Origin of the sequence: Sphingosinicella sp. YJ22 (genome assembly GCF_011320075.1) — a bacterium.
Lineage (GTDB): Bacteria > Pseudomonadota > Alphaproteobacteria > Sphingomonadales > Sphingomonadaceae > Allosphingosinicella.
This window is the reverse complement of sequence record NZ_JAANPA010000030.1, coordinates 1-42495: the sequence shown is the minus strand read 5'-3', so window position 1 is coordinate 42495 and position 42495 is coordinate 1. Positions and strand designations below refer to the sequence as shown.

Below are 42495 nucleotides of genomic sequence, written 5' to 3'. Positions count from 1 at the left end.
GCAAGACCGGCCCGGAGGGGCACGGCCGCCTCGTCGCCCGCCTGTTCGACTTCCTCAATCAGGGCGACCACCGAATCCCGCAATCCTGGTATGCCGAGCAGCTCGCCCGCCTCGACAATGTCCAGGGCGACATCGACACGCTTGCCGACCGCCTCGCGGGGGTGCGCACCTGGGCCTATATCGCCCACCGCCACGACTGGCTTCACGCGCCCGCCGAGATGGCCGAGCGCGCCCGCGGCATCGAGGAGAAGCTGTCCGACGCGCTGCACGAGCGGCTGACCCAACGCTTCGTCGATCGACGCACCTCGGTCCTTCTGAAGGATCTCGGCCGCAAGGGCGGCGTCGACGAGCATCCGGTGATCGTCGACGAGCAGGGCGAGGTCACCGTCGGAAGCTATGCGATCGGCAAGCTCCAGGGCTTCCGCTTCGAGGTCGACCCGGCGGCCAAGCATGCCGACCGCAAAATGCTCCTCGCCACCGCCGAGCGCCGCCTCGCCGGCGAATATGAGAAGCGTGCCGCCGCGCTCGTCGCCGACACCGACGACCATTTCTCGCTGCGCAGCGAGGCGCCGCTGCCGCCGGCCATCCTGTGGCGCGGTCATGAGGTCGCCAGGCTGGTGCCTGGCAAGAACCTGCTCAGCCCGCGGGTCCAGCTCGACCGCCGGATCGACAGCGTCTCGGAGCGCGGCCGCGAAGCGGTGATCGACCGCCTCAAGGACTGGGTCGCGCATCAGGTCGAGCGCAGCCTCGCGCCGCTTCGCCAGGCCGGCATGGCGGGGCACGACCCCACCGCTCCGCCGGCTTTCCGCGCTGTGCTGGCGATGCTCGTCGACGACGGCGGCATCATCGACCGGGAGACGGTCGCCAAGCCACTGGAGTCGCTCGACCGCGATCATCGCCGCAAGCTCCACGCCCTCGGCATCCGCATCGGCGCGCTCGACCTGTTCATGCCCGCGGTTCTGAAGCCCGAGGCGATGCGCTGGCGCGCCGCCCTGCGCGCCGCCGCGGCCGGAGCGCCAATGCCGTGGCTGCCGCCGCCCGGCTCGGTGGTGCTGCCGGCCAATGGCGACGTCGCCGCCACCGGCCGCCTCGGCTTCCGCCGGGTGGGGCCGCAGCTGCTCCGAGTCGACATGGCCGAGCGCATGGCCGCCCACGCCCACGAGGCGCGCGCCGGCAAGCAGGAAGCGGTGGTCAACGTCGCCCTCGTCACCTCGCTCGGCCTCACCCCCGACGCGGTCACCAGGCTGATGCGCGACGTCGGCTTCCGCGCCGAGGGCGAGGAGCGCGGCTGGGTGTGGCGCGGCCGCGCCCGCCGCCGCAAGGAACATGTCGGGCCGATCTCGCCCGCCTTCGCCGCGCTCGCCGGGCTGGCGCGTGGCTGATCCCGCCGCCGCCCGCCTCAGGCTCGACAAGTTCCTGTGGTTCGCGCGGATCGTGAAGACTCGCTCGGCGGCTCAGGCCGTGGCGGAGCAGGGCCGGCTGCGCGTCAATGGCCGCGTCGTCGACCGCAGCCACGCCCCGGTCGGCGTCGGCGACGTGCTGAGCTTCGCCATCCACGGCAAGGTCCGAGTCCTGAGGATTGAAGCGCTCCCCGCCCGCCGGGGCCCGCCCGCGGAGGCGCGCCTCCTCTACAGCGAGATCGAGGGCTAGGCCGCGGCCTGGCTCCGAGTGACCTCCCCAAAGGCCTGGCTCACCGACGCGAAGCCGTAAGGCTTCGAGATCATCCGGAACTTGTTGGCGGCGCCGCGCACCACCTCCTCGCTATAGCCGCTGGCAAGCAGGATCGGCAGGTCGGGGAAGTCCTTCCTCACGTGGTTGGCGAGCTCGACTCCGCTCATTCCCGGCATCACCACGTCGGTGAACAGGAGATCGAAGCTCTCCTTGTCGAGCACGGCCAGCGCCGCCTCGCCCGATTCCGCGCTGGTCACCGCACAATGCATTTCTTCGAGGAGATGCTCGGCAAAGCGGCGGACCTGCTCATTATCCTCGACCAGCAGCACGCGAAGACCGGCGAACGGCAGGCTCGGCGCCTCGGTGGAGTCGTCCTCTTCCGCGGCCTTGTCGCTGCGCGGCAGGACGATGCACAGCCGCGTTCCCTCGCCGGGCCGGGAGGAGATTTCCGCGCGGCCGCCGGTCTGGGCGGCGAAGCCGTGGATCTGGGACAGGCCGAGGCCGGTTCCCTTGCCGACCGGCTTGGTCGTGAAGAACGGTTCGAAGACTCGCTCGACGACCTCGGGCGGCATGCCCTCGCCAGTGTCCTCGACCTCGACCGAGACCTCGTTGCTCGCCGGCCGGTTGCGCGTCCTGAGCACCAGCGTGCCGCCGTCGGGCATCGCGTCGCGGCCGTTGATCGCGGCGTTGAGCAGGGCGGTCTCGAGCTGCGTCACGTCGACCTCAACCAGCCACAGCTCGGGGTCGAGGTCGATGCTCACCTCATATTTGCTTCCGAAGGTGCGCTGGACCATCTCCGCGAAGGCGTCGAGCCGAACGTTGAGCTGCAGCACTTCCGGCTTCAGCGCCTGGCGCCGGCCGAAGGCGAGGAGGTGGCTGGTGAGCGCCGTGGCACGATCCGCCGTCTCGATGATCGAGCCGAGATAGCGCTCGCGCTTATCGATGCTGAGGCCCGGCCGCAGCAGAAGCTCGGCGGAGCCGCGGATCACCGTCAGCAGATTGTTGAAGTCGTGGGCGATGCCGCCGGTGAGCTCGCCCAATGCCTGCAGCTTCTGCGACTGGTAGAGCGCCGCCCGCGCTTCCTCCAGCTCCTCCTCGGCCTTCTTGCGCTCCGTGATGTCGCGCGTGATCTTGGCGTAGCCGCTCAGTTCGCCGGCCTCGTCATAGATCGGGTCGAGCAGCACGCTGGCCCAGAACCGCGTGCCGTCCTTGCGGACCCGCCACGCCTCCTTCTCATATTTGCCCTTGGCGCGCGCCGTTTCCAGCGCCCGCTCCGGCTCGCCCGCGGCCCGATCCTCGTCGGTGTAGAAGCGGGAGAAATGCTCGCCGACGATCTCCTCGGCGCGATAGCCCTTGATGAGCTGGGCGCCTGCATTCCAGTTGGTCACCCGGCCATCGGCGTCGAGCATGTAGATGGCGTAATCCTTGACGCCCTGGACGAGGATGCGGAACCGTTCCTCGCTCTCTCGCAGAGCCTGGTCGGCGCTTCGCCTCTCGGTGAGGTCGCGGGTAATCTTGGCGAAGCCGACGACGTCGCGGTCGGCATTATAGATCGCGTCGACGACGACATGGGCCCAGAAGCGCGTGCCGTCCTTGCGCAGCCGCCAGCCCTCGCCCTCGAACCGGCCCTCGCTGGCGGCGGTGGCGAGGATTCGCTGCGGCAGGCCGGCGTCGCGGTCCTCGGGCAGGAAGAAGGTGGCGTAGGGCTTGCCGACGATTTCCTCGGCCTCATAGCCCTTGAAGCGCTTGGCGCCCGGGTTCCAGGTGGCGATCGTGCCGTCGGCCTCGATCATGTAGATGGCGTAGTCGACCACCGAATTGACGAGCAGCTGGAAGCGCTGCTCCTGGAGGTCGGCGGAAGATCGAGCCATCATGTATCCCGTGCTCGGCGCCGCGGCCCCCGCGCGCCATCAACGTTCCCCGCCCGGTTCGCGGTCCTAGCGGCCTCGGCGTTGAAATCCAACGCTTGTTGGCGCTGTCGGGGTCCCGGTCCGAACCATGGCGCACAAGGTGCGTTGACGAGGCGCGGCGGCCACGCCTAGGGATTGCGCCGTCCCCTCGGGAGAGAAGCGAGAAACCATGACCTACGTCGTCACCGATGCCTGCATCCGCTGCAAATATATGGACTGCGTGGAAGTGTGCCCGGTCGATTGCTTCTACGAGGGCGAGAACATGCTGGTGATCAATCCCAGCGAGTGCATCGACTGCGGCGTGTGCGAGCCCGAATGCCCCGCCGAGGCGATCCTTCCCGACACCGAGAACGGCCTCGAAAAGTGGCTGGAGCTCAACGCGACCTATTCGGCGGAGTGGCCCAACATCACCCGCAAGAAGGACAGCCCCGCCGACGCCGACGAGTTCAAGGGCCAGGACGGCAAGTTCGAGAAGTTCTTCTCCGCCGAGCCCGGCGAAGGCGACTGATCCGGCGCGATTGCGCCTGACGCCGAAGCACAATCCCGTCGCGCCCGGATGCGTTCCGGGCGTGCGCCCCTAGCTTTTTGACGAAGGCGGTGCTATATAGCCCCCGCCGGCGCGTGCAGCCGCCGGTTTCGCATCTGGGCAGACAGAGGTGCGCCGCGATAACCCGGGCAGGACGCGGCGCCGTCCAATTTAACGGAAGGCTGGATTGATGGCAGCGAAGGCGTTGAGCTTCGACGTTGGCGATTTTGTTGTTTACCCCAAGCACGGCGTCGGCCGTGTCATCGAGCTGCAAAGCACCGAGATTTCCGGCATGCGCCTGGAGCTGTACGTGCTCCGCTTCGAGAAGGAGCGCATGACTCTGCGCGTCCCGACCAACAAGGCCGAGAGCGTCGGCATGCGCAAGCTGTCGTCCGACAAGACCATGCAGGAAGCCCTCACCACCCTGAAGGGCAAGCCCAAGGTGAAGCGCACCATGTGGTCGCGCCGCGCCCAGGAATATGAGGCGAAGATCAACTCGGGCGACCTCGCGTCGATCGCCGAGGTGGTCCGCGACCTGTTCCGTCCCGAGGACGCGCCCGAGCAGAGCTATTCCGAGCGCCAGATCTTCGAGGCTGCCTCCACCCGCCTCGCCCGCGAGCTGGGCGCGATGGAGCAGATCGACGAGAAGGCCGCGCTTGAGAAGCTGCTCGACATCCTCAACAAGGCGTGGCTGGTCCACAACAAGGCGAAGATGGCCGAAGCCGCCGAATAAGCGGCTCTTCCATTCTGGACCTGCCAAGAGGGCGGCCCCTGACCGGGCCGCCCTTTTCGCATCTTGCCTCTGCCGCCGCACAGGTGTATTGCGTCAGCAACACAGCAGGGAGGCGATCATGCGGGCGATCTTGGCGGCTTTGGCGGGAGCGGCGGTGCTTGCCGCCTGCAACGTGACCGGCACCGATGCGCGGGTGATCGAGGCGAGCGGAGTTCAGGGCGCGCGCGATTTCCAAGTCGGCCAGTTCGAAACGGTCGAGCTCGCCGGCTCGCACAACGTCATCGTCACGGTCGGAGGAGCGCCGTCGGTCCGCGCCGAAGGCGACACCGCGGCGCTCGAGCGCCTCGACATCCGGGTCGAGGGCGGCCGGCTGCACATCGGCACCCAGCGCGGCACCACCTTCCGCGGCCCCGGCCTGGTCACCGTCCACGTCACCACGCCGAGCCTTCGCGGCGCCGAGATCGCCGGATCCGGCGACATGCAGGTGAGCGCGCTTCAGGCGGAGCGCTTCGAGGGCGGGATCGCCGGCTCGGGCAACCTCATTCTCCAGCAGATCGAGGCGCAGGCGGCCGAGTTCGAGATTGCCGGCTCCGGCAACGTCCGCGCCTCCGGCCGAGTCCGCGAGGCCAAGATCGAGGTGATGGGCTCGGGCAATGCCGAGCTGCCCGGCCTCCAGGCGCAGGACGCCGAGGTATCGATCGCCGGCAGCGGCAATGCCAACATGCACGCGAGCGGCACCGCGCGGGTCTCGATCATGGGCTCGGGCAACGTCACCGTCGCCGGCGGCGCCCGCTGCGACGTCAGGAAGATGGGCAGCGGCGAGGTGCGGTGCGGCTAGGCGCGTCAGCGATACCCGGGCCTAGTGCAGCTCGATGTGGGGATAGTCCTTCTTCTTCCAGTCCCCGCCCCATTCGATGTTGACGCCGAGCTCGCCCGCGACTCGCTTGAACACGTCGCCCATCTTGCGAAAGCTCTTCGTGTCGTCCCAGTTGACCGGGAACGGACATGCATCGAACGCATGCCCGAAGCCGTCCCCGTGCACGCGATGGTTGGAGTTGAACGGGTTGGACAGCCAAGTCACTTTCGCTTCGGCGGGCTTTGCATATTTGGCCGGTATGCCGAAGACGGCCAGCTGCTTTGCGCTGCGACCCTTGCCGTAGTTGATCATCATCTGCTCACGCGTGCGCACCGATCCTTCCAGCACGACAAAGTCGACTTCCTCGATCGCGGCCTCGATGAGCTTGATCAAATCAGGGTGAAGGCCCTTCATATTATTGCGGGAACGATTGCTTAGACTCGGCATGGCATTACTCCCCCTCTTTGAGTCTTGCTAAGGCAAGGTCGCAGGCTTCCGCTGACACTTCAAGCCGATTGATCGACGCCCGAATTTATTTGAATCTGGCCGGCGAGGCGCCCAAGCGCAATTAGATCAGCGCCAGGGCCGCCAGCATCTGGGCCAGGGCCGGCGGCAATGCCGCCGTCACGTCGCCGTCCGCCAGGTCGGCCGGCGCGTCCTCATGCGCCAGGTAGCGCCAGCCCTGGTGGGCGCGCTTGGGATGGGGCCGCACCGGCACCAGCTCGGCGTCCAGCCGGATGATCGTGCGCCGGTCCGCCTCGCGCTCCTCGAAGCCGAGGATGGTCTGGCGCGCGGTGATCCGGTGCTGGAGGATCCAGAAGATCGATCCGCCGACCAGCTCGTCGGCGCGCTTGGGCCGGAAGCGCGTGACGATCGGCACGATTCCGTTCGCGGCCCGCGCGGCCTGCCGCTTGCGCAGCGCGTCGAGGCTCGCGCAGCCGACCGCGACCTTGCTGATGTTGAGGCTGGGCACGCCGCTCACATGCCGAATTTGCCGCTGTCTATCAATGGCTTGCCAGCACCATTGACGGTTAACCATTGCACGGCATGATGGCCGCCATGGTTCGCCTGTCCGCCGCCCTCTTCGCTCTTCTCGCCATGACGCTTGGCGCCGGCGCCGCGGCCGCGGCCGAGCGTCGCTATGCCATCCAGGATTTCGACCGCATCGTCGTCGAGGGGCCGTTCCTCGTCCGCCTCGTCACCGGCCGCTCGACCTCGGCGGCGGCGCAAGGCTCGCAGCAGGCGCTCGACGGAGTCGTCGTCGACGTCCAGGGCACCACCTTGCGGGTGCGCCGCAACCGCACCGCCTGGACCGGCGCCCCGACCCGCGCCGTCGCGCCCGCCACCGTCACGCTCGTCACCCGCAACCTGCGCTCGGCGCGAGTCGTCGGCAGCGGCCAGCTCGACATAACCGGCCTCACCGGCCAGCGCGTCGACCTCGTCGTCCAGGGCAGCGGCCGCCTCAGCGCGACCGGAATCGACGCCGACAATCTCTCGGCCGGCCTCAGCGGCTCGGGGAGCATGGAGCTCGCCGGCACCGCCGAGACCTTCGCCGCCGACCTCCAGGGCTCCGGCTCGCTGCTCGCGCCCGGGCTCAGCGTCGAGACCGCGACGATCTCGGCGGTGACCACCGGCGACGTCGCGCTCCACGCCCGCCGCGCGGTCACGGTCAACGCCAACGGCCTCGGCGCGGTCGTTGTCGCCGGCCGCCCCGCCTGCACCGTGCGCGGCCCCGGCGCCAGCGAAGTGCGCTGCGGCACCGGGCGCTGAGCTAGCCCGCCCGCACCGGAAATCTCTGAGCGCACTGGTCGAGCAACGACGACGGCGTCCCGGCGAGGAACGCCCGCACCCGGTAACGCTCGCCCAGCCGCTCGGCCTCGTCGTTGGTCCGCGCCTGCCGGGTCAGCTCCGGCGCGGCGGCGGCGAGCGCGCGCTCGGCGAGGTCCGACGCCGCCACCGCCTCGCGCGGGAAGTCGGCGGCGGTGCGGGCGACGAAGTCGGCAAGGCCGAAGCAGATCATTCCCGCCTCGAACGGCGCTTCCGGCAGCCGCCCCGCCGGCCGCCGCGCCTCGGGGAAGGCGGCGGCGCAGTCGGCCACCCGCGCCTGCCAGTCCTGCTCGCGAAGCTCGACCTGGGCGACTCCGGCGCGGCGGCTGACCGAGTCGAGCGCGCGCAGCTCGATGCGCTCGCGCCCTCGCGCGCTGGCGATCATCGCATAGTGGAGGATCTGCAGGAATGCGTCGAAGCTGCCCGGCGGAGTGGCGCTGTCGCGCTCGCGCAGCCGAATCACATGGACGGCGCTGCACAGGCCGGCCTGGGCCTCGAGCTCGCTGGGCCAGGCCGGCGCGGGCGGCTGGCACCCGGCGAGAGCGAGGCCGGCCAGCCCGAGCGCGGTGCGTCTCACCCCACCAGCCCCGACGCCACCGCGAGGCCGAGGAAGGCGAGGAAGCCCATCGAATCGGTGATCATGGTGAGGAACACCGACGAGGCCACCGCCGGGTCCTGGCCCCAGCGGTCGAGCGCGAGCGGCACGACCACTCCGGCGAGGCCGGCAATCAGGATGTTGATCAGCATCGCCGCCGCGATCACGCCGCCGAGCATCGGGTTGGCGAAGACCAGCGCCGCGCCGATTCCGATCAGCACGGCGATGGTGACTCCGTTCAGCAGCGCGACCCTGATCTCGCGCCAGATCGTGCGCAGGCTGTTGGATCGGGTGAGCTGGTTCATGGCCAGAGCGCGCACCGCCACCGCCATGGTCTGGGTGCCGGCATTGCCGCCGATCGAGGCGACGAGCGGCATCAGCACCGCGAGCGCCACCATCTGTTCGATCGCCCCGCCGAACAGGGCGATGATGAACGAGGCGACCAGGGCGGTGCCGAGATTGGCGATCAGCCAGCGGACGCGGGCGCGGTAGCTGTCGCGGATCGGCTGGTTGATGTCGCCCTCGTCGCCCGCGCCCGACATGAGCAGGACGTCCTCGCTCGCCTCCTCCTGGATGATGTGGACGACGTCGTCGACGGTGATCATGCCGACCAGCCGGCCCGACTGGTCGACCACCGCAGCGGATATGAGCGCATATTTCTGGAAGCGCAGCGCGACTTCCTCCTGGTCCATGTCGACCGGGATCAGGGTCTGCTCGCGCTGCATCAGGTCGCCGACCAGGATCGACCGCGGCGCGCGCAGGATCCAGGACAGGATGATGGTGCCGACCGGATGGTGCTGCGGGTCGACGACGAAGATTTCCCAGAAGTCGGTCGGCAAATCGTCCTGGCCGCGCAGGAAGTCGATGACGTCGCCGACCCGCCAATGCTCGGGCACCGCGACGACGTCGCGCCGCATCAGTCGGCCGGCCGATTCCTCCGGGAAGGACAGCGCTTCCTCGATCGCGGCGCGGTCGTCGGGATCCAATGCGCGCAGCACCGCGCGCTGCTCGTCTTCCTCGAGGTCCTCGATGATCGCGACCGCGTCGTCGGTCTCGAGCTCGCCGGCGATCTCGGCGACCTGGATCGGCGAGAGCGCGTCGATCAGCTCCTCGCGCACCCAGTCGTTCATCTCGGCGAGGACTTCGCCGTCCAGCTTCTCGGCGAGCGCCGCGGCGAGCCGGCGCCGGTCGTCGCTGTCGACCAGCTCGAACAGGTCGGCGATGTCGGCCGGATGGAGCCGGTCGACGAGCGCGCGCGCGCCTTCGTCGTCGCCTTCCGCGACGCGGGCGAGCACCGCGCTCACGAATTCCGGCTTCAGGCGGTCGTCGGCGTCGTGGCTGGGTTCGCGGGGAGCCTCGTGATGGCTCTCCCCCACAAGCTCGCCCGGCGGCGTTTCGAGTTCTTCGCTCACACGCCTCCTCCCGCCGCTTGAGGTCCGGGGGGTTCCTAGGCGCGCCAAATGCCCGCCGCAACCCGCCCTGTTCCATTGCGTTCGGGAAGCGCCTAAGCCGCCGGCAAACCTGCCAGGAGTAAGAAATGTCCGACGAACTCAACACTCTCGTGCTCAACCTCGACAGCGGCGGCGATGTCGTCATTCGCCTTCGCCCCGACCTCGCGCCCGGCCATGTCGAGCGCATCAAGGAGCTGACCCAGGAAGGCTTCTACGACGGCGTCGTCTTCCACCGGGTGATCGACGGCTTCATGGCCCAGGGCGGCGACCCGACCGGCACCGGCATGGGCGGCTCCGACAGGCCCGACCTCAAGGCCGAGTTCAGCCGCGAGCCGCACGTCCGCGGAGTCGCGTCGATGGCGCGCGCGCAGAACCCCAATTCCGCCAACAGCCAGTTCTTCATCTGCCTTGATGACGCCCGCTTCCTCGACGGCCAGTACACCGTTTGGGGCGAAGTGACCGAGGGCATGGAGCATGTCGACGCGCTGCCCAAGGGCGAGCCGCCGCGCACCCCCGGCAAGATCGTCAAGGCGTCGCTGAGGGCGTGATCGAATGACTCGGCCCGTCACCCTGGTCACCGGCGCATCGGCCGGCCTGGGTGCCGAATTCGCGAGGCAGTGCGCGCGGCGGGGCGAAAGGCTCGCTCTTGCCGCGCGCCGCCGCGACCGTCTCGAGGCGCTCCAGCGCACGCTCGGCGGCGACATCCACATCTTCGAGGCCGACCTCGCCCGTCCCGGCGCGGCGACGAGCCTGATCGAGCAACTCGCCGCCGAAGGCCTCGAGGTGGCGACCCTCGTCAACAATGCCGGCTTTGGCCTCTCCGGCCGCTTCGAGGCGCAGCACCCGGCGCGCCAGGCCGAGATGATCGACCTCAACGTCCGCGCTCTGACCGAGCTGTGCCGCGCGGTGCTTCCGGCCATGCGCGCCCGCGGCTCGGGCGCGATCCTCAACGTCGCCTCGACCGCCGCCTTCCAGCCCGGCCCCAACATGGCGGTCTATTACGCGACCAAGGCCTATGTGCTGTCGCTGACCGAGGCGCTGCACGAGGAGTTGAAGGGCAGCGGCATCCGGGTCACCGTGCTCTGCCCGGGGCCCACCGAGACCGAATTCTTCGACGTCGCCCAAGTGCGCGGCGGGCCGCTGCGCCGGATGGCCGGCGACGCCGCCAGCGTCGTTCGCGAAGGGCTCGCCGGCCTCGATCGGGGCAGGGCGATCGTCATCCCCGGCCGCCGCAACAAGGTCGGCGCCCAGGCTCACCGCTTCGTGCCCCGCGCCGCGATGCGCCGCTTCATGGCGCGGCTCAAGGCGGACTGAGCCGCAACGCGGGCCGAATGGCTGGAACAGCGGTCCGGCCGATACGTTTTTGCACCACCAAGGCAGCGATCAGATCGACCGGCCGCGAGGCCGGGTTCCGGGGCAGGATCGCCGACGACGTCTCGCGACGCGCGGCGATCCTGCCCCTTCGCTTTACCTCAGCCGCTCAAGCGCCCAGACCGCCGCTTCCGCCACCACGGGGTCCTCGTCCTCGACCAGCTTCTGAAGCGGCGGGATGAGGTCGGGAAGGCCGCTATTGCCGGCGGCGATGGCGGCGTTGCGGACCATCCGGCCCCGGCCGATCCGCTTGATCGGCGATCCCGAGAAGACCTGGCGGAAGCCGGCATCGTCGAGCGCGAGCAGGTCGGCGAGGGCAGGGGCGGTCAATTCGGCGCGCGGCGCGAAGGCGGCGTTGGCGCGGGCGGCCTGGGCGAAGCGATTCCACGGGCACACCGCCAGGCAGTCGTCGCAGCCATAGATCCGGTTGCCGATCGCCGTCCGCAGCTCGTTCGGGATCGGGCCCTTATGCTCGATGGTGAGATAGGAGATGCAGCGCCGCGCATCGATCTGGAACGGCGCCGGGAAGGCGTTGGTGGGACAGGCGTCGAGGCAGCGCGTGCACGAGCCGCAACGCGGGGCGTGGGGCGAGTCCGGCTCCAGCTCGAGCGTGGTGAAGATCGCGCCGAGGAACAGCCAGGAACCGTCCTCGCGGCTGACCAGATTGGTGTGCTTGCCCTGCCAGCCGAGGCCTGCGGCCTCGGCAAGCGGCTTCTCCATCACCGGCGCGGTGTCGACGAACACCTTCAAGCTGTGTCCTGAGCCTGTCGAAGGGTCGCTCGGCACCTGCGCGACCATCCAGCGGGCGAGGTGCTTCAGCGCCTTCTTGACCGTGTCGTGATAGTCGCCGCCCTGGGCATAGACCGAGATCCGGCCGCGGTCGGGATGCTCCGCCAGCGCCAGCGGGTCGGCGGCGGGGGCGTAGCTCATGCCCAGCGCGATCACGCTCCTGACGTCCGGCCACAGCGACGTCGGCCGGGCGCGGCGCTCGGCGGTCTCCTCCATCCAGATCATGCTGCCATGGGCGCCGCGGTCGAGCCACTCGCGCAGCCGAGCGGCGCTCGCGGGCGCGGCGTCGGCCGGCGCGATGCCGAACGCGCAGAAGCCGAGCTCGCGTGCTTTGTCCTCGAGAAGGCGGCGGTCCATAGGCTTGCCATGTGGCATCGCCGGGCGATAGCACAAGCCATATCGGCGGGGAGTTTGGTGGGCGTGTCTGGCGGTTTAGCGATTGAGGCCAAAGGCCTTTTCAAGGCCTTCGACGGCAAGCCCGCGGTCAACGGCATCGATCTTCAGGTGCCGCGGGGCAGCATCTACGGAATCCTCGGCCCCAACGGCGCCGGCAAGACCACGACTCTGCGCATGCTTCTCGGCATCATCGAGCCCGACCGCGGCAGCCGCACCCTGCTCGGCCGCGACCGCCCGCTCGATGCCGCCCGCGAGGTCGGCTATCTGCCCGAGGAGCGCGGACTCTACCCCTCGATGCACTGCCGCGAGGCGATCGCCTTCATGGGCGCGCTTCGCGGCCTGCCGCTCGACGTCGGCCGCAAGCGCGGCGACGCGCTGCTTCGCGACAACGGCCTCGGCGATTATGCCGCCAAGCCGATCAAGAGCCTGTCCAAGGGCATGGCCCAGACCGTCCAGCTGTTCGGCACCATCGTCCACCAGCCCAAGCTGGTCGTCCTCGACGAGCCTTTCTCCGGCCTCGACGCGATCAACCAGGGCCGGCTCGAGCAGCTGATCCGCGACGAGGCGGCGGCCGGCACCACCGTCATCTTCTCGACCCATGTCATCCACCATGCCGAGCGGCTGTGCGAGCGGATCGCGATCATCGCCGACGGCTCGGTCCGCTTCGAGGGCGAGGTAGCCGCGGCGCGCGACCGGTTGCGGCCGCAGGTGCGCCTCAGGACCCGCCAGAAGGACGGCGCTTGGCGCGCCGCCTTGCCTGCCGAGGCGGTCCAGAAGGGCGAGGTCTGGCACTTCGAGCTCCCGCTCCAGGGCGTCGAGCCGCTGCTCAAGGCGCTGATGGACGGCGGCGCGGGCATCGAGGAACTGTCGATCGAGCGGCCCGGCCTTCACGACGCCTTCGTCCAGATCGCCGGTGAGAGCGCCGCCCGGCAGATCGAACGCGACCAGCTGGCGGACCTGGAGGCGGCGCAATGAGCAGCATCATGGAAGCCGCCTGGGTCATCGCTCGGCGCGACTTCATCGCCAGCGTCTACACGCGCAGCTTCATTTTCTTCATGCTGACCCCGTTGCTGGTCGTCGGCTTCTCGATCCTGATCGGCTTCGTCAGCGCCAGGTCCGACATGGAGGACATTCCCGTCGTCGCGGTCATCGCCGACAGCGAGACCGCCAACGCGCTCGACCAGGCGCGCGCCCATCTCACGTCGCTGACCAGCGAGCGGGCCTTCCCGTTGCTTCGCCGAATCGACGCGGCCGACAATGTCGGGGCGCAGGCGCGAATCCTCCTCGCCGACGAGGACGCCGGCCTGTCGGGCGTGTTCAGCGGCACCCTCGAGCGCCCGGTCCTGTCCGGCCCCGAGCGCATCGACGAGTTCGTCGGCGAGCGCATGACCCTGCTCGTCGAGCAGGCCCAGCGCAGCGCCGCGCTCGCCACGGCGTCGCCGGACTTCCGCCCGGCGGCGATCCAGCGCGACATCACCGGCGAGGCGGTCGGCAACCTCCGCGAGATCCGCACCGGGGTGGCGCGGTTCGGCCAGTTCATCATCTTCTTCTTCACGCTTCTCTTGGCGACGATGCTTCTGTCGAACCTCATCGAGGAGAAATCCAACAAGGTGATCGAGGTGCTCGCCGCCGCGGTGCCGCTCGACGCCATCTTCCTCGGCAAGCTCATGGCCATGCTCGCCGTGTCGCTGGTCGGTATCGCCTTGTGGGGCGGCGTGTTCGCGCTCACCGCCGCCTTCTCGCTGCAGCTGCTGCCGGAGGGCGTCGAGCTCCCGGCCATCTCGCCGGCGGTCGGCTGGGGCGTCTACGCCATCCTGCTGCCAATCTATTACACGATGAACTACATGCTGCTCGGCTCGCTGTTCCTCGGCATCGGCGCCCAGGCCAACAGCGTGCGCGAGGTGCAGACCCTCAATATGCCGGTCACCTTCCTCCAGATGGGCGTGTTCGTGCTGGCGATGCTGGTGGTCGGCAACAAGGGCGGGATCCTGCCGATGATCGCCTACATCTTCCCGTTCACCTCGCCGCTGGCGATGATCGCCGAGGCCGGCCAGTCGCCGGCTTTGTGGCCGCATCTCCTCGCCATCGCCTGGCAGGCCCTGTGGGTCTTCCTGATCATCCGGATCTCGGCCGGCATGTTCCGCAGGACGGTTCTGAAATCGGGCGGCGAGCTGCGCATCATGCCGCGGCTGTCGCTGGGCCGGCGCCGGGGCTGATCCCGGCGCGGCGATTGGCGGAGACGGAGGGATTCGAACCCTCGGTAGGAGTAATCCCCCTACGGCGGTTTAGCAAACCGCTGGTTTCAGCCACTCACCCACGTCTCCGCGAACGGCCGGAGCGATGCCTATAGTGAGGCATTCCTGCCTCTTCAACTGGGCAATCGGCTTCGGTCCGGCGCAATTCCGACTCGCCTCGCCGCCCATTCATGGACGCGAAAGCCCAGGCATGATCATGGTCTTAGCAGGCGTGTAATGCGTAACCTGCGGGGGTTTTCGCCATGAAGAGGGCGTTCGTACATCTGGCCGCGTTGGCGGCTTTCGTCTCACTGCCCGGCACCCTGTCGGCGCAGGTCCAGAATGTCGATCCGGACACCGGCGCCGGCTGGCAGCAACCGGCCGAGGATCCGTACGCGCAGCAGCCGGCCGAGACGCCGCCGGCGGGCGACGAGTGGACCCCGCTCGGCACCGCCGAGGACGAGGCTGCGGCCGCCGACTCGACGCCGGTCGAGACCGCGCCCGCGACGCCGCCCGTCCAGACCACCACGGCCGCGCCCGGCCAGACGGTCCCGCGCGACGATATCTTCCAGGCCGCCGAGGGCCTGTTCGGCCGCGGCGCCGAGGGTCTCGCCGGGATCCTCGAGGACATCCTTCGCGATCAGGGCGAGCCGATCGCCTATATTTCCGGCCAGGAGGCCAGCGGCGCCTTCATCGTCGGAGCGCGCTGGGGCTCGGGCGTGATGCGCCACCAGATCGAGGGCGACCGGGTCGTCTACTGGACCGGCCCGTCGGTCGGTCTCGATGCCGGCGCCGACGCCAGCAAGGTCTTCATCCTGGTCTACAACCTCTATGACGGCCAGCAGCTGTTCCGCCGCTATCCGGGCGGCGAGGGCCGCGCCTATTTCGTCGGCGGGTTCAGCGCCAACTATCTGCGCCGCGGCGACGTCGTGCTGATCCCGATCCGCCTCGGAGTCGGCGCCCGGCTGGGCGTCAATGTCGGCTATATGCGCTTTTCCGAGCGCAACCGCTGGCTGCCCTTCTGACCGACTAGCCCCGGCTCCGGCCGGGGCGCGTCATCCGGCGAACCGCCAGCGCAGCGTCTCGCCGGCGTGGAAGGGGACGACGCTCGTCCCCGCCGCCGGCAGGCTGTCCGGCACCGCCTGCTCCTCGCGCACCAGCGTCACCCGCGCCTGGTTGAGCGGCAGGCCGTAGAATAGCGGGCCATTCTCCGACGCGAACGCCTCGAGCTTGTCGAGCGCGCCTTCCTCCTCGAACACGGTGGCGTAGCTTTCGAGCGCATAGGGCGCGTTGAAGATTCCGGCGCAGCCGCAGCCGCTCTCCTTGGCCTCCAGCGCGTGCGGCGCGCTATCGGTGCCGAGGAAGAGTTTGGGCGAGCCCGACGTCGCCGCCCTGCGCACCGCGAGCCGATGCTTCTCCCGCTTCGCGACCGGCAGGCAGTAGGCGTGCGGCCTCAGCCCGCCGGCGAAGATCGCGTTGCGGTTGATGATGAGATGCTGGGGAGTCACCGTTGCGGCGATGTTCGGCCCCGCCGCCATGACGAAATCGACGCCTTCCGCAGTGGTGATATGCTCGAACACGATCTTGAGCTCGGGCAGGTCGCGCACCACCCGCGACAGCACCCGCTCGATGAACACCGCCTCGCGGTCGAACACGTCCACGTCGGGATCGGTCACCTCGCCATGGACGAGCAGAGGCATCCCGATCGCCTGCATCCTCTCCAGCACCGGATAGATGTTGGCGATGTCGGTGACGCCATGGGCGCTGTTGGTGGTGGCGTTGGCCGGATAGAGCTTGCACGCGGTGAACACGCCGGCGCTATGGCCGCGCGCGATCTCGTCGGCATCGGCGTCGTCGGTCAGATAGCAGGTCATCAGCGGCGTGAAGTCCGCCACTTCCGGAAGCGCAGCGAGAATTCGCCCGCGATACGCCTCGGCCGCGGCCACGGTGGTCACCGGCGGCGCCAGGTTGGGCATCACGATCGCCCGGGCGAACTGCCGCGCGGTATGGCCCGCGACCGCCTTCAGCATCGCCCCGTCGCGAAGGTGGACATGCCAGTCGTCGGGGCGGCGGATGGTGATGCTGTCGGTCATGCAGGCGCTGTGCCCTTCTTCGCCCCTCCCTTTCAAGGGAGGGGTTGGGGTGGGTGCGCGCGTCTGCGCGCCAATAGACTCGATCACGGTGAATTGCAGCGCTTCGGAGGCATCGAGCCTCCTCACCGCTACCCACCCCCGACCCCTCCCTTGAAAGGGAGGGGTGAGAAGGCGCATCTCCCCACCATGCCCACCACCACGCTTACCGACCGAGCCCTCGTCCGCCTCTCCGGGGAGGACGTGCGCGGTTTCCTCCAGGGGCTCGTCACCAACGACGTGACCCTGCTCGCGCCCGACAAGCCACTCTGGGCGGGGCTTCTCAGCGCACAGGGGAAGGCGCTGTTCGACTTCATCCTGTGGGCGGACGGCGACGACGTGCTGGTCGACTGCGAGGCGGACCAGGCCGAGGCCCTGGCTAAGCGCCTCAAGCTCTATCGCCTGCGCCGCCCGATCGCGATCGAGCTTGAGCCGGCACTCGCGGTTCACTGGGCGCCCGGCGGCGACCAGGGCAGTCCCGACCCCCGCCTTCCGGCGCTCGGCCGCCGCTGGCTTGCGTCCGCCACGGATCCTGCCACTGGCTGGCGCGAGCACCGCCTTCGCCTCGGAGTCACCGAAGGCGCCGCAGAACTAGGCCAGGACAAGACGCTCTGGCTCGAATGCAACGCCGCCGAGCTCAACGGAGTCGCCTTCGACAAGGGCTGCTATGTCGGCCAGGAGAATACCGCGCGGATGAACTGGCGGCAGAAGGTCAACCGCCGCCTCGTCGTCGTGCCCGCCGCCGAGCCCGGCCCGCGCACCCGGATCCACTATCCCGATCTCGCCCTCGCCGTCGATCATCGCCGCGTCGATGACTTGGGCGGCGCGATCATTCCGGACTGGTTAAGCTCCGCTCTGGCTTCCTCCTGACTCGGGCGAGACGCGGCGGCGGGCCGTCTCTTGCTTGCGGGCATGTTATGACATAACATGCTGTCCCGGGGCGATGGTTCAGGAGGAGGACCTATGCGCAAGCTCGGACGCATCGCGGCACGCCGCAATCTCATCGTCACCGCCAGCCTCGCCGCCGTCGCCGTCGCCGGCCTCGCCGCGCTCGGGCCGCTGCCCGGCCCGGCCAATGCGAACCTTCAGCAGGGCCAGAGCGGCGGCCTCGTCGCCTTCCGTTCCGACGACGAGCTTCGCAGCTTCCTTCGCCAGCGGCAGCAACAGCGCCGGCGCGGGGCAAGCGTCGCTTACGATATGGCGGTTCCCGCGCCGGCCGCGCCCGCCGCGACGGCGCAAGAATCGGCGGGCCTCGTCGCCGCCGAGCCGGGCATCACCAACACCCAGGAAGCCGGCGTCGACGAAGGCGGCATCGTCAAGACGTACCGCGACATGCTCGTCATCCTTCGCCGCGGCCGCATCTTCACCGTCTCGCTGGCCGACGGATCGATGCGTCCGATCGACTCGATCGACGCCTTCCCGCCCGGCGTGAATGCGGGCAGCGACTGGTATGACGAGATGCTGGTCGCCGGCGACCGGGTCATCGTCATCGGCTACAGCTACGGCCGCGGCGGCACCGAGGTGAACCGCTTCCGGATCTCGCCCGACGGGCGGCTGCGCTTCGAGGACGCCTATCACCTGCGCTCCAACGATTATTATTCGTCGCGCAACTACGCCTCGCGGCTGATCGGCAACCGGCTCGTCTATTATACGCCGCTCTACCTCGGTTACGGCAGCGGCGATCCGCTCGACGCCCTGCCGGCGGTGCGCCGCTGGCGCGGCGACAACGACCGCGCCGCCTTCCGCCGGATCGCCGATTCCCGCCGCGTCTATATCGCGCCCCGCCTGCGCGACGACCGCGACGCGAATCTCGACGCGTTGCACAGCGTGATCAGCTGCGATCTCACCGCGCCGGAGCTCGATTGCGACGCCACCGCGGTGCTGGGTCCGTCGTCGCGCACCTTCTACGTGTCCGGCAACGCGGTCTATCTGTGGATCGCCGACTGGCGCCAAGACCCGAAGCAGCGCCGACCCGGCTCCTATCTCTACCGCCTGCCGTTCGACGAGGAGGCGCGGCCGGCGGCGATCGCCGCGCGCGGCGCACCGACCGATCAATTCTCCTTCCGCGAGGACGCGCGCGAAGGCCGCGTCGACGTTCTGGTCCGCTCCGAAGGCGGCGGCGACGCGATGTGGCGGCCCGAGTTCAGCGCCGGCCGAGTCGCCTTGCTGCAGGTGCCGTTCGGCGCGTTCGGCGACGGCTCCGACGAAGCGCCGGCGCGCTTCTACCGCGATCTGCCGCCGCCGCGCGGAGCCGGCTACGAATTCCACAACCGGTTCGTCGGCGACTATGTCCTCTACGGCACCGGCGGCTCCTACGGACGGCCGCGCGACGGCGCCGGCTGGGTCACCGCCGCGTCGGTAAGCGGCGGGCCGGCGCACGAGCTTGCCCTGGCCCATGACGTCGAGCGGATCGAGGTGCTCGGCCGCGACGCCCTCGTGGTCGGGGGCGGAGGCCGGGATCTCGGCTTCACCGAGATCGACCTGTCCGGCCGCGATCCGGGCGTCGGCAGCCGCTACGTCCACCAATCCGCCGGCCAGGGCGAATCGCGCAGCCACGCCTTCTTCTACAGCCCCGATCCGGGCAGCCGCGACGGCGCCTCGGGAACCCTCGGCCTGCCGATCGCCAAGGCGGTGGAGGAGCGCTACCGCCGCTTCTTCGGAAGCGCCGCGACGATGCTGTTCCTGCGCCGCGACTCGCACCGCTTCAGCCCGGCCGGCGAGCTCGACGCCCAGCTCGCCCACATCGCCGACGACGGCTGCCGGGCGTCCTGCGTCGACTGGTACGGCAACGCCCGGCCGATCTTCTGGCGCGGCCGCATCTTCGCCCTGCTCGGCTACGAGCTGGTCGAAGGGCAGATGACGGGCGGCCGAATCCGCGAGACGGCCCGAACCAACTTCGCCCCGCGCGTCGCGGTGTCGCAGCGCCGGGAGGAGTAGGCCGGCTCAGTCTCCGGTCTTGGCGAGCGCCAGCATGTGGCGGGCGATCTCGCGCTCGCCCATCACCACATGGGCCGCGCCGAGGCGGCGGAGATGCTCGACCTCCTCGTCGCTATGGGCGCGGGCGATGACCTCGATGCCGGGATTGATGCGCCGCGCCCGCTCGGCGATCGCGCCCGCCTCGAACCCTTCCGGGATGGCAATCAGCAGGCCGGTGGCGCGCTCGATGCCGGCCTCGCGCAGCACGTCCTCGCGGGCCGCGTTGCCGTGCACCGCGCTCATGCCGTCCGCGGCCGCCCGTGCCGCCATGTCGGACTGATCCTCAACGATGACGAACCCGCGCGACGCCTCGCGCAGGCCGGCGGCGATGAGGCTGCCGACGCGGCCGTAGCCGATCAGGATCAGGTGATCCTCGCGCCGTTCTTCCTTCTGCTCCTCGACCGCCGCGGCGAACTCGGCGGCGGTCCCGCCGGCGCGGACGCCGCGCTGCCCGCGCGACGCGACCGCGGTGAAGATGAACGGGTTCAACAGGATCGACAGGATCGCGCCGGCCAGGATCAGGTCGCGGCCCTCGTCGGGCAGGATTCCGAGGCCGGTCCCCAGCCCCGCAAGGATGAACGAGAATTCGCCGATCTGCGCGAGGCTGGCTGAGACGGTCAACGCAGTCTGGTTGTCGTGCCCGAACAGCCGCACCAGCGCGTAGGCGGCGAGCGACTTGCCGACCACGATGATGGCGACCGTGGCGAGAAGCGGCAGCGGCTGCTCGACGATCACGGCCGGGTCGAACAGCATTCCGACCGACACGAAGAACAGCACCGCGAAGGCGTCGCGAAGCGGCAGAGTCTCCTCGGTGGCGCGGCGGCTGAGCTGGGTCTCGCCCAGGATCATTCCGGCGAAGAAGGCGCCCAATGCGAACGACACGCTGAACACGAAGGCCGCGCCGAACGCGACTCCGAGCGCGATCGCAAGCACGGCGAGGCGGAACAGCTCGCGCGAGCCGGTATGGACGACCCAGTGGAGCGCGGCCGGAATGAGGCGGCGCCCGACGATCAGCATCAGTGCGACGAAGCCGGTGACCTTGAGCACGGTGCCGAGCAGCGAGGCGGCGATCGCGCTGCCGCCGCCCTCGGGCTGGTTCATCGCCGCGGCGATGCCGGGCAGGACGACCAGCGCCAGCACCATGGCGAGGTCCTCGACGATCAGCCAGCCGACCGCGATCCGGCCGCGCTCGGTCTGGACGAGGTTGCGGCTCTCCAGCGCACGCAGCAGCACCACCGTGCTCGCCACCGACAGAGCGAGGCCGAACACGAAGCCGGCGAGCAGCCCCCAGCCGAGCGCCCAGGCCAGCGCCATGCCCATCAGGGTGGCGACGGCGATCTGGGCGACCGCGCCCGGAACCGCGATCCGCCGCACCGACAGCAGGTCGCGCAGCGAGAAATGGAGACCAACTCCGAACATGAGCAGGATCACGCCGATCTCGGCGAGCTCCTGGGCGAGGCCGACGTCGGCGACCACGCCCGGCGTGAACGGGCCGACGATGACTCCGGCGAGCAGGTAGCCCGCGATCGGCGACACTTTGAGGCGCTGGGCGATCGCGCCCATCAGGAAGGCGGCGACGAGGGCGGCGACGATGGTGCCGATCAGCGGCGTGTGATGAGGCATCGCTCCCCCTCCTCAGTTGGTGCGGTCAAGCGGCGCATGCACCGGCAGTGCACGCGCTTCGGGTCTTATGGTCATGTCGAAGTCCTTCACCTCGGCGGCGCAATCGCGTTGCGCCCGGACGACGGAGCATCGGCGCTCCGCCGGATGACGGGGATCAGGAAATCGGGGGCGCCCGGGGCTGGGCCGCCGTGCGCCGAGGGCCGCCGCCTAGGTTGTGGCCGCGGTCGACGACGGCCGGCGCTGCCGCGGGTGCAAGGACCGGCATGAGCGCGGCGCGCGGCGGATCGGCGCGTCGGGTGAGCCCGGCCTTGGCCTGCTGGCGGGCGCGGGCGGGGGCGGTGCTCACCTCGACGGTGCTCGCGCTGAACGCGGAACCGCTCGTCCGAGTCCATGGCGCGCCCAATGGCAGCAGGGCATGGGTGAGGACGGTCAGCAGCAGCAGCCAGGCGGCAAGCATGCCGGCCGGCGGCGCTTTCCCGGGGGCGCGCGCTGCAGAGGAAACGCCGTTCGGCATCGTCCCTACCTAGGGGCTGATCCGCGTCGCGCAACGCATCTTCGTCAGCGCATTGCCCGACCGCCGCCGGAAAAAGGGCTTGGATCGGGGCCGGAACGAGCTGCCGCGATGATGTTGGAAACCCGTCCCGAAGTTGATCGTTACGGGGTAAAACCGAAATCCATCGAGGAATCGATGCCCGCGAATGACAATGAGCCGGCGGCGGGGCTGATCAGGAAGCTGCGCCGCCTCGCTCCACTGGACCCCGACGACCGGCAGCTGCTGGCCGCCTTGCCCTATCGCCCGGAGGCGGTGCCGGCCGGCCGGGTTCTGGTCAGCGAGGGCAGCATCGTCGCCCAATGCTGCCTGCTGGTGGACGGCTATGCCTGCCGCCACAAGACGAGCGCGGACGGCAAGCGCCAGATCGTCTCCTTCCATGTCGCCGGCGACCTGCTCGACGTCCAGCACCTGATGCTCGAGCGCGCCGACCACGATGTCGAGACGGTCACCGCCGCCGATATCGCCTGGGTGCCGGCCGACAGGTTGCGCGCCCTGGCCCTCGACCGGCCCAATATCGGCCAGGCGCTGTGGCGCGACGCGCTGATCGACGCGTCGGTGTTCCGCGAATGGGTGCTCAATGTCGGCCGCCGCGACGCCAGGACCCGCATCGCGCACATGCTGAGCGAGCTCGCCGCGCGAGTCCTCGCGGCCGGAGCGGCCAGCGAGGACCATCTGCTGCTGCCGCTGACCCAGGAGCAGATTGCCGACGCCACCGGCCTCACCGCGGTTCACGTCAACCGCATGCTTCGCCAGCTGCGCGAGGCCGGGGCGCTGTCCGTCGTCGCGAGAGGCGTGTGCATCGAGGATTTCGGCCGGCTGCGGGCGATCAGCAGCTTCGACCCGGCCTACCTCCACGCCGCGGCGTGAGGCTCCGCTTCACCCCGGTGCGCTGGCGAAGACCCCCGGGCCTCAGGTGACTTTTCGGTAGACGGTGTATCCGAGCACGAACAACGCGATTGCGATGATCAGCGCGATCCAGAACAGGATCTTCGCCAGGTCCCACGCCAGCCCGGCAATGGCGCCGAAACCGAGAATGCCGAGAACCAGCGCGACGACAGCAAAAACAGCGGCCCATTTGAGCATCGAGAATCTTCCTGTTGTGAGGGTTCGCTTTGTGAACGATGCAGCAGGTCGAAAGGTTCTCACTGGAGCCGCCTGATCTACAGCGGCCGCGGATCGCCCACCATGGGTGGAAAGCGGACATTGGCCACGCTTGCGCAATCGTGCCCCTTGGGTTCTACTCAGTGCGTGAGAATGGCGGCTGCCACATTCCTGGCGCTCTTGGCGGCGCCAATGCCGGCACTGGGGCAAGACTTTTCCTGCAGCAACAGGGCTGCGGAAATCCAGTGCGACGGCGCTCACTGTCGCGTGGAAACCGAAAGCTTCACCCCCATGCGCCTCACGCGCGTTGGCGATTCGATCTCCCTGTGCGCTTATTCAGCTTGCTGGGAAGGCCGGATCGACTTCGATCACGAACGTTCGGGCGTGCGATTCCTGCAAAGCCTGGTGCAGCGGAACGGCCCGGCTCATGAAGCGGAGGCCTCGACGCTCTCCATCATGGTCGGTCGCCGCAGCGAGACGGCGCAGATACACTGGAACGGAATCCTCAGCGTCCTCGAATGCGGTCCGCCACCCGCAGGGTGACCTTCTTCCGAGCCCGGATCACCGAAGTCCGCAATGGTCCAAAAGCCGTCGCTCAGGCTGAATGTCCGCTTCGGGTGGAAAGCGGGCGAGGACACAACTTGCGGGGACCGGCTTTGGCTTAGCTGACTATTCTTCCCCCAGGTACTGCCATCCCTCCCCCTCGCCTTCCGGCGGAACGATGAAGATGCGGTCCTGAATGCCCGGCGGATGCGGCCCTCCACTCAAGTCCGGCTTGCCCGGCGGTGGTTGCAATCTCAGGAACGTCTCTCGGGCTGCGGCAACTGCCTCATGGCGTGTCTGAAAGCGGCCGATTGCGTACCATTCGTTGGCAAAGACGTCCTTGCCTTCGACAAGCCACTTTTTCTGCATGGCACACGGCCCACCATTCTCGCGACATGCCCAAAGATGACTGGTAAACCGGACGTCCGCAATGGGTCGAAAGCGGATATTGCGCTCCTGGCGGCCCACTCCCCGCCCGTCACCCCGGGCTTGACCCGGGGTCCCGCTTCCTTCCCTGCTCGCGCGATGGACGAACGGCGTGGCGGCTGGGTGTACATCATGGCGGATCGCTACCGCGGCGCGATCTATGTCGGCGTGACCTCGAACCTTGCCGCCCGTATCCATAGGCACAAGGAGGGCACCGGCTCCGCGGGTGACCCTCACATGCGCTTGCGACTGAAGCGTCAGTCCAGCGTCTGCTGTAGCTTCACGTGGATCGGTCGCTTCGCGCGCCACCTCCTGCGCTCTCGGGCTCGACGCGCTTTGAAGAATGCCCCCACACCTGAAACCCCAGCAAGAAGCAGTGCGCCCCAGATCAGCAGTTCCTCGGGCAATATCACTCGGAGTTCTCCGCCCACTCGTGTTTCACCGTAAGCCTCAGCCGTTCGTTGACCGGCTTCGGATCATGGTCGGTTACAAGCTCGCGGCCGGCCTCTTGTAAACTGAATAATCGCCTGCGCGGACCCCGGCTCAGGATTCGCGTTACTCCTTCACCCGCACGGCTATCCGATTCTTGGCGGTGACATTGGCGAAAGCGGACCTTCCATCCGATCCCTGATCGAGCGTCCGCTTACGACCCATTGCGGACATTGAATGCGCCGTTACCCTCTTGTCCTATGGCATATACAGACAAGACTTCCCGCTGGTGGGCAGCCGTCGCGACGATAGGCGCGATCGCCATGCTGCTCGTTGCGTCTTTGGCCTACATCGCTTGGCTCTTACGCGACTGGTGAGCGTCCACTCTCCACCCGTAACGGACACTCCGGCCGCTGAAGCCGTAGGTCACCGGCAATCCTGCTGGAGGCCATCATGCTGCAACGACGCACGGGTTCTAAGCTCGCCCTAAAGCCGGTTCACGTGTGGGGCATCCGCATCCGACTTCAGGTCGCGAAGCGGCTCAGGGACCTCGCGCTGTTCGACCTTGCCTTGGACAGCAAGCTGCGGGCGTGTGACCTGGTGGCGCTCCGGGTGTCGGACCTGGTCTCAAACGGTAGGGTGCGGACGCGGGTGATGATCCTCCAGCGCAAAACCGGGCGGCCGGTTCAGTTCGAGGTGACCGAGCAGACGCGCCGCTCGTTGTCCGATTGGCTCGCCTGCCGCTCGCTCCTGGAGGAATGGATCTTCCCCAGTCGCCAGGGTCGCGGCCGGCATCTGAGCACGCGGCAATACGCGCGTAGGCTCAAGCACTGGGTCGCCCTGCTTGGCCTCGATCCGGCCGCCTACGGCACCCACAGCATGCGACGAACGAAGGTGTCCCTCCTGTACAAGAAAACTGGCAACCTACGCGCCTGCCAGCTGCTCCTGGGGCATACCAAGCTGGAGAGCACGGTCCGATACCTTGGGGTGGAGGTCGACGATGCTCTGGAGCTATCTGAGGCGCTGGAGCTGTGAGTGTCCACAATGGATGGAAATCGGACATCAGCGCCGGTGACGAATAACGGCGCGTACGGCGATGATGTAGACGATTGCGACCACAGCTAAGGTGCCGACGACCGCCCACCGCTTTTCCTGGGCACATGCCGCTAAGCCGGCGTCACTCTGCTCCAATCCACAGTCGCCCCCGACGACCCAGCTCATGAACAGCACGAGGAACAGCGCAACAGCCCAATAGGCAGCCGATCCAAGCACCCAAGCAGCGTAAAGAGCGACGGGTTTCATGCAAACAATCTACGCAGATCAGCAATGTCCGCAATGGGTCGAAAGCGGACATTGGCGGCCGCTTCCCGCCTCAGCCGATCTCCGCGAAAGCGCGGACCGGGAAGGTGCCCATCCCTTCGATCTTCGGCGGGGCGGCGGTGAAGCGGAAGCCGCTCGCCGGCAGCGCACCCAGATTGGTCATGTGCTCGACGATCAGCACGCCGGCGCCGAGCAGGGCGGTGTGGACCGGGCGCCGCCGTGTGCGCGTGTCGTCGATATTATAGCTGTCGATGCCGACCAGGGCGGCGCCGCGCTCGGCGAGCAGGCGGGCGGCCGCCTCGGTGAGGAAGGGGTGGCCCTCGAAATAGGAGTCGCTGCCCCAGTGGCGCGACCAGCCGGTATGGACCAGAACCGCCTTGCCGCGCACGTCGAGGGCTTCGAACAGGCCGGCGTCGGCGGCCATGCCCGGCGCGTGGACGGCTAGCCCGTCGAGCGCGGCGCAGCGCTCGATTGCGACCTTCGCCAGATCGTCGCCGTCGGCATAGCGGTGGAACGGCGCGTCGAGATAGGTGCCGGTGTTGGCGACCATGTCGATCCGGCCGATCTGGAAGCTCGAGCCGTCGTCATAATGCTGCGCCGAGCCTTCCCGCGTCCAGAAGTCGCAGATACTCGGCGCGGGTAGGCCCTTGTAGGTGACCGTGCCGTCGGCGACGCTATGGCTGAGGTCGACGAACCGGCTCATTCCGCCTGCCGCCGGCGGATTCGGTAGAGCCGGACCAGGGCGTAGAGCGCGATCGCCATCCACACGACGTTGAGCGACGCGGACGGGATGGCGCCGTGCCACGCGCCGTTGATCACGAAGCCGGCGGCGCCGAGCAGGTTCATCCACTGGAAGGCGAGCGAGCGGCCGGTCAGCTTGTCGGCGGTGACGAGCACATAGCCGAGCAGGATCAGGCCGGCGCCCATCCAGCCCGCGATCTCGACCAGGATCTCGACGGCGGTGGCGCTCAGCAGGCGGTCAGCTCCCGCGGGGCGGCGATGCGCGGCGCGCAATACCAGGCGTCGGTCGCGCCGATCGCGTGATCGACGAGGCCCCAGCGGCCGTTCTGGTAGCGCAGGATCGCGGTGACGGTGAGGCCATCCATCTCGTCGTAATTCGGGAAGATGCGGCGCCCGTCAATCCGTCCGCCGCCGCGCCGGCGCGGATCGGCATGGACGATCGCCCAGCCGCGGCGCACGCGGATGTCGCCGACCATGAACTCGACGTTCGGGCCGAGCCGCGACTCCACCGCCGGGCGAAGAGCGGCGAGGATGGCGCGGCGCTGGGCGCTGTTGGGTAGCGCCGGCGAGACGGCGTTGACGTTGCGCTGCGCCGTGGCCGGCGGGGCGCCCGCGACAGGGAGCGAAGCCGCCGAGGCGATTGCGATGCACATCAATCTGATGCTGCGGGGAACCATGTCGTCCTCCCCAATGCCGTTAAAAATGGCATTGGGGAGAATGCGCTCATCCCCACAATAATCAAGCTTTTCAGGCGGCGAGGCTCCTCAGCACATAATGGAGGATTCCGCCGTGGCGGAAATATTCGAGCTCGTTGGCGGTATCGATCCGCACCCGCGCCGGGAAGGACGAGGTCGAGCCGTCCGCCTTGGTCACCTGGACCTGGATCTCCTGGCGCGGCTGGAGGTCGGCGATCCCGGTCACGGTGAAGGTCTCGCTGCCGTCGAACTCGGGCGGCGTGCCGGTGAACTGGAGCGGCAGCACGCCCATGCCGACCAGGTTGGAGCGGTGGATGCGCTCATAGGTCTCGGCGATCACCGCGCGCACGCCGAGCAGGTTGGTGCCCTTCGCCGCCCAGTCGCGCGACGATCCGGTGCCATATTCCTTGCCCGCGATCACCACGAGCGGCACGCCCGCGGTCTTGTAGCGCATCGCGGCGTCGTAGATCGCCATCTGGTCGCCGCTGGGGATGTGGCGGGTCACGCCGCCCTCGACGCCCGGCACCATCTTGTTCTTGATTCGGATGTTGGCGAAGGTGCCGCGCATCATCACTTCGTGGTTGCCGCGGCGCGCGCCGTAGCTGTTGAAGTCCGAGCGGGTCACGCCGTGCTCGGTCAGGTAGATGCCCGCCGGGCTGTCCGCCTTGATCGATCCCGCCGGCGAGATGTGGTCGGTGGTGATGGAATCGCCGAGGATCGCCAGCGGCCGCGCCCCGACGATGTCGGTCGGCGGGGTCGGGGTCATTGTCATCCCGTCGAAATAGGGCGGATTGGCGATGTAGGTCGACGCGGCCGGCCAGTCATAGGTGGCGCCACCGGTCACCGGGATGCCCTGCCAGCGCTCGTCGCCCTTGTAGACGTCGGCGTAGCGCGCCTTGAACATGTCCGCGTTGACGAACTGGTCGATCATCGACCGGACCTCTTCGTTCGAGGGCCAGATGTCCTTGAGGTACACGTCGGCGCCGTCCTTGCCCTTGCCGATCGGCGTGGCGACCATGTCCTCGATCACCGTGCCCTTGAGCGCATAGGCGACGACCAGCGGCGGCGAGGCGAGATAGTTGGCGCGCACGTCCGGGCTGACCCGGCCCTCGAAATTGCGGTTGCCCGACAGCACCGACGCGGCGACCAGGTCGTTCTTGTGGATCGCCCTGCTGATCGGCTCCGGCAGCGGCCCCGAATTGCCGATGCAGGTCGTGCAGCCATAGCCCGTCAGGTTGAAGCCCAATGCGTCGAGGTCCTCGCTGAGGCCGGCGCGGTCGAGATAATCCGTCACCACCTGCGAGCCGGGCGCGAGGCTCGACTTCACCCATGGCTTGCGCTCCAGCCCCTTCTCGCGCGCCTTGCGGGCGACGAGGCCGGCGGCGACCAGCACCGACGGGTTGGAGGTGTTGGTGCAGCTCGTGATCGCCGCGATCACCACGTCGCCATGGCCGAGATCGTGGCCGTTGTCGTCGGTGGCGTAGCGCGACGGAAGCTCCTCGGCCGGGTGGCCGTATTCGCCGGTGAAGTTGGTGCGGAACTCCTCGTCGACCTGGCTGAGCACGACCTTGTCCTGCGGCCGCTTCGGCCCCGCCAGGCTCGGCTCGACCGTGCCCATGTCGAGGGTCAGCGTGTCGGTGAACACCGGCTCGACGCTGGGATCGAGCCACAGGCCCTGCGCCTTCGAATAGGCCTCGGTCAGCGCGATCTGCTCGTCGCTCCGCCCGGTGAGGCGCATATAGTCGAGCGTCTTGTCGTCGATCGGGAAGAAGCCGCAGGTGGCGCCATATTCCGGCGCCATGTTGGCGATCGTCGCGCGGTCGGCGAGCGACAGCGCGCCGACGCCCGGGCCGTAGAATTCGACGAACCGCCCGACCACGCCCTTCTTGCGCAGCATCTGGGTGACGGTCAGCACCAGGTCGGTCGCGGTGATGCCCTCGCGGAGCGCGCCCGACAGGTGGAAGCCGACCACCTCGGGGATCAGCATGGAGACCGGCTGGCCGAGCATCGCGGCCTCCGCCTCGATCCCGCCGACGCCCCAGCCGAGCACGCCCAGCCCGTTGACCATCGTCGTGTGGCTGTCGGTGCCGACGCAGGTGTCGGGATAGGCGATCTCGGCCGGCCCGCGATCGCCGCCGCGGCGCTCGTCGTCGCCGTCCCGGCGGTCGCGGTCGGTGCGGCGGTCGAAGGCGACGAACTCGTCGTCGCTCCGCCGGTCGTCGTCCCCGCGGCGCCCGGCGCCCGCCGACGCGACCTCGGTCGACGACCACACGCCGCGCGCGATATTCTCGAGATTGACCTGGTGGCAGATGCCGGTCCCCGGCGGCACCACCTTGAAATTGTCGAACGCGGTCTGGCCCCACTTCAGGAACTCGTAGCGCTCCATGTTGCGCTGATATTCGAGCTCGACATTCTTCTCGAACGCCTTGGGCGTTCCGAACTCGTCGACCATCACGCTATGGTCGATGACGAGGTGGACCGGCACCTGCGGGTTGATCTTCTTGGCGTCGCCGCCGAGCTTCGTGATCGCGTCGCGCATCGCCGCGAGGTCGACGACGCAGGGCACGCCGGTGAAGTCCTGCATCAGCACGCGCGCCGGCCGGTACTGGATCTCCGCGGTCGAGCTGCGCGTCTTCTGCCAGTCGACCACCGCCTGGATGTCGTCGCGGGTGACGGTGTCGCCGTCCTCGAAGCGAAGCAGATTCTCGAGCAGCACCTTCATCGAGAAGGGCAGCCGCGACACGTCGCCCAGCTTCTCGGCCGCCTTGGCCAGCGAATAATAAGCGTAGGACTTGTTCCCGACCTGCAGGGTGGAGCGGGTGTTCAGGCTGTCCTGGCCGGTGGCGGTCATCGGAGGTGTCCTCGTCGCAAAGTGGAAACTCTACGCCGGGTCAGATGCGCGTCCCCCGGCGCCGTTGCGGTCGCACTAGCAGGAGGTCGGCGACGGGGGAAGGGAGGGGCCCCGAAGGCGCTCGCGCTTGTAGTCCCGCCGCCGCCCCCCACATAGGAGTCATCACCGGACACCGGCCCGCGAGCCTCTAGTGACAGGGAGACCAAGCGCTCTCGCCCGCGACGAAGAGGTGACCTTCATGAAATTCGTGCCATCCCCAGGCGACGGCCGTCCGGCCACCTTCGTGCCCGATGCGGCGCCGTCGCCGCAACCGCCGCAGCCTCGCGACAGATCCTACATCCGCAGGGGCGCCCGCCAGCCGCACGACACGCCCGCGGGCTGCCGCGACCAGGCGCGCGAGTCCGCCGTCCAGGCGGAGGCCAGCGCCAACCCCAACGTCAGGGCCAAGTTCGCGCAGAGCGCTGCGACGTGGACCGCGCGCGCCGACATGCTTCAGCGACTCGACGACAGCCACGGCGCCCGCCTCGCATTGGCCGCGGCCCGGGTCTAGCGCCCCCGGCCGTTGCCCTGCGCGGCGCCGGCCGAGTCCTCCTCTGCCCTGCATTCGTCGCGGTGGCGCCTGATCATCGCCTCGGCCTCGCCGGCGAGGCGCTGGCTCGTCGCGATGCTTGCGCGGAGCTGGCGCTGGTTTTCCTCGGCTTCCTTCGTCTGACGGTCTCGCCGCGCCGCTCGGTCTGGTTCGGTGGGGATGAGCTGTTCCTTCCGCACCCCCCAACGCGCCTCGGGCGGGATCGGTCCGGGCTATTCCACGGCTTCGGCCGGTTCAGCTGATCGAGCCGACCTTGTTGCCGGCATGCCACACGTCGCACACCGGGCAATCGTCGTCGGCCTTCGCCGTCGCCATCGCGTCCTTGGTGTCGGCGGCGAGGATGTCCCGCTTCTTGACGACCGCCCCGCCGGGCTCGTCCAGCTTGTTCACCCGATAATGCTTCATTCACGCCTCTCCCGCCGGCCGGGCTTGGACGGATGGGAAGGAATGCGCAAGGAAAGTTCGCCCGCCGCCCGCTGCGAGGCGCACCGGCGGTGGGGGGGGGGCAGGGGGACGCGTCCCGGGCCCGGTCAGCCCTCCCCGTCCGGCCCCCAGTCGCGCGGCCCGTGAAGCAGCTCCCAGGCGGCCCGTTTGGCCGGGTCTGCGGCGATCGCCCGCATCTCGTGGCGCTGGATCGCGTCCACCCGCTTCAATATCTCCTCGCGCACCTCCTCGATCGGCGGCTCCTCCGGGGCGGCATAGCCCCACCCGCGGCGATGCGTCGTCGCGCCGCCGGGATAGAGGTCCGGCAGATGGTGCTGGAGCACCCACATCATCGACCGGTGGTTGAAGCGCCGCCGCTCGACGACGACGTCCTTGCCGATCACCACCTTCTCGGGAATGCCGTGGATGTTCTGGTCGATGAACACGTCGCGCACCCGCCGGGCGCCGATCCCGACCGCCTCGTCCCACGCCCGCGCGAAGTCCTCCGCGCCCGGCGCGTGGCGCAATTTGTAGACGCCCTCATAGCCCATGCCGACGGCCTCGGTCGCCATCCGCACCGATCCGCTCTCGCGCAGCGCCGCGATGAAGCCGCGCTGCTTCTTCACCGTCCAGCCGCGCGTGAGCACGTTCCTGCGCGGCACCGGCGCAAACTCGAGCAGCCAGTCGCGCCCTTCCAATTCCGTCCCTGAGTCGTCGCCCATCGGGGATCTATAACCCATTTGGTTATCTGTAGGAAAGCGGCGAGAACCGATTTTCTCGGCTGCCAGACGCCGGGATTGTAATCCTGGTGCGCTGTCACCGTAATCCGGGCTCATGGTTCGCCGCTTCGACGGCGCGGAGGTTTCGGCGAGCCGCCCCATCGCGAGGATAGATCAGCCGAAATCCTATTTTTCAGTGACATAGGATTCCTGTGCGCCGGCGCGCCGGGATGATAGTATCGGCGCGCATTTCTGCAGGACCTTGAGCGGGGGAGTCGGGCGGCCATGCAGTTCACGACGATCGAGATCGAAGTCGAGGCGGACGGCGAGCAAAAGATCGACGTCGTCGTGCCGCGGTTCGGCGACGGGGACACGCGCACCGTTCTCATCCTGATCGAGCAGCTCGACGGCGACAAGGTGGACTTCGACTCCTGGGTCGAGGCCGACGGGGTTCCGCCAACCACCCTGTTCGGGCGGATCAGGGCGTTCGGCGGAAGGCTCGCCGACCGGGCCACGGACATGACCGTGTGGCTCCAGTCGCGGGCGCGCGCGCGGTTCCGGGTCTTCATCGGCTGGGTCAGCCGGAAGATGCGCGAGATGGCCGACAGGCTGCCCTGCACCGGCTGCAAGGCGGTGATCCGGGCCGGCCTGAAGGCCGGGCTCGCGGCGGTCGGAGTGCCGGCCCCGGACGGGGCTGAGGCGAAGATCGCCGCGGAGGCGTTCGAGAAGCTCTTCGACGCCAATATCTGCGGCTATGTGGCGGAGTTCGTGGACGAGGCCCTTGGCAAGGGCGCGTGGGACCGGATCTGGCGCGAGGCCGCGAAGATGATCGACCCGATCCACCACGCCTACAAGATGATTGACGGCGCCTTCGAGACGACCTGCCGCTGGCTGGGCTTCTGCCCGTAGGCCGGGGCGGGGCGCGGGTGGGTAACAGACGCCGTGCGCCGCCGCCCTGATCCGATGCGCGGCTTGGACATGCCCGGCTGGCTGGCCGGCGCCCGCCCCAGCGACCACGAGCCCCGCCCGAAGGCCCGGGCGGAGTCCCGCCCTGCCCGAAGGGGGTGAACGCGACGCGCTGGGCCTATGCGGACGAGCGGGAGCGCAAGCGGATGGTGCGGGAGGTGCGGGGATGAGAACCGCCGCGCCTCGCCCGAAGCGGCTACTCGCCCACGGCGATCCACGAGGCAGTCACGCTCGCGATGCCTGTGCCGCCCCAGGTGGAAATGTGAAGGTCAAAGCTGCTCTTGGTGACGTTCCTGGCCTCCACGTTGATCCGAACGTTATCACGCTTCGACACGTCGAGCAGCGAGAGCGCGGCCATGACAGCTGGCGGTTCCCTGAACGGTGGTTTGAAATCGACGTGCTTGGTGCGCTCGCGCGACCCCGAACCCGTCCACCAGTCGCCATTTGGATACTCGCTGATATTCTCCGTCCCCGACCTCGTTTTCATGAAGACCCCCTCTTCGGATTGGGACCGGTATTCTGGCCGGAGTGAGCGCAACGCCTCAAGCGGAGATGGGTCCGCATTGAAGTCACTGCGGAGCTTGCAAAAGTTGGTGGCGGTGACGACCCCGGCTCCACCGTTCCTGTGCCTCAGCGGGAGGGAGATGCCGCGCTGGCTGACCGGCGCCCGCCCCAGCGACCAGAGCCCCCGCCCGAGGGCCCGGGCGGAGTCCCGCCCTGCCCGAAGGGGGTGAACGCGACGCGCTGGGCCTATGCGGACGAGCGGGAGCGGAAGCGGATGGTGCGGGAGGTTAACATTTACCTTGATGCTGATCCAGCGACCGCTCCAGCAGAATTGTTAGCCGATATTAGAATCGAAGAAGAAGAGGACGACGACGAAGGGGTCCCAGTATTCACTGGTCGCCACGTATTTAGTCTGAATAGCCTCAATGAAAGTTACATATTTAGGACGGGGTTTCCAGCAATATTGGATAATCTCCTAGTAAGCCTGAAGAAGGCGCAGGCGGCCGTGGAGAGGCGCCTCGAATCAACCGATGATTTCGCCAAACACGTGGGCTCTCTCTTTGGCTCGAACAGGGGGTAGTCGGCAGCGCAATCTAGAAGGCGGCGGTCAAGGCCTATTCAGCGGCCTCTCGGTGGCGCATCGACGAGCGCCGGGCTTTGACCTTGGGCTCTGACACGACTGGGAGTGCCTTCCCTTGGAGGAGTGGCGCCAGGTAATGGCCCGTGTACGAGCGCGGCTCTCGTGAGACTTGTTCGGGCGTTCCCTCCGCGACGATCTCGCCGCCCTTGTCGCCGCCCTCCGGCCCAAGATCGATGATCCAGTCGGCGGTCTTGATGACTTCGAGGTTGTGCTCGATCACCACCACCGTGTTGCCCTGCTCGACCAGCGCGTGGAGGACCTCGAGGAGCTTGCGGACGTCCTCGAAGTGCAAGCCCGTGGTGGGCTCGTCGAGGATGTAGAGGGTCTGGCCCGTGGCGCGGCGCGACAGCTCCTTGGCGAGCTTGACGCGCTGGGCCTCGCCGCCGCTCAGGGTCGTCGCCTGCTGGCCGACATGGACGTAGCCGAGGCCGACCTCCTCCAGCATGCGCATCTTGTCGCGGATCGGCGGGACGGCCTTGAAGAACTCGGCGGCGTCCTCGACCGTCATGTCGAGAACGTCGGCGATGCTCTTGCCCTTGAACTTCACCTCCAGCGTCTCGCGGTTGTAGCGGGCGCCGTGGCAGACGTCGCAGGTGACGTAGACGTCGGGGAGGAAGTGCATCTCGATCTTGATGAGGCCGTCGCCGGTGCACGCCTCGCAGCGGCCGCCCTTGACGTTGAACGAGAAACGGCCGGGCTTGTAGCCGCGCGCCTGCGCCTCGGGCAGGCCGGCGAACCAGTCGCGGATCTGGGTGAAGGCGCCCGTGTAAGTCGCGGGGTTGGAGCGCGGGGTGCGGCCGATCGGCGACTGGTCGATGTCGATGACCTTGTCGAGATATTGCAGCCCCTCGATCTTGTCGTGGGGGCCGGCGACGATGCGGGCGCCGTTCAGGTGGCGCGCGGCGCCGGCATAGAGGGTGTCGATGGTGAAGCTCGACTTGCCCGAGCCCGACACGCCGGTGATGCACGTAAAAGTGCCGAGCGGGATCGAGGCGGTGACGTCCTTCAAATTGTTGGCGCGGGCGCCCTTGAGGGTGAGCTTCTTGCCGTTGCCCTTGCGGCGCTGGGCCGGGAGCGGGACCGAGCGGCGGCCGGCGAGATAGTCGGCGGTGAGGCTGTTCTCGTTGGCGAGCACGTCGGCGAGGCTGCCCTGGGCGACGATCTCGCCGCCATGGGCGCCGGCGCCGGGGCCCATGTCGATGACATAGTCGGCGGTTCGGATCGAATCCTCGTCATGCTCGACGACGAGCACGGTGTTGCCGAGGTCGCGGAGGCGCTTCAGCGTCACCAGCAGGCGGTCATTGTCCTTCTGGTGGAGGCCGATCGACGGCTCGTCGAGGACGTAGAGGACGCCCGAGAGGCCTGAGCCGATCTGCGAGGCGAGGCGGATTCGCTGGCTCTCGCCGCCGGACAGGGTGCCGGAGGTGCGGTCGAGGTTGAGATAATCGAGGCCGACATTGTTGAGGAAGCCGAGCCGCTCGTTGATCTCCTTGAGGATCGCGCGGGCGATCTCCTGCTGCTGCGGGTTCAGCTTCTCCTCGAGCGTCGAGAACCAGTCGAGCGCGTGGCGGACCGAGCGGCGGGTGGACATGGAGATGTCCTCGCCGGCGATCTTGACCGCGAGCGGCTCGGGGCGGAGGCGGGCGCCGCCGCAGGTCTCGCAGGGGGCCGCGGACTGGTACTTGCTCAATTCCTCGCGCATCCAGGCACTCTCGGTCTGGAGCATTCGGCGGTTCAAATTGCCGATGACGCCCTCGAACGGCTTCTTGACGTCATAGGATTTGCGGCCGTCGATGAAGGTCAGAGTGACCGGCTTGCCGTCGGTGCCGTAGAGGATGACCCGCTGCTGCTCCTCGCTGAGGTCCTTCCACGGCGTGTCGAGGCTGAAGCCGTAGGCGCGGGCGAGGCTGGCCAGCACCTGCATGTAATAGGGGCTGGGCGGGTTGGACTTGGCCCAAGGGACGATTGCGCCCTTCTTGAGCGTCAGATTCTCGTTGGGGACGACCAGCTCGGGATCGAACAGCAGCTTCTCGCCGAGGCCGTCGCAGGCCGGGCAGGCGCCCTGCGGCGCGTTGAACGAGAACAGCCGCGGCTCGATCTCGGCGATGGTGAAGCCGCTGACCGGGCAGGCGAATTTCTCGCTGAAGGTGATCCGGCCCGCGGGCGCGTTGGTGGCGAGCACCTGGCGCTCGGCGGCCTGCTCCAGCGCCGCGGCGACCCCGGTGCGCTCGGCGCCCTCCTGCTCGGGCGGCGCGGGCGGGTCCGCGGGGTCGAGATAGACCAGCCCCTCGGCGAGCTTCAGCGCCGTCTCGAGGCTGTCCGCCAACCGGGTCTCGATCCCCTCCCGAACCACGATCCGGTCGACCACCACCTCGATGTCATGCTTGTATTTCTTGTCGAGGGCCGGCGCCTCCTCGATGTCGTAGAAGACGCCGTCGACGCGCACTCGGGTAAAGCCGTCCTTCTGCCACTGCGCCAGCTCCTTGCGATACTCGCCCTTGCGGCCGCGGACGACCGGCGCGAGCAGATAGAGGCGGGTGCCCTCGGGGAGCTGCATGACGCGGTCGACCATCTGGCTGACCGTCTGGGCGCTGATCGGCTCGCCGGTGACCGGCGAATAGGGAACGCCGACGCGCGCCCACAGCAGGCGCATGTAATCGTAGATCTCGGTGACCGTCGCGACGGTGGAGCGCGGGTTGCGGCTCGTCGTCTTCTGCTCGATCGAGATGGCCGGCGACAGGCCCTCGATATGGTCGACGTCGGGCTTCTGCATCATCTCGAGGAACTGGCGCGCATAGGCGCTCAGGGACTCGACGTAGCGGCGCTGCCCCTCAGCATAGATGGTGTCGAAGGCGAGGCTGGATTTGCCCGAGCCGCTGAGGCCGGTGATGACCGTCAGCGTGTCGCGCGGGATGTCGACGTCGACGCCCTTGAGATTGTGCTCGCGGGCGCCGCGGACCGAAATATGAGTGAGCATCGGACGACCGACCTGTTCCAGCTATGTTCTTGTCTAATGGGGGACGCGCCGGGGGTCAACGCGAGACGGCTCAAGTGGGTACCCGCTGCCCCAAAGACAAGCCGGAGCGGCACCGTTGCGGAGTCATTCGAGCGACAGTTTTCCCGCGTTGCGAAGACTATGGCAGGTGGAGGGGGGAGCATGCCTGTCCGCCGCCGAGCGAAAAGCCGCGCTGGATTCCGGGCCGCTGCGGGTCGTCCGCCGGCCGAATCCACCGCGACGGCACCCTCGGCGAGCCCGCAACGCGCCCTCAGCGGCCGATACGCAGATCATCGACGGCTAGGCCGGCCCTCCTCAACGGGAAGGAACCGCCATGGCCATCAATCTCAAAGTGTCCGCTCGGCAAGTCGACTTGGGCAGTGGCGACTACCCGGCGATGCTCGACAATCTGCAAGCCAACATATTGGCATCGCACGGGCGTAACCACGCGCGCCACCTTTTCATCCGCTTCACCGGCGACCGCGCAGCGGTTCGGGCCTGGATCAGGACGAAGGTGGCGCCCGACGTGACCTCGGCGGGCGATCAGCGGCGGCAGAGCGAGCAACGGGCCGAAGCGAAAGGAGCGGGGACCACCTTCGACGGCGGCCTCGTGACGGGTTTCTTCCTGTCCGCCGCCGGCTACACCTATCTCGGTCTCGATCCCAAGCGCCTGCCCAGCACGGCCTTCCTGAAAGGCATGAAGAACCGCGACAAGTTCATCGGCCCCGAGCTCGCGCTGGGAGTCCACCTCAAGCTGCGCAATCGCGACCCGGCACCCGCGCAATGGGAGGCGGGTTTCCAGGGAGTGATCCACGCCCTGCTCACGCTCGCAGACGACGAAGTGGATGGCGACCTGTCGCGCCTGCTGAACAAGGTCGAGCAGCATAGGGAAGAGCTGGCCGGGATCGGCACGATCACCCACGTCCAGGACGGCCGGGTCCTGCGCCGGCCGATTCCCGGACAGCCCGGCCGGTTCGAGCCGATCGAGCATTTCGGCTATTTCGACGGCATCAGCCAGCCGCTGTTCACCCGCAAGGATCTCGAGGATTATGACAAGGACCAGGGCCGGGTGCCGCCGCAGGCGGGCGATTGGGACCCGGCGGCGAGCCTCGATCTCATCCTCACGGCCGATCCGTTCGCGACCGCGCCGGACGCCTATGGAAGCTTCTTCGTCTACCGCAAGCTGGAGCAGGACTATGACTTGTTCCACCAACGGGTGGCGGCGCTCGCCGATGAGGTCGACATCCCTCCGTACCTGGCCGGCGCCTATGTCGTCGGACGCTTCGTGGATGGAACGCCGCTGACGGCGGGCCAGGTGCCGAGCATCGGCCTGGAGGTGGAAAACCACTTCATGCACAGCAGCGACAAGAAGGGCCTCAAATGCCCGATGCACGCCCACATCCGCAAGGCGAACCCGCGCGGGACGACCCCGCAGACCACGCTTCAGGAAGAGGCGGCGCGGCGGATCGCGCGCCGCGGCATTCCCTATGGCAAGCCGCATCCCGACATCAAATGCGACCCGGACGAATATGACTCACAGGAAGCCGGTCCGCGCGGCCTCGTGTTCATGTGTTTCCAATCAAACATCGAGGACCAATTCGAGTTCATTCAACGCGTATGGATCGACAACAACGAGTTTCCCTCCGGCCTGATTCCGTTCTTCCAGCGCAACACGGGCGACGATCCGTTGATCGGCCAGGACGAGGACGAGGCGCAGCACTGGCCCAGATATTGGAACAACCCCAACGGCGGCACGGTCGAGTTCGACTTCGACTCGGCGGTGACACTGAAGGGCGGGGAATATTTCTACGCGCCCAGCAAGCCGTTCCTTTCGTCCGTGTAGACGCTGGCCGGCTTGGCGGCGAAAGCTGATCGCTTCTGACCTTCAAGCGTGCTGGCCGGGAGGAAACACGCCGCCAGGCGAGCTTCATCTGATTGCGAGCGGGCGGCGCAGGAAAGCCGCGAGCACTGGGCCAACCTCGTGTGGCCGCTCCACGACCAGATTGTGCCCGAGGTCGGCGAACACATGCGCCTCCGCGCGCGGATAGGCCTGCACCAATGCGCGGTGGTGCTCCGCCGGGAAGATCGGGTCGCGGCCACCCGACAGGATGAGCACGTCGGCGCCGATGTCCGGGGCGTAGCGGCCGATCGGCACGTCGAGCAATTGGCGCGGGACGGCGCGCCAGACGTGGAACGGCACGGCCGCCATTTCGCGGTCGAAATAGCGCACGAAGGTCGCGTCGACCGGAGTCGGGCTCGCGCCCGGGCTGAACTCGCGAAGGAAGTCCGCGTTGGACGCAATCGGATCGCGCAAGGCCATGATCGAGGTCCAGAAGGCGTCGCCGCGGCGAACCGGAACGAGCGCGGTCGAGCCGGCCAGGGCGATGCGGTCGACCCGGCCGGGATATTCGGCGGCGAAGACCTGCGCCACCATCGAGCCCATCGACGAGCCGACGATGGCGGTGCGTTCGATGCCAAGCGCGTCGAGGAACAGGCGCGCGTCGTTGGCGAATTCGGACATCGCATAACAGCAGTCCGGCGCCGACGAGGCGCCGTGGCCGCGCTGGTCGGGGATTAGCAGCCGGTAGTCGGCGAGCCAGGGCGCGACGATCGACCAGACGCGGCTGGTGTCGGTGTAGCCGTGGAGGAGCAGGACCGGCCGCCCTGCGGGGTTGCCGAGCTCGACATAAGCGAGCTCGATCCCGTTGGGCAGCCGCACCCGCTGCTTGCGCGCCGCCCAGCCGGCCTGGTCGACCGGGGCGGGGCGGGCCTGCTCCGGCTGGGCCGCGGCGATCTCGGCTCCACCCAGGCTCAGCCCAATCGGCGCCCACGAACCCGCCGGCCGCGGCGGCGCGGCGGAGGCGTAGGAAATGCCGGCGGCGCTGACCATGCCGAGCGTTGCGGCAAGGGCGAATGCGGGAAGCAGCGACCGGATCATGCGATCACCCTCCCCGCAAGCATCGCGCCGAGGCGCTTCGAGCCGCCGTCGTAGAAGCCGACCTCGCCGTCGAAGCTGCGCGGATTTTCGAACGTGCCGAAGATCATGTCGAACCAGGGCACGTCGGCATAATTGCGGCCGTGGACCCCGCGCTCGTGGTGGAGCGCATGGCTTTCCGGGCGCGCGACGATGTAGCCGAGCCAGCGCGGCGTCTTGATGTTCGCATGGGTGAACATCGACAGGAAGGTCGCCGCGACGTTGATCCAGATCGCCGCCTCGGCGCTGATCCCGAAGCCAAGCACGAGCGCAAGGCTTCCGAGCAGCGACCAGCCGATCATGTCGAACGGGTGGAAGTAGAAGGCGCCCCAGATGTCGATGCGCTCGGCGCTGTGGTGCATCTGGTGGAACCAGCGCCACAGGAACGGCGCATTGTGCATCGTCCGGTGCCAGATATAGATTCCGAACTCGAGCGCGACGAAGCCGCCGGCAACCTGGAGCCAGAACGGCAGGGCGGTGGCGTCGACGAGACGATGCTCGCCGAGCCAGCCGTCCCACATCAGCGGCGCGAAGGTCGCGACCGTGAAGTAGAGCGCGAAGAAGGCCAGCCCCTTCAATGGCCACAAGGCCACCTCCGGGAAGGCCCGTGCGCGGACGATCAGGTCCGCCGCGACGAAGGCGGCGAACAGGCCGAACGCGATGAAATGGTACAATCCCAACACTGCATCTCTCCCTCAAAATCCCCGACAGCAGGTGAGCCGGAGATACGGGCAGAGGCGGCGGCGCCTCTAGCGAGCGCGCGGTCTTTTATCAGATGCTAGGGAAAAGCGCGCCTGCGTGGTAACTTGGCGCGGTCTTCGAAAGGCTCAGGCGGCAATGCCCGAGAGAGTCGGCGAGAAAACTGCACCATCGGTACAGCTTGACCCCGAGGTCCTGACCAAGGGCGAGCGCACGCGCCAGCGAATCCTCGACATCGCCTATGACTCGATCGTCCACAAAGGCTTCGCTGCGACCTCGATCGAGGAACTGGTCGAGGCGGCCGGGATCACCAAGAGCGGCTTCTTCTACCATTTCCGCGACAAGAACGACCTCGCGCGGCAGCTCCTCCACCGCTTCATCAGCGAGGACAACGAGCTGATCGACGGGCTGACCGAGCGGGCGCGGTCGCTGTGCGACGACCCGCTCCAGAGCTTCCTCCTGTTCCTCAACCTCTATGCCGAGGCGATGGACGATATGCCGGAGCTTCATCCCGGCTGCCTGATCGCGACGATCACCTACCAGGCCGCCTTGTTCGACCGGGTGGTGCTGCAGATGAACCGCGACAGCGTGATGGCGCTGCGCCGCCGCTTCGCGAGCTGGATCGAGGAGATCGCCGAGCGCTACCCGCCGCGAAGCGAGGCGGACCTCGAGGCGCTCGCCGACATGCTGACGGTGATCGTGGAGGGCGCCATCGTTCTGTCCAAGGCGCTCGACGACAAATATCTGATGGGCCGCCAGACGCGTATCTACCGCGAGCATGTCAAGGCGGTGTTCGGAGCCTGACCTCTCGCCTAGTCGCGCCGGTCTCCGGCAAGGCTTGGGCGTTGGCGGTCCTCGGAAAATTCCTCGGGGCTCTTCTCGCGCGGCTTCACGGTCGAGCGGATGACCATGATCTTGTTCAGCGTGTCGAACCAGAAAGGCGCGCCGAAGGTAACCGCGACGGCGGTGAGCAGCCAGCCGAACAACGAGTTGAGCAGGATCGGGAAGGCGAGCCCCCAGCCGGCCGAATAGTCGATGTCGCGCAGCGGATGCTCTTCCCAGCCCATCGGGAAATTGAGGTCCTCGAGGCGCTGCTGGGCGCAGCTCGCCTGGCGCTTCGCCCCGCCCGCCGGCGCCGCTTCTCCCGCCCCCGCGCAGCCGAGCGCGGCGAGCAGGGCGCTGTCGGTCGCCTCGCTGCCGCCGACGCGCTGGGCGGTCGCCTCGGCCTCGGCGACGATCGCCGAGCGCACCGATTCATCGACATAGAGATGCTTGGCGATGGTGATCGTGTCGATGTTGAGGGCGATGGCGAGTGCGAGGCCGATCGCGAACAAGATGCGCTGGGTGCGCTTTTTGTACCAACCGGCGACCCGGTCCATCGCGCTGTCGTACCAGTCCTCGAGATTGCGTCGGGTCTGCTCGCAATCGCCCTGGGCCTGGTCGACCGCCGCGAGCACGGCGCTGCGCAGGCGCGGGGGGAGCTGCGCAGCGCCGGCTCGCACCCCTTTCATGACCTGATCGGCGGGAAGGCCGGCGCGCCGTTCGGCGGGAAGCGAGAGATCGAGCACCGCGACGGCGAAATTGCGCCGCGGGATGTAATTGGGGAGATGGGTGCGAAGCGGCATCAGGCCCCAGCGCTGGCGCCCGCGCTGCTGCTTGCCGGCGCCGCGAATTTGGCCGGGCACATATTCGCCGCGGAACAGGGCCGCGACCAGCGGGTGGTTGTAGATCTTGGCGGCCTCGTGGCCGCTCTCGTCGCCGAGCAGTTCGCGGATGCCGCGCTCGAGATGGATTGCGCGGTGCTGGAGGAAGCTCTCGATGAATTCCTGCACCGCCGAGGCGACGATGCTCATGACGATGAACAGGAAAACGACCGAAATCGCGACTTCGAGCGCAGTCGATCCAAGCATGCCGCCTTCCCCCGACGCCGCCTGATCTCCCGCGGACTCAGGCGCGCGGGCGGATCGACTTGGATCCTAGCACAGGAAGGCGCCGAGGTCTTGGGCTTCGTAAAGCCAAGACCTCGCCGGGATTTTAGCTTCGGACGGCCGTTTTAGACGCGGGCCTCGCTCGAACGGCGGACGCGGCCGCTGTGGCGGCCGACCTCGCCCTTGCGCACGCCGCCATTGGCGGTGCGGTGGTTGGGGCCGCTGCCGCCGTTGCGGCGCGGGCGCCGCTCGCCATGGGGGCGCTGCTCGTGACGCGGGCGCTCGCGGCGCTCGCCGCGTTCCTGCGCGGGA

The 42495-nt window shown here is 68.3% G+C and carries 45 protein-coding genes, 1 tRNA gene and 1 pseudogene; 22 read left to right on the top strand and 25 right to left on the bottom strand.

Annotation, left to right across the window (positions count from 1 at the left end):
• Both G7B71_RS11345 and G7B71_RS11340 read left to right on the top strand, forming a co-directional pair.
• Positions 1-1382 (top strand): annotated as a pseudogene (locus tag G7B71_RS11345) (helicase); the annotation flags it as partial.
• Positions 1375-1650, top strand: coding sequence for an RNA-binding S4 domain-containing protein (locus tag G7B71_RS11340; RefSeq protein ID WP_243406218.1), 276 nt, complete (start codon positions 1375-1377; stop codon positions 1648-1650). The pseudogene G7B71_RS11345 and the gene G7B71_RS11340, both read left to right, overlap by 8 nt.
• On the opposite strand, the gene G7B71_RS11335 is transcribed toward G7B71_RS11340, so the two are convergent.
• Complete coding sequence (locus G7B71_RS11335) at positions 1647-3542, bottom strand: PAS domain-containing sensor histidine kinase (protein ID WP_243406217.1); 1896 nt, start codon at positions 3540-3542, stop codon at positions 1647-1649. The genes G7B71_RS11340 and G7B71_RS11335 overlap by 4 nt on opposite strands.
• A gap of 208 nt (positions 3543-3750) precedes the next feature.
• On the opposite strand from G7B71_RS11335, the gene fdxA reads away from it, so the two are divergent.
• The 3 genes from fdxA (at position 3751) to G7B71_RS11320 (ending at position 5678) form a co-directional block, all read left to right on the top strand.
• Positions 3751-4089 (top strand): ferredoxin FdxA, encoded by a 339-nt coding sequence (fdxA, locus tag G7B71_RS11330; RefSeq protein WP_166040941.1) that lies wholly within the window; start codon positions 3751-3753, stop codon positions 4087-4089.
• Between the two features lie 208 nt (positions 4090-4297).
• Positions 4298-4840: a CarD family transcriptional regulator gene (locus tag G7B71_RS11325; protein WP_166040939.1), complete on the top strand. Its 543-nt coding sequence runs from the start codon at positions 4298-4300 to the stop codon at positions 4838-4840.
• A 118-nt stretch (positions 4841-4958) separates the two neighbouring features.
• On the top strand, positions 4959-5678 hold the full coding sequence (locus G7B71_RS11320; RefSeq protein WP_166040937.1) for a head GIN domain-containing protein: 720 nt from the start codon (positions 4959-4961) through the stop codon (positions 5676-5678).
• Between the two features lie 21 nt (positions 5679-5699).
• Here G7B71_RS11320 and G7B71_RS11315 read toward each other — a convergent pair whose 3' ends face one another.
• On the bottom strand, positions 5700-6089 hold the full coding sequence (locus G7B71_RS11315; RefSeq protein WP_207774779.1) for a M15 family metallopeptidase: 390 nt from the start codon (positions 6087-6089) through the stop codon (positions 5700-5702).
• Positions 6090-6264: 175 nt separating this feature from the next.
• Positions 6265-6669 (bottom strand): DUF1489 domain-containing protein, encoded by a 405-nt coding sequence (locus G7B71_RS11310; RefSeq protein WP_347708450.1) that lies wholly within the window; start codon positions 6667-6669, stop codon positions 6265-6267.
• An 86-nt stretch (positions 6670-6755) separates the two neighbouring features.
• On the opposite strand from G7B71_RS11310, the gene G7B71_RS11305 reads away from it, so the two are divergent.
• Positions 6756-7466 carry a head GIN domain-containing protein gene (locus G7B71_RS11305; RefSeq protein WP_166040930.1) on the top strand — a complete coding sequence of 237 codons (711 nt, stop codon included), beginning with the start codon at positions 6756-6758 and terminating at the stop codon, positions 7464-7466.
• Position 7467: 1 nt separating this feature from the next.
• Here G7B71_RS11305 and G7B71_RS11300 read toward each other — a convergent pair whose 3' ends face one another.
• Positions 7468-8100: a hypothetical protein gene (locus tag G7B71_RS11300; RefSeq protein ID WP_166040928.1), complete on the bottom strand. Its 633-nt coding sequence runs from the start codon at positions 8098-8100 to the stop codon at positions 7468-7470.
• On the bottom strand, positions 8097-9494 hold the full coding sequence (mgtE, locus tag G7B71_RS11295) for a magnesium transporter (protein WP_243406219.1): 1398 nt from the start codon (positions 9492-9494) through the stop codon (positions 8097-8099). Before mgtE ends, G7B71_RS11300 begins: the two co-directional genes overlap by 4 nt.
• A 161-nt stretch (positions 9495-9655) precedes the next feature.
• On the opposite strand from mgtE, the gene G7B71_RS11290 reads away from it, so the two are divergent.
• Positions 9656-10117, top strand: coding sequence for a peptidylprolyl isomerase (locus G7B71_RS11290; protein WP_166040924.1), 462 nt, complete (start codon positions 9656-9658; stop codon positions 10115-10117).
• Between the two features lie 4 nt (positions 10118-10121).
• Positions 10122-10883, top strand: coding sequence for an SDR family oxidoreductase (locus G7B71_RS11285; protein WP_166040922.1), 762 nt, complete (start codon positions 10122-10124; stop codon positions 10881-10883).
• 153 nt (positions 10884-11036) lie between these two features.
• On the opposite strand, the gene queG is transcribed toward G7B71_RS11285, so the two are convergent.
• Positions 11037-12086: a tRNA epoxyqueuosine(34) reductase QueG gene (queG, locus tag G7B71_RS11280; RefSeq protein WP_166040920.1), complete on the bottom strand. Its 1050-nt coding sequence runs from the start codon at positions 12084-12086 to the stop codon at positions 11037-11039.
• 63 nt (positions 12087-12149) lie between these two features.
• On the opposite strand from queG, the gene G7B71_RS11275 reads away from it, so the two are divergent.
• On the top strand, positions 12150-13100 hold the full coding sequence (locus G7B71_RS11275) for an ATP-binding cassette domain-containing protein (protein WP_243406215.1): 951 nt from the start codon (positions 12150-12152) through the stop codon (positions 13098-13100).
• A complete protein-coding gene (locus G7B71_RS11270; protein ID WP_166040916.1) occupies positions 13097-14341 on the top strand; it encodes an ABC transporter permease in 1245 nt (414 codons plus the stop codon). The genes G7B71_RS11275 and G7B71_RS11270 overlap by 4 nt, the downstream gene beginning before the upstream one ends.
• Positions 14342-14356: 15 nt before the next feature.
• Here G7B71_RS11270 and G7B71_RS11265 read toward each other — a convergent pair.
• Positions 14357-14449 (bottom strand) — tRNA-Ser (locus tag G7B71_RS11265).
• A gap of 173 nt (positions 14450-14622) precedes the next feature.
• Here G7B71_RS11265 and G7B71_RS11260 point away from each other — a divergent pair.
• Positions 14623-15384, top strand: a complete 762-nt coding sequence (locus G7B71_RS11260; protein ID WP_166040914.1) for a DUF1134 domain-containing protein — start codon at positions 14623-14625, stop codon at positions 15382-15384.
• A 30-nt stretch (positions 15385-15414) separates the two neighbouring features.
• On the opposite strand, the gene pyrC is transcribed toward G7B71_RS11260, so the two are convergent.
• Positions 15415-16452, bottom strand: coding sequence for a dihydroorotase (gene pyrC / locus G7B71_RS11255; protein ID WP_166040912.1), 1038 nt, complete (start codon positions 16450-16452; stop codon positions 15415-15417).
• Positions 16453-16638: 186 nt separating this feature from the next.
• Here pyrC and G7B71_RS11250 point away from each other — a divergent pair, with 186 nt between their 5' ends.
• Both G7B71_RS11250 and G7B71_RS11245 read left to right on the top strand, forming a co-directional pair.
• Complete coding sequence (locus G7B71_RS11250; RefSeq protein ID WP_166040910.1) at positions 16639-17358, top strand: folate-binding protein YgfZ; 720 nt, start codon at positions 16639-16641, stop codon at positions 17356-17358.
• 93 nt (positions 17359-17451) lie between these two features.
• A complete protein-coding gene (locus G7B71_RS11245) occupies positions 17452-19425 on the top strand; it encodes a beta-propeller domain-containing protein (protein ID WP_166040908.1) in 1974 nt (657 codons plus the stop codon).
• Positions 19426-19431: 6 nt separating this feature from the next.
• Here G7B71_RS11245 and ybaL read toward each other — a convergent pair whose 3' ends face one another.
• Positions 19432-21087: a YbaL family putative K(+) efflux transporter gene (gene ybaL, locus G7B71_RS11240; RefSeq protein WP_166040906.1), complete on the bottom strand. Its 1656-nt coding sequence runs from the start codon at positions 21085-21087 to the stop codon at positions 19432-19434.
• Positions 21088-21350: 263 nt separating this feature from the next.
• Between ybaL and G7B71_RS11235 the strand changes: the two genes are divergently transcribed.
• Complete coding sequence (locus G7B71_RS11235; RefSeq protein ID WP_166040904.1) at positions 21351-21614, top strand: hypothetical protein; 264 nt, start codon at positions 21351-21353, stop codon at positions 21612-21614.
• Positions 21615-21775: 161 nt separating this feature from the next.
• On the top strand, positions 21776-22507 hold the full coding sequence (locus G7B71_RS11230) for a Crp/Fnr family transcriptional regulator (protein ID WP_166040901.1): 732 nt from the start codon (positions 21776-21778) through the stop codon (positions 22505-22507).
• 42 nt (positions 22508-22549) lie between these two features.
• Here the strand turns inward: G7B71_RS11230 and G7B71_RS11225 are convergent, their stop codons facing one another.
• Positions 22550-22723, bottom strand: coding sequence for a DUF1328 domain-containing protein (locus tag G7B71_RS11225; protein WP_166040899.1), 174 nt, complete (start codon positions 22721-22723; stop codon positions 22550-22552).
• A 171-nt stretch (positions 22724-22894) separates the two neighbouring features.
• Here G7B71_RS11225 and G7B71_RS11220 point away from each other — a divergent pair, with 171 nt between their 5' ends.
• Complete coding sequence (locus G7B71_RS11220) at positions 22895-23284, top strand: hypothetical protein (protein ID WP_166040897.1); 390 nt, start codon at positions 22895-22897, stop codon at positions 23282-23284.
• Positions 23285-23410: 126 nt separating this feature from the next.
• Here the strand turns inward: G7B71_RS11220 and G7B71_RS11215 are convergent, their stop codons facing one another.
• Complete coding sequence (locus G7B71_RS11215) at positions 23411-23653, bottom strand: hypothetical protein (RefSeq protein WP_166040895.1); 243 nt, start codon at positions 23651-23653, stop codon at positions 23411-23413.
• 156 nt (positions 23654-23809) lie between these two features.
• Between G7B71_RS11215 and G7B71_RS15835 the strand changes: the two genes are divergently transcribed.
• Positions 23810-24157, top strand: a complete 348-nt coding sequence (locus G7B71_RS15835; RefSeq protein WP_166040893.1) for a GIY-YIG nuclease family protein — start codon at positions 23810-23812, stop codon at positions 24155-24157.
• 435 nt (positions 24158-24592) lie between these two features.
• Positions 24593-25174, top strand: coding sequence for a tyrosine-type recombinase/integrase (locus G7B71_RS11205; protein WP_166040891.1), 582 nt, complete (start codon positions 24593-24595; stop codon positions 25172-25174).
• 27 nt (positions 25175-25201) lie between these two features.
• Here the strand turns inward: G7B71_RS11205 and G7B71_RS11200 are convergent, their stop codons facing one another.
• The 5 genes from G7B71_RS11200 to acnA all read right to left on the bottom strand — a co-directional run bounded on the left by G7B71_RS11200 (position 25202) and on the right by acnA (position 29746).
• On the bottom strand, positions 25202-25441 hold the full coding sequence (locus tag G7B71_RS11200) for a hypothetical protein (RefSeq protein WP_166040890.1): 240 nt from the start codon (positions 25439-25441) through the stop codon (positions 25202-25204).
• Between the two features lie 70 nt (positions 25442-25511).
• Positions 25512-26162, bottom strand: coding sequence for a cyclase family protein (locus G7B71_RS11195; protein ID WP_166040888.1), 651 nt, complete (start codon positions 26160-26162; stop codon positions 25512-25514).
• Positions 26159-26473, bottom strand: a complete 315-nt coding sequence (locus G7B71_RS11190) for a hypothetical protein (RefSeq protein ID WP_347708449.1) — start codon at positions 26471-26473, stop codon at positions 26159-26161. Before G7B71_RS11190 ends, G7B71_RS11195 begins: the two co-directional genes overlap by 4 nt.
• Entirely contained in the window at positions 26428-26877 is a 450-nt protein-coding gene (locus G7B71_RS11185; RefSeq protein ID WP_166040886.1) for a hypothetical protein, read from the bottom strand. The genes G7B71_RS11190 and G7B71_RS11185 overlap by 46 nt, the downstream gene beginning before the upstream one ends.
• A 70-nt stretch (positions 26878-26947) precedes the next feature.
• Positions 26948-29746: an aconitate hydratase AcnA gene (acnA, locus tag G7B71_RS11180; RefSeq protein ID WP_166040884.1), complete on the bottom strand. Its 2799-nt coding sequence runs from the start codon at positions 29744-29746 to the stop codon at positions 26948-26950.
• A gap of 238 nt (positions 29747-29984) precedes the next feature.
• On the opposite strand from acnA, the gene G7B71_RS11175 reads away from it, so the two are divergent.
• On the top strand, positions 29985-30296 hold the full coding sequence (locus G7B71_RS11175) for a hypothetical protein (RefSeq protein ID WP_166040870.1): 312 nt from the start codon (positions 29985-29987) through the stop codon (positions 30294-30296).
• Here G7B71_RS11175 and G7B71_RS11170 read toward each other — a convergent pair.
• The 3 genes from G7B71_RS11170 to G7B71_RS11160 all read right to left on the bottom strand — a co-directional run bounded on the left by G7B71_RS11170 (position 30293) and on the right by G7B71_RS11160 (position 31498).
• Complete coding sequence (locus G7B71_RS11170; RefSeq protein ID WP_166040868.1) at positions 30293-30514, bottom strand: hypothetical protein; 222 nt, start codon at positions 30512-30514, stop codon at positions 30293-30295. The two genes, G7B71_RS11175 and G7B71_RS11170, sit on opposite strands and share 4 nt — an antisense overlap.
• A gap of 55 nt (positions 30515-30569) precedes the next feature.
• The gene (locus G7B71_RS11165) at positions 30570-30740 is read right to left on the bottom strand and encodes a hypothetical protein (RefSeq protein ID WP_166040866.1); all 171 of its coding nucleotides are present in this window, start codon (positions 30738-30740) and stop codon (positions 30570-30572) included.
• 125 nt (positions 30741-30865) lie between these two features.
• Positions 30866-31498, bottom strand: a complete 633-nt coding sequence (locus G7B71_RS11160) for a hypothetical protein (protein WP_166040864.1) — start codon at positions 31496-31498, stop codon at positions 30866-30868.
• Positions 31499-31762: 264 nt separating this feature from the next.
• Between G7B71_RS11160 and G7B71_RS11155 the strand changes: the two genes are divergently transcribed.
• Entirely contained in the window at positions 31763-32386 is a 624-nt protein-coding gene (locus G7B71_RS11155) for a hypothetical protein (protein WP_166040862.1), read from the top strand.
• A gap of 253 nt (positions 32387-32639) precedes the next feature.
• Here the strand turns inward: G7B71_RS11155 and G7B71_RS11150 are convergent, their stop codons facing one another.
• Positions 32640-32930, bottom strand: a complete 291-nt coding sequence (locus G7B71_RS11150; RefSeq protein WP_166040860.1) for an H-type lectin domain-containing protein — start codon at positions 32928-32930, stop codon at positions 32640-32642.
• 631 nt (positions 32931-33561) lie between these two features.
• The gene (uvrA, locus tag G7B71_RS11145) at positions 33562-36564 is read right to left on the bottom strand and encodes an excinuclease ABC subunit UvrA (protein ID WP_166040858.1); all 3003 of its coding nucleotides are present in this window, start codon (positions 36562-36564) and stop codon (positions 33562-33564) included.
• A 352-nt stretch (positions 36565-36916) separates the two neighbouring features.
• Between uvrA and G7B71_RS11140 the strand changes: the two genes are divergently transcribed.
• Positions 36917-38425 (top strand): peroxidase, encoded by a 1509-nt coding sequence (locus G7B71_RS11140; protein WP_166040856.1) that lies wholly within the window; start codon positions 36917-36919, stop codon positions 38423-38425.
• Positions 38426-38509: 84 nt separating this feature from the next.
• Here the strand turns inward: G7B71_RS11140 and G7B71_RS11135 are convergent, their stop codons facing one another.
• Both G7B71_RS11135 and G7B71_RS11130 read right to left on the bottom strand, forming a co-directional pair.
• Positions 38510-39520 carry an alpha/beta hydrolase gene (locus G7B71_RS11135; RefSeq protein ID WP_166040854.1) on the bottom strand — a complete coding sequence of 337 codons (1011 nt, stop codon included), beginning with the start codon at positions 39518-39520 and terminating at the stop codon, positions 38510-38512.
• Positions 39517-40239, bottom strand: coding sequence for a sterol desaturase family protein (locus G7B71_RS11130; protein WP_166040852.1), 723 nt, complete (start codon positions 40237-40239; stop codon positions 39517-39519). The genes G7B71_RS11135 and G7B71_RS11130 overlap by 4 nt, the downstream gene beginning before the upstream one ends.
• Positions 40240-40393: 154 nt before the next feature.
• Between G7B71_RS11130 and G7B71_RS11125 the strand changes: the two genes are divergently transcribed.
• Positions 40394-41059 carry a TetR/AcrR family transcriptional regulator gene (locus G7B71_RS11125; RefSeq protein WP_166040850.1) on the top strand — a complete coding sequence of 222 codons (666 nt, stop codon included), beginning with the start codon at positions 40394-40396 and terminating at the stop codon, positions 41057-41059.
• Between the two features lie 8 nt (positions 41060-41067).
• Here the strand turns inward: G7B71_RS11125 and G7B71_RS11120 are convergent, their stop codons facing one another.
• Both G7B71_RS11120 and G7B71_RS11115 read right to left on the bottom strand, forming a co-directional pair.
• The gene (locus G7B71_RS11120) at positions 41068-42165 is read right to left on the bottom strand and encodes a hypothetical protein (RefSeq protein WP_166040848.1); all 1098 of its coding nucleotides are present in this window, start codon (positions 42163-42165) and stop codon (positions 41068-41070) included.
• Positions 42166-42308: 143 nt separating this feature from the next.
• The coding region (locus tag G7B71_RS11115) for a hypothetical protein (RefSeq protein WP_207774778.1) at positions 42309-42495 on the bottom strand (187 nt) is incomplete at its 5' end.

Excerpts from the sequence above, each read along its gene's own strand:
- G7B71_RS11205 (WP_166040891.1), top strand. The coding sequence starts at position 24,593 with ATGCTGCAACGACGCACGGGTTCTAAGCTCGCCCTAAAGCCGGTTCAC.
- G7B71_RS11245 (WP_166040908.1), top strand. The coding sequence starts at position 17,452 with ATGCGCAAGCTCGGACGCATCGCGGCACGCCGCAATCTCATCGTCACC.
- G7B71_RS11270 (WP_166040916.1), top strand. The coding sequence starts at position 13,097 with ATGAGCAGCATCATGGAAGCCGCCTGGGTCATCGCTCGGCGCGACTTC.
- G7B71_RS11250 (WP_166040910.1), top strand. The coding sequence starts at position 16,639 with ATGCCCACCACCACGCTTACCGACCGAGCCCTCGTCCGCCTCTCCGGG.
- G7B71_RS15835 (WP_166040893.1), top strand. The coding sequence starts at position 23,810 with ATGGACGAACGGCGTGGCGGCTGGGTGTACATCATGGCGGATCGCTAC.
- G7B71_RS11175 (WP_166040870.1), top strand. The coding sequence starts at position 29,985 with ATGAAATTCGTGCCATCCCCAGGCGACGGCCGTCCGGCCACCTTCGTG.
- G7B71_RS11335 (WP_243406217.1), bottom strand. The coding sequence starts at position 3,542 with ATGGCTCGATCTTCCGCCGACCTCCAGGAGCAGCGCTTCCAGCTGCTC.
- G7B71_RS11260 (WP_166040914.1), top strand. The coding sequence starts at position 14,623 with ATGAAGAGGGCGTTCGTACATCTGGCCGCGTTGGCGGCTTTCGTCTCA.
- fdxA (WP_166040941.1), top strand. The coding sequence starts at position 3,751 with ATGACCTACGTCGTCACCGATGCCTGCATCCGCTGCAAATATATGGAC.
- G7B71_RS11140 (WP_166040856.1), top strand. The coding sequence starts at position 36,917 with ATGGCCATCAATCTCAAAGTGTCCGCTCGGCAAGTCGACTTGGGCAGT.
- G7B71_RS11285 (WP_166040922.1), top strand. The coding sequence starts at position 10,122 with ATGACTCGGCCCGTCACCCTGGTCACCGGCGCATCGGCCGGCCTGGGT.
- G7B71_RS11185 (WP_166040886.1), bottom strand. The coding sequence starts at position 26,877 with ATGGTTCCCCGCAGCATCAGATTGATGTGCATCGCAATCGCCTCGGCG.
- G7B71_RS11160 (WP_166040864.1), bottom strand. The coding sequence starts at position 31,498 with ATGGGTTATAGATCCCCGATGGGCGACGACTCAGGGACGGAATTGGAA.
- G7B71_RS11125 (WP_166040850.1), top strand. The coding sequence starts at position 40,394 with ATGCCCGAGAGAGTCGGCGAGAAAACTGCACCATCGGTACAGCTTGAC.
- G7B71_RS11120 (WP_166040848.1), bottom strand. The coding sequence starts at position 42,165 with ATGCTTGGATCGACTGCGCTCGAAGTCGCGATTTCGGTCGTTTTCCTG.
- G7B71_RS11325 (WP_166040939.1), top strand. The coding sequence starts at position 4,298 with ATGGCAGCGAAGGCGTTGAGCTTCGACGTTGGCGATTTTGTTGTTTAC.
- pyrC (WP_166040912.1), bottom strand. The coding sequence starts at position 16,452 with ATGACCGACAGCATCACCATCCGCCGCCCCGACGACTGGCATGTCCAC.
- G7B71_RS11215 (WP_166040895.1), bottom strand. The coding sequence starts at position 23,653 with ATGCAGAAAAAGTGGCTTGTCGAAGGCAAGGACGTCTTTGCCAACGAA.
- G7B71_RS11235 (WP_166040904.1), top strand. The coding sequence starts at position 21,351 with ATGAGCGCGGCGCGCGGCGGATCGGCGCGTCGGGTGAGCCCGGCCTTG.
- G7B71_RS11225 (WP_166040899.1), bottom strand. The coding sequence starts at position 22,723 with ATGCTCAAATGGGCCGCTGTTTTTGCTGTCGTCGCGCTGGTTCTCGGC.
- G7B71_RS11195 (WP_166040888.1), bottom strand. The coding sequence starts at position 26,162 with ATGAGCCGGTTCGTCGACCTCAGCCATAGCGTCGCCGACGGCACGGTC.
- acnA (WP_166040884.1), bottom strand. The coding sequence starts at position 29,746 with ATGACCGCCACCGGCCAGGACAGCCTGAACACCCGCTCCACCCTGCAG.
- G7B71_RS11320 (WP_166040937.1), top strand. The coding sequence starts at position 4,959 with ATGCGGGCGATCTTGGCGGCTTTGGCGGGAGCGGCGGTGCTTGCCGCC.
- G7B71_RS11290 (WP_166040924.1), top strand. The coding sequence starts at position 9,656 with ATGTCCGACGAACTCAACACTCTCGTGCTCAACCTCGACAGCGGCGGC.
- G7B71_RS11165 (WP_166040866.1), bottom strand. The coding sequence starts at position 30,740 with ATGAAGCATTATCGGGTGAACAAGCTGGACGAGCCCGGCGGGGCGGTC.
- G7B71_RS11305 (WP_166040930.1), top strand. The coding sequence starts at position 6,756 with ATGGTTCGCCTGTCCGCCGCCCTCTTCGCTCTTCTCGCCATGACGCTT.
- queG (WP_166040920.1), bottom strand. The coding sequence starts at position 12,086 with ATGGACCGCCGCCTTCTCGAGGACAAAGCACGCGAGCTCGGCTTCTGC.
- G7B71_RS11230 (WP_166040901.1), top strand. The coding sequence starts at position 21,776 with ATGCCCGCGAATGACAATGAGCCGGCGGCGGGGCTGATCAGGAAGCTG.
- ybaL (WP_166040906.1), bottom strand. The coding sequence starts at position 21,087 with ATGCCTCATCACACGCCGCTGATCGGCACCATCGTCGCCGCCCTCGTC.
- G7B71_RS11200 (WP_166040890.1), bottom strand. The coding sequence starts at position 25,441 with ATGAAACCCGTCGCTCTTTACGCTGCTTGGGTGCTTGGATCGGCTGCC.
- G7B71_RS11220 (WP_166040897.1), top strand. The coding sequence starts at position 22,895 with ATGGCGGCTGCCACATTCCTGGCGCTCTTGGCGGCGCCAATGCCGGCA.
- G7B71_RS11155 (WP_166040862.1), top strand. The coding sequence starts at position 31,763 with ATGCAGTTCACGACGATCGAGATCGAAGTCGAGGCGGACGGCGAGCAA.
- uvrA (WP_166040858.1), bottom strand. The coding sequence starts at position 36,564 with ATGCTCACTCATATTTCGGTCCGCGGCGCCCGCGAGCACAATCTCAAG.
- G7B71_RS11135 (WP_166040854.1), bottom strand. The coding sequence starts at position 39,520 with ATGATCCGGTCGCTGCTTCCCGCATTCGCCCTTGCCGCAACGCTCGGC.
- G7B71_RS11150 (WP_166040860.1), bottom strand. The coding sequence starts at position 32,930 with ATGAAAACGAGGTCGGGGACGGAGAATATCAGCGAGTATCCAAATGGC.